Source organism: Kitasatospora sp. NPDC053057 (genome assembly GCF_044546945.1).
Lineage (GTDB): Bacteria > Actinomycetota > Actinomycetes > Streptomycetales > Streptomycetaceae > Kitasatospora.
The window spans coordinates 1-40,768 of the sequence record NZ_JBITZP010000056.1; the positions used below are offsets into that span (position 1 = coordinate 1).

Consider the following 40,768-nt stretch of genomic DNA (forward strand, 5'->3'; position numbering starts at 1 on the left):
CGCCTACCTCGCCGAGTTCCGCCGCGTCCTGGCCCCGGGCGGATACGCCCTGCTCGGCTTCTTCGAGTCCGAGGGCGACCCGCTCACCCCCTTCGGCCACAAGGTGACCACCGCTTACCGCTGGCCGATCGACACCCTCTCCACCCTCGCCGCCGAAGCCGGCCTCACCGAAACCGCCCGCATGCTGCGCCGGCCCGGCGACGGCGAACGCTTCCGCCGCGGCCACCTCCTGCTACGCGCGGCCTAGCTGTTGTGTCCCGTGAGGTTGGGGACGCGGCTGGCGGGTGGCTCGCCTGCGAGTGCGGTGTGTCCGCGGTGGTGGTTGTAGGTGTGGAGCCAGGCGGGGTAGGCGTCGCGTCGTTCCTGTTCGGTGCGGTAGGGCCTGGCGTAGGCCCATTCGTCGAGCAGGGTGCGGTTGAAGCGTTCGACCTTGCCGTTGGTCTGGGGCCGGTAGGGGCGGGTTCGCTTGTGCGCGATGCCCTCGGCCGCGAGGGCGGCGCGCCAGACCCGTGAGCGGTAGCAGGAGCCGTTGTCGGTCAGCACGCGCTGGACGGTGATCCCGGCCCGGGCGAAGAACTCGTTCGCCCGGGCCCAGAAGGCGGTGGCGGTCTCTTTGCGCTCGTCGGACAGGATCTCGCCGTAGGCCAGGCGGCAGTGGTCGTCCACGGCGTCGTGCAGGTAGCTGTAGCCCGCGCCCGAGCGGTTCTTCTTTCCGGCGGGGCGGCCCAGCACGCGGTGGCCGCCGCCGTCGGGTATGTTGCCGAGTTTCTTGATGTCGACGTGGACCAACTCGCCCGGTGCGGCGCGTTCGTAGCGCCGTATCGCCCGACCGGTTGCCCGGTCGAGGTGGGCGAGGCGGGCGAGGCGGGCGGGCCGGTAGCGGACGAGGACACGGTGGAAGGTGGCCGGGTTCAGCCCGAGGAGGTAGGCGATGCGGGCGGGTCCCCGTCGGCGGAGCACGCGGACCTTGATGATCCGCCGTTCGGTGCGGGTCGGCAGCCGGCGTGGGCTGCGGTGTGGGCGGCTGGAGAGGTCGCTCAGGCCGGCCTCACCGAGCGCGCGGTAGCGGTCGGCCCAGCGCTTGGCGGTGGTGGGCGAGACCTGGAAGCGTTCGGCCGCCCGCCGCAGAGGCCACCCGTCCTCGACCACGCAGCGGGCCGGACGCAGGCGTCCGGTCTCGGTCAGCGGTGCGTTACGTTGTGGCATGAGGGCCTTTCTGAAGTCGGTGCAGATGTCGCAATCCACACCGAGCCAGAAGGCCCTCACTCATTTCAAGATCACCCGGCCGTGAGCCCTGTCACCAACCTCCGTGGTCAGTACACCTAGCCACCACCCGGGTCCCGCCGGACGGCGGGCGGCGGGCCCGCCGGGTGGCGGGGCGCGCGAGCGCCACCCGGGCGAGGCGGCGGGCGGCCCCGCATGGCGTGAGGGCCCGGAACGCGCCGCGGCCGGACACTGGGGGGTCCGGGCACAGGCAGGAGGGACCATGGACGACCGCAGCCACCCGAGCGCACCGGGCTGCGCGGCCACCGGCGCGAACCGCGGAGCCGGTGAGCGGGCCGGGGTGCTGGGCATCGCACTCGCCGCCGTACTGGGCTTCGCGCTCGCCTCGGGCTCGTGGCAGTGGTTCTCCACCTATCTGGGCATGACACTCCTCGCGGTGGTCTTCTCCTTCACCGGCCCGCCGACCCGCACCCCCGGCCCGGGCTCCGGCTACGCGCGGAGCCTGACGGCCTACTCGCTGGTCGTCGGCCTGTGCGCGGCCCTGGCCATGGCCCCCGCGATACAGCGCTGGGCCTGGCTGTTCCCCATGCCGGGAACCCGCAGCCAGTGCGCCCACCTGGGCAGCTACACGGCGCTGCAGACACAGGCCGCCCTGGGCGACCTCGCCGGCCAGAGCGGCGCCGCACTGGCATACGCGCAGAGCGACCGGAGCCGGCACGCCGTCGACGCGTGCCTGGCCTCCACGACGACGCAGTGGCTGCCCGTGTACGCGTTCGGGGCGGCCCTCCTGACAGTACTCGGCGTCTGGCTCGCGGACAGGACCGGCACCCCACACACGGCCACCGGGAACCGGTGACCAACGCGACCCGGACCAAACCGAACCAAGCCAGGCCAAGCCAAGCCAAGCCAGGCCAAGCCAAGCCAAGCCAGGCCAAGCCAAGCCAAGCCAGGCCAGGCCAAGCCGGACCGGGCCGGGCCAAGCCGGACCGGGCCGAGCCGCGCCGGACCGGACCAAGCCGAGCCGGACCGGGCCAAGCCGAGCCGAGCCGGACCGGGCCAAGCCAAGCCGAGCCGGGCCAAGCCGAGCCACGCCGCGCCGGACCGGGCCAAGCCAAGCCGGGCCGCGCCGGGCCAAGCCGAGCCGCGCCGGACCGGGCCGGACCGCCGTCGTCGAGGCCCACGGCCGCCGGGCCCACATGGCCTCAGCCAGGGATCGGGGATCCCTGGTCCGACGGGTCTCTGCCGCCCGTGCCGGGGGGCGGGCAGGCTGATGGACGTCGGAGACAGAACAACTCCCGGAAGGGCAGACACGCATGGCGAAGATCCTGGTGACGGGGGCGAGCGGTTCGGTCGGGCGGCGCCTGGTGCCGCGGCTGACACGGTGGGCCGCGGCCCAGGGTGGTTCGGTGCGGGTACTGGTGCGCGACGCGGGCAAGGCGAAGGCACTGGGGCTGGGACTGGACGGGGTGGAGGTGGTGGTCGGCGACCTGTGCGAACCCGCCGACCGGGCACGGGCGTTGGACGGCGCCGAGGTGGTGCTGAACGTGGCGGCGGCGCTACGCGGGGTACCGGACGAGCAGGCGTGGGCGGTCAACCGGGACGCGGCCGTGGCACTGGGCCGCGAGGCCGCGAAGGCCGGGGTGGCCAGGTTCGTGCACACCAGCACCAACCTGGTGTACGGGCGGGGGCTGGGCCGCCCCGCCGTGGAGCAGGACCAGACGGCGCCGCACCCGGCGTGGGGCGTGTACGCGCAGTCCAAAGCGCAAGCCGAGACGGGACTGCGCGAACTGGGCGACGAACTGCCGCTGGTGGTGACCCGGTTGGCGTTCGTATACGGGCAGGGTGATCCGCACCTGGCACAATCCCTGCACTGGGCCGGATCCTGGCCCGCCCACCAGCGCCTGGCGGTGGTGCACCACGCGGACGTGGCACAGGCACTGTGGCGGGCGGTGGTGACCCCGGGCATCGAGGGCCGCACCTACAACGTGTCAGACGACGCCCCACTGACCGCCTGGGACCTGCACGCGCTCAACGGCCTTACCCACCCCGGTGGTTCGCAACAGACGGAGTTCGACCCATGGGAAGGGCAGATGTCCACCGCCGCCGCCCGCCGTGACCTGGGCTGGCGCCCGCTATACCCGTCGGCGTGGGCGGCGGCGCAGGCCGGCGCGCTGTGACCGTGACCGTGTTCCAGGCGCCCGGGTCCCAGACGATGAGCCACTCGAAGACCTCCCGGTCGCCATCGATCCGCAGGGTGTCCAGCCGGAGGCGGCCGTAGAAGACGAGGACCAACTCGGCGGCGCCGCCACGGGCGAAGGCATCCACAGGCGCGGCGGCGCCCGCAGGGGCGGCGGCGGCCCGGGCGGCGGCGTCCGCAGGCGTGGCGGCAGCGCCCGCAGGCGTGGCGGCGGCCGCAGGCGTGGCGGCGTCCGGGACGGCAGCGGCGCCCGCAGGCGTGGCGGCGTCCGGGACGGCAGCGGCGCCCGCAGGCGTGGCGGCGGCAGGGACGGCAGCGGCGCCCGCAGGCGTGGCGGCGGCAGGGGTGGCGGCGGCGTCGGCAGGCGTGGCGGCGGCCGGGGTGGCGGCGTCGGCCAGGCGCCCGGTGCGGGCGCCGTCGACGCACAGGTGCAGGCGCCAGGAGCGGCCCCCGGCGGCGTGACAGCCGACGACGGCACGCTCGTACGGCCACGGGGGCGGTGGTGGCGCAGCAGGTGTGCGGGAACTCCTCGACGCCGTCGAGCGCGGCCTCCTGCGGCAGCGGCTGGGCGGTGCCGGTGGTGAGCTGGGCGTCGTGGGTGTGCACGGCGCTCTCCTGGATCCGGTGCCGGGCGACGGCGCCGGCGCTGTGCGGGGACCGGGAGCCGTGCCACCACGTCCAGCAGCCGCTGTCCGGGCCGGCCTGGCGCAGGGCGTCCGGCAGTTGCCGGGTCGACCCGGCCGGCCAGGCCTGCAGGGCTTCGCGTTCCCCGGGCGCGGCGGGGTCGGCGTAGGGCGACAGCCTCGGCGGGGGGTGCGTCGGCGGGACCGGCAGCGGCGATGACGACCCAGAAACGGCCTCCTGAGCCCAGGTGCTGCGCCAGATCGAACAGCTCCCACTCGGGGCAGGTCGCCACCTCGGCGTCGAGGCTGGGAGCGGCGGCGATCGCGGCGCGCAAGGCCTGGGAGCGTTCGTCGATCAGTCACAGCAGATCGGGGAAGTCCGGGTTCTTGTGCACCCCGGGTTGTCCGTCACCCTCGCGTAGCGGGCGACCAGCGAATTCGTCGGACCGGAGCCCGACCCAGCCCCGGTGCCGGGCAGGGCAGGGCCGGGCCTAGGGAAGCCGGGCCCGGCGGGGCCAGGGGTTTTACGGCGCCGGCTTCAACGGCCGCTACGGCTTCTTCGGCTTCAACGGCTCTTACGGCTTCTTCGGCTTTGCGGCTCTTACGAGGTGCGGAGGCGCAGCACCGGCTGAGCCCAGCCGTCCTCGTGGCGCACCGCGGCGTCCAGGGCGGCGCCGATGGCGCGTTCCTCGTAGCCGAAGTGGGATTCCATGATGGCGGCCAGTCCGTCGAGTTCGCGTCCGATCACCTCCAGGTCGGCGCCTTCCTTCTCCGCGCCCTGTTCGGCGAGTTCGCGGACCCGGGTGAGGATGGCGGCGATGAACCCGTGGTCCTCGACGAGTTTGGCGACGGTGGGTGCGAGGTCGGGGCGTTCGCGCACCAGGGCGGCGAACAGGCCTTCGTCCTCACCCTGGTGATGGTTGGTCAGGGCACTGCAGAAGGCGAGGCAGTGGGTGAGCATGGAGTCGTCGGCCCCCTGGCGCCGGCCCAGGGCGGAGCGGACATTGGTCAGGCGGCGGCGCAGTTCGTTGTGCGCCTGGGAGAGTTGAAGGCTGAGGGCGGCCGTACGGCCGGTGAGGGGGGAGGCCACGAGCGGGCGGTCCCTTCGGTTGCGCACCTCCATGCCTGGCGCGGTCCGCCACCGGCACGCGATGCTGGCGCCCATCCGATCACGGCACGCGCTGCCCGGGCAAGCCCGCGCTCGCCGCCTCGGCCGGTGCGCCGGTGCGACTGCGGGGCCGTCCGAGCAGGATCCCGGCGGCCACCAGCGCCAGTCCCAGCACCTGACGCGGCCCCAGTTCGTCACCGTCCAGTGCGGTGCCCAGCAGCACCCCGGTCAGCGGGTTGAGCAGCCCGAGCAGGCCGACGGTGCCGGCCGGCAGATGCCGCAGCCCGGCGAACCAGCAGGCGAAGGCGAGGGCGGTGGCGGCCAGGGTGACGTAGCCGAAGGCGAGCAGGGTGGGGCCCTGCAGCGGTGGCGGCGCGCCCTCGGCGCCGGCGGCCAGCGGCAGCAGGAGCAGGCCGCCGGCGGTCAGCTGCCAGGCGGTGGCGGCCAGCGGGTCGGCGCCCTCGCGCCAGCGGGCGGCGAGCACGTAGCCGACGGAGGAGACCAGCATCGCGCCCACCGAGGCCGCCAGCCCGGCCCAGTCGAGCGCGCCCGCCGTCCCGAGGACGGTGAGCGCCACCCCGGCCAGGCCCACCACCGCCCCGGCCAGGTGAGCGCGGTGCGGGTGCTGCCCGGCCAGTGCCCAGGCGGTGAGCAGCATGGCCAGTGGGGAGGCGGCCATGACGGTGGCGGCGGTGCTGGTGGGCAGCAGCTGGGAGGCGAGGTAGAGCAGGACGAAGAAGACGGCGGTGTTGAGCAGCCCGAGCAGGGCGCTGCGCCACCACCAGGGGCCGCGTGGGCGGCGACGGGCGAGCGCGAGCAGCAGCAGTCCGGCGGGCAGGGCGCGCAGGGCGGCGCCCCACAGCGGGCGGTCGGCGGGCAGGTAGGCGTGGGTGACCCAGTAGTTGGCGCCCCAGGCGATCGGGGCGAGGGCGGTCAGCAGTACCCACCGCGCATTGGCTTCCATGGAAGCCAATATAGCTTCCCAGGAAGCTATCCGGGTAGGATGTCCCCATGCAGCACCAGGACGACGCCGACCACGTCGCGCTCATCCAGGCCGCGTGGCACCGCGAGCGCCCCGACCTCGACGTCTCCCCCCAGGCCGTGATCGGGCGCCTGCACCGCCTCGCCGCCCGCCTGACCGCCGAACTCACCCTCGTCTACCAGCGCTACGGCCTGAGCGAGGGCGAGTTCGACGTGCTCGCCGCCCTGCGCCGCGCCGGCGCCCCGTACGAGCGGGCCCCCGGGGAGCTCGCGGCGCACACCATGGTCACCACCGGTGCCATGACCAAGCGCATCGACCGCCTGGAGCGCGCCGGCCTGGTCACCCGCCGCACCGCCGAGGACGACCGGCGCGGGCGCGTGGTCGCCCTCACCGACGCGGGGCTGCGCCTGATCGACGAGGCGTTCACCGCCCACATGCGCAACGAGCACCGCCTGCTCTCCCACCTGAGCCCCGGCGAGGCCGGCGCCCTGGAGGCGCTGCTCACCGCCTGGCAGCAGCGTCTGGAGGGCGCCGGGCCGACCGGGCGCACAGGCTGACAGGCCGCACGGGCCGACGGAGCGCACGGGCCGCGCGGACCGCACGGGCTGACGGAGCGCATGGACTGACGCCGCGCCGAGCAGAATGTGACGCATGAGCACCCCTCCCCCGCCCGGCCCCGGCCACGGACACGACCCCGACCGTCCCGACGAGCCCGCTCCCCCGGGGTGGGAGAACCCGGCAGTGCGGGCCGACCGGCGCCTGGTGGAACTGCTGCAGGAGCTGCGGGTGCTGCAGACCGGTGTTCAGATCGTCTTCGCGTTCCTACTCGGCGTCGCCTTCACCCCGCGCTTCGCCGAACTCTCCGACGCCCAGCAGGACATCTACGTCGCCACCCTGCTGCTGGCCGTCGTCGCCGCCGCCGTGCTGGCCACCCCCGTCGCCCTGCACCGCGGCCTGTTCCGCCACCCCGGCAAGGCCCGCATCGTCGACGTCTCCGCCCGCATCGCCCAGTTCGGCCTGCTGCTGCTCGCCTCCGCCCTCACCGGCGCCGTACTGCTGGTGCTGGACGTCGTCCTCGGCGCGCCGGCGGCCGTCGCGATCAGCGCCGTCATCGCCCTGATCTTCGCCGCACTGTGGTTCGTCCTGCCCTGGTCCGTGCGCCGCGCCACCCGCGAGCGGCCCTGACCGCTCGCCCTGGCCGCCGGGGCCGGCGCCGCCGCGCTGCGGACCGGGCCACGCGCCGGCCTGCGCTCGCCCGTGGAGTGCACGGGTGACGGCCCCCCGGTCCACCGCTGCCCGCCCGTACCAGCCGGGGCGGGTACGGGCGAGCGGCGGTGCCGGGGACCGGGCCTTGGGCCGGCTGCCGGGCGCCGGGGGCCGGGCCGGGAGGCGCCGCGGCCCGGACGCCTCCCCCACCCCCACAGACCCCGCCGGCACCCCGAACGGATGACCGCGCCCGGTTAATGTGACCGTATGCACACCGACCACCGCCCCTGGGACGTCCTGCTGATCGGCGGCGCCTCCGGCGTCGGCAAGAGCCGCGCCGCCGCCCGCCTCGCCGCCGCGAGCGGCGCGTTCACGGTGGAGTTCGACGACGTCGTCGCCGCCCTGCAGGCCGCCACCACCCCGGCCACCCACCCCGGCCTGCACCACTTCACCGCCACCCCCGCCCAGGACCTGAGCACCGAGCAGGTGCTCCAGCTGCAGATCGCCACCGCCCACGCCCTGGACGAGGCCCTGCTCGGCGTCGTGCGCAACCGCCTGAGCGTCGACGTGCCCGCCATCGTCGAGGGCGACTACCTCAGCCCCCGGGCCGCCGCCCGCGCCGCCGCCGAGGCCGTCGCGCACGGCCGGCGCCTTGCCGCGGTGTTCCTCCACGAGGGCGACGAGGCTCGCATCGGCGCCAACTACGCGCGGCGCGAACCGGATTGCGGCGCCCAGAGCGAGCGCGCCGCTGTCAGCGCCCGCTACTCCCACTGGCTCGCCGCCCAGGCCCGCACCCACCGCCTGCCGGTGGTCGACTGCCTCCCGTACGACACCCTGCCGCAGCGCCTGGCCAGCGCCTGGACCTGAAGCGGCCAGAGCCGCGGCAGCTCGGGAGGCGGCACCTCAGGCCGCGGCACCTCGGCGAAAGCACCGGCCGCTACGCGGCGGGGGCGTCCTCGATGTCGGAGATCAGCTTGGTGCTCAGGTCGCTCTGCACCGCCAGGCGGGTCGTCCCGGCGTCCGGCCCGGTGCCCCACGTCAGGGTGACGGTGGTGAACAGGCGCCCGGCGCCCGAGTCGTGGTAGGCCACCTCCCAGGCGGTGGGCACGTCCTGGGCGCGCAGCACGCCGTCGGCGTGGTTGGCCTCCTCCCAGGCCGCCAGGCGTCGGCGCAGGTCCTCGGTGAGGTAATGGCCGCGCAGCTCGTTCGACAGGTCGTCGGTGCCGTCGCAGACGGCGTCGATGTAGGCGCCGTAGAAGTCGGCGACCCGGTCCACCGCAGAGTCCGGGCTGCCGCCGCGGGTCACGGTGCCCGCTTCGGTGTCGGTCATGAACTTCCCTCCGTCCGGGCCCGTGCGGCGCCTCACCGCCTGCCGGGCCGATTCGTCCGTTCGCGGGGCACAACGAGCCCGGGGTGGCGCAGGTTTCGGGTACAAAGTTTCAACAGGCGGTGTACGCAGGCGGGGTGGGACGGGAGACGAGCGGTGCTGATCGTGGTGAGCGGCGGGCCGGGCAGCGGGAAGACGACACTGGCGCACGCGCTCGCCCGGGCGGTCGGCTGCCCCGCGGTGTGCCGCGACGAGGTCAAGGAGGGCCTGCTGCACGCCGCCACCCGCTCCCCCTCGCCCTCGCCCTCCCCCGACGAGGTGGTGCGCGACGCCTTCTTCGACGTGCTGGGCGTGCTGGTGCGCGCCGGGGTGAGCGTGGTCGCCGAGGCCGCCTACCAGGACCGGATCTGGCGCCCCCGCCTGGCGCCGCTGGCCGCCCGCACCGAACTGCGGGTGGTGCACTGCCGGGTGGATCCGGCCCTGGCCCGCCGCCGCATCGCGGAGCGCCTGGCCACCGGGCGCCACCGCGCCGCGCACGCCGACCGCGACCTGCTCGCCGCCCCGCCCGGCGCGGGCAACCTGCTGGACGACTTCACCGCGCTGTCCCTGCCGGGCGTGCCGCGCCTGTGCGTGGACACCACCGACGGCTACGATCCGCCGCTGGCGGACATCGCCGCCTTCGCCCGCCGCTGAACGCCGCTGGACGCCGCCGTTGAACGCCGCCGTCCGGCCGGGTGCTGCCCCGTCAGGCCTGTGGCGCCCGCTGTGCGGTGAACGCCCCGTCGACGAGGACCGGCACCACTGCGCTGGCGTCCAGCTCGACGGCCACCGCCACGTCCTCGGCGAAGCCGCCCTCGGTCAGCTCCCGCCCCGACACGCTCCCGCGCACCTGCCGCGCCACCCCCGCACTCGCCGCACTCGCCGCGAACGCCGCGCCCGCCATGGCCGCCTCCGGCGACAGCGGCCCGCAGCCCCGCCCGCGCAGGGCCGCGATCACCGCGCCCGCGCCGTACAGGTCCTCCAGCGCCGGGCGCAGCGTGCCGTCGGGCCAGTGTTCCCCGGCGGCGATCACGGCGACCGGGCGCTGGGGTGTGCCGTAGTCGTGGGCGGCGAGCCATGCGGCCGCCGCGGTGGCGTTGCGCAGGCAGGCGGCCAGGACCGTGGCGCCGGCGTGCTGTGCGGCGGCCGAGATGGCCGAGCCGTTGGGCGAGGGCAGGACCAGGCGCGCTGTGGCGGGGGCGCGGCGCAGGGCGGCGGGTGAGAGTGTCCACGGGGTGCGGTCGCTGACGGCGTGGCGACCGACGGCGAGGCGGGCGTCGTGGCCGGTGGCGAAGGCGTCGGCGCTCTCGTCGCGCCAGGGGTAGGGCAGGACGCGGGTGCCGGCCTCGGCCGCGACGGAGACGGAGGTGGTGAAGGAGAGCACGTCGACGACCACGAGGGCGCCTGTTTGGGGGGCGAGGTGGCGGGCGCCGGCGGGGCCCCAGTCGAAGCGTACGCCGTGGTCTGCTTGGAGGAGGTAGTCGTGCATGGCCGGTGATCCTGCCACGGGTCGGTTCGTCCGGCGCAGGGCCGGTTCCGGCCGGCTCGGTTCGCGGTGTTTCGTCAGTTGTCGCTCTGCTGCCGGTGGTCGTAGTCGGTGCGGGCGGCGAGGACGTGGGGCATGTGGGTTTCCGCCCAGGTCTTGATCGAGCGTACGAGCGGCAGCAGGTCGTGTCCGAGCGGGGTGAGGGCGTAGTCGACGCGGGTGGGGACGGTGGGGGTGACGGTGCGGTGCAGCAGGCCGTCGCGTTCCAGGGTGCGCAGGGTCTGGGTGAGCATCTTCTCGCTGACTCCGGCCAGGCGCCGGCGCAGGTCGCTGTAGCGCTGGGGGCCGTCGGCGAGGGCGTTGACGAGGAGGGTGACCCACTTGTCGCCGATGCGGTCGAGGAGTTGGCGGGCCGGGCACTGGGCGAGGTAGGCGTCGTATCCGGCACGCTGGGCGGCGCGGCGCTGGGCGGCGGTCATGGTGGGCATCGGCCTGTTCCTCTCCTGGGGGTCGGTTGCGCACCTTGGGGTGCGTTCTTCCCTGCGGAGAGTAACTCTCCCTAGATTGGGCGGTGTTCGCAAGGGTTGCTGTCGGTTGCTGTTGCTCGAAGGAGTTGGGTGCGGTGCAGGCTGTGGTGGTGCGGGACTTCGGCGGGCCCGAGGTGCTGGAGCTGGTGGAGGTGGGGCGGCCGGTGGCGGGCCCCGGGCGGGTGCGGGTGCGGGTGGAGGCGGCGGGGGTGAACCCGGTGGACGCCCTGACCCGCTCGGGTGCACTGGCCGGGGCGGGGCTGATGGGCCGACGGGAGGTGACGGGCATCGGCTGGGAGGTGGCCGGGGTGGTGGACGCCGTCGGGCCGGGGGTCGAGGGGTTCGTGCCGGGGCAGCGGGTGGTGGGGCTGCGGGACCGCCTGGACGTGGACCTGGGCGCGTACGCGCAGTTCGTGGTGCTGGACGCACAGGCGCTGGCGCCGGCCCCGGCGGGGGTCGGCTTCGCGCAGGCGGCGACGCTGCCGCTGAACGGCCTGACCGCGGTGCAGGCCCTGAACCTGCTGGAGCTGCCCGCCGGTGCCAGCGTCCTGGTGACGGGCGCGGCGGGGGCGGTGGGCGGCTTCGCGGTCCAACTGGCGGCGCTGCGCGGGCTACGGGTGGTGGCGCTGGCCGCCGCGGAGGACGAGGAACTGGTGCGGGCGCTGGGTGCGCGGTGGTTCGTGCCGCGTACGGCGGGCGATGTGGCCGCGGCCGTACGGGAGTTGGTGCCGGGCGGGGTGGACGGCGCGGTGGACGCGGCCCGGCTCGGGGTGGCGGCGCTCGGGGCGGTGCGCGGGCGGGGGGTGTTCGCGGCGGTGGCGGGCGGCAGTGAGCCGGTGGGGCTGCGCGGCATCCGGGTGGTGAACGTGTGGGTGAGCGCGGACGGGCCGGCGCTGGCGCGGCTGTCGGCGCTGGCGGCGGACGGCCGGCTGACCCTGCGCGTGGCCGCCACCCTGCCGCTGCAGGACGCCGCGCGGGCGCACGAGCGGCTGGCGCGGGGCGGGTTGCGGGGGCGTCTGGTGCTGGTGCCCTGACCGGGGCCGGCACCGGGCCGCCCCACCCGCTCCCGCTCCCGCTCCCGGTTCAGGGGGCCGACGCCGCCGCGCGCAGGCGCTTCTTGTCCGGCTTGCCGACGGCCGTCAGCGCGATCGCGTCCACCAGGTGCAGGGCCTCGGGGGCGTAGATCCGGCCCTTGTTGGCGGTGACGAAGGCGCGGATCTCCTCCAGCTGCGGCTGCTGCCCCTGGGCGGGGACGACGGCGACGTGGACGTGCTCGGCCTGCTGGGCATCGCGCACGCCGAAGACGGCGCACTGGGCGATCGCCGGGTGGGTGAACAGCAGGTCCTCGACCTCGGTGGGGTAGACGTGGCCGCCGACGACGATGATCAGGTCCTTGAGGCGGTCGGCGAGGTAGAGGTAGCCGTCGGCGTCGAAGTTAGCCGGTGTCGCCGGTGTCGCCGGTGTCCAGCCAACCATGGCGCAGGACCTGGGCGGTGAGGTCGGGCTGCTTCCAGTACCCGGCCGTGAGCGTGGCCGAGCGGACGTGGACCTCGCCCTGTTCGCCGGCCGGCAGCGCGGTGCCGTCGGCGGCGCGGATCTCCACCTCCACGCCCGGCAGCGGGCGGCCCACCGAGAGCCGGCCGCCGTGGCCGATGCGGTCGTGCTCGGCGGGGCCGAGCATCGCGATGTTCCGCGCCTGCGACATGCCGTAGCCGCTCACCAGCACCGGGCCGAACACCTTGAGGGCCTCGCGGATCCGGGTCGGGGCCACGGCGCAGCCGCCGTAGGGGAGACGCGGCGCAGCCGTCAGCACGCCAGCCGGGTGGGCGAGGGAGGTGGCGGCGAGGAGGCGGGGCGGTTCGTCCTCGGGGCGGGGGTCGGCGTAGGGGACGTCGAAGGCGCTGCGGTAGGGGCCGTGCAAGCTCAGGACGCCCTTGGGGATGCCGGTGGTGCCGCCAGTGTGGCGGATGCCGAGGTCGTCGCCGGGGCCGATGCGCACGGCGGGCTCCTCGGCGGGCCGGTAGGCGCAGGCGGCGATCACGTCCTCGCCGATGCCTTTGCCAGGACCGGGGCGCTCATCCAGTCGTACACGTTGACCACCCGCGCGCCCGCCAGACCCTCGGCGTAGCGGGCGCTGAGCGCCTCGGCGGTGTTGCCGGTGAGCAGGGTGACCGTCGCGCCGCGGCCCACGCCCCGGGCCAGGAGCTCGCGGTAGACGGTAGGTGGCGGCGGCGAAGTCGCCGGCGGTGATCTCGGCGCCGTCGGCGGTGGTGACGGCGCGCCGGTGCGGGTCGCAGCGCGGGGACCGGAGGATCAAAGCGGGTGCGCTGACGAACTCCCGCTCGGGGATGGCCGCTTCTTGTGCGCAGGGGGCAACCATGGCCCCACCCCGGCCCCGGCCGGTCCACCGGGAAACCTCGGTGCGGCCGGCGGGCGGTTTCGGCACACTGTCCCGGTGATCACCGACTACTGGCCGCTGACGGGCCTGCGCGTCACCACGCCCCGCCTGGAACTGCGTTTGCCCACCGAGGACGACCTCGGCGAGCTCGCGGACCTGGCCGCGCGCGGCATCCACCCACCGACCGAACGCCCCTTCCTCACCCCGTGGGGAGAACTGCCGCCCGCCGAACGCGCCCGGCACGTCCTGCAGATGCACTGGCGCCGGATGGGGCGCTGGACGGCGCAGAGCTGGGCCCTGGACCTGGTGGCCTTCCACCAGGGGCGTCCCGTGGGCGTGCAGGACATGCGGGCCAAGGAGTTCACGGTACGGCGCGAGATCACCTCCGGTTCCTGGGTCGGCCTGGAGCACCAGGGCCTGGGCTTGGGCACCGAGATGCGCGCCGCGATGCTCCACCTCGCGTTCGCGGAACTGGGCGCGGTGTCGGCGACGTCGGTGTCCTTCGCCGACAACCACTCCTCCCTCGCCGTCTCCCGCAAGCTCGGCTACCGCCCCGACGGCATCAGCCGCGACACCCTCGACGGGCGCGTCGTGGAGTCCCAGCGCCTGCGCCTGGACCGCGACCACTGGCAAGGCCCACCCATCCCGGTCACCATCACCGGCCTCACCCCCACCTGCCGCACCCTCTTCGGAGCCACCCCCACCCCGGCACAGTAGAACCGGTGCGCAGGAAGTCGGCCCGACCGACTTCCTACGCACCGGTCCCACAGGAGCAGCACTCCCCCACACCCGGGCCCCCGATGCTCCGTCGCCCGGGAAGTCGGACCCGCCGATTTCCCGCGCGCAGGCGCAGGTCAGGCGGCGAGGGGGTTCGGGGAGTGGCTGCGGGAGTCGGGCCGGCCGACTTCCTGTGCGCGGGCGCGGGTCAGGTGGTGAGGGCGTGGGCGAGGGTGTCGAGGGAGTGCAGGACGTGGATGCCGTGGCCGACGGGGGTGTTGGTGGCGGCGCGGTCGAGCCAGAAGGCGTGGAGGCCGGCGTCGCGGGCGCCCTCGGCGTCGATGGTGTACTTGTCGCCGACGTAGGCGACCTCGTGCGGGGGCAGGCCCAGGGCGGCGCAGCCGGCGTGGAAGATGCTGGGGGCGGGTTTGGCTTGGCCGTGCTGGTCGGAGCAGACGAGGACGTCGCCGAGGTGGTCGAGCAGGCCGATGGTGCGCAGTTTGCGGCGCTGGTGGTCGGTGTCGGAGTTGGAGACGATCCCGAGCCGGTAGTGGGGAGCGAGTCGCAGGAGGGCGGGCTTGGCGTCGGGGAAGGCGCTCCACGCCGCGTCGCGGTGGGCGGCGTAGCCGGCGAACCAGGCGGCGGCCTGTTCGTCGCTGAGGTGTTCGGCGCCGTCCTGGCCGAGTTCGGCGAGGAACTGGCGGGTGCGTTCGTACTGCTGGCCGCGCAGGGTGAGTTCCCGGGCGAGGTAGCGGGCGTACTGGTACTCCATGACGCTGCGCCACAGCGCGAGTGCCGCCTGCGGGGTGGGGAAGCGCTCCAGCAGGCCGACGTCCCGCAGGTGGGCGAGGATGCCCGCCTCCTCCGAGCCGGAGTAGTCGAACAAGGTGTCGTCGACGTCGAAGAGCACGCCCCTGATCGGCATGAACCGTCCTTTCCGTTTCGCTGCGGGGCACTGCGCTTCGGTGTACTGCGCTGCGGTAGGGACCCTACGCGCCGCTGTCGCGGGCGCCGGAGGCGAGGCGGGCGGCGAGTGCGGTGACGAGGTCGCGCAGTTCGTCGGGGCGCTCGATGACGAACGGGCGGTCGAGTGCGGCGAGCACCGGGGGCAGCCAGTCGAGCCGTTGCGCCCGCACGCCGACGCGCAGCCAGCGCTGCCCAGCCACCCCGGCCACCCCGTCCGCCGCCTCCGGGCCGTCCGCCGCCTCCGGGCCGTCCGCCGCGTCCGGGCCTGCCGCGGGTTCGTGTTCCTCCAACTGGGCGACGGCGGCGGGCAGGTGGGCGCGGACGTGCTCGGGTGTGGCGTGGATGCGCAGGGTCACCCGGTGGCGGTAGTCGGCGGTGGCGAAGCCGGTGAGCAGGCGTTCGGCGGGGTCGGGGCCCTCGGGCTCCCGGAAGGTGCCCGGCAGGGTCCTGGCGTCGGTGACACGGTCGAGCCGGAAGGTCCGCTCCTCGTCGAGGCGGGCGTCCATGCCGGTGACGTACCAGCGGCCCGCGTGGGCGACGATCCCGTGGGCGTGCAAGGTGCGCTCGCTGGGGCGGCCGTCGCGGTCGGTGTAGCGGATGGCGAGGGGCCGGCGGTGGCGCACCGCGTCGGCGACGGTGAGCAGGACGTCGGCGTCAGGGGTGTCGGTGGTGTCCGCGGCGTCGGGAGGCGGCGCGGGCCGGTCGGTGTGGGCGAGGGCGTCCAGGAGCGCGTCGAGACGGCGGGCGGTGTGCCGGGGCAGTACCCGGCGGATCTTCGCCGTGGCCGTCTCGTTGGCGGTGCGCTGGGTGGCCGTCAACGCGGTACGGCGCGCGGCGAGCAGGCCGAGCAGCACGGCTAGCGCCTCGTCGTCGCCGAGCATGAGCGGGGGCAGGCGGTAGCCGGGGGCGAGGCGGTAGCCGCCGTAGCGGCCGCGTACCGATTCCACGGGCACGTCCAGCTCGATCAGCCGGTCCACGTAGCGGCGCACGGTGCGTCCCTGGACGCCGAGCCGGTCGGCGAGTTCGGCCACGGTGCGGGTGCCGCCGCACTGGAGGAGTTCCAGGAGCGTCAGCACGCGGGCGGTGGGTCGGGGCATCCGGGCAACCTACCGCGGATAGAGGACCGGTTCTGTCCGCTATTGCTCCTAGCCTGCGGAGCGCAACGCATTCAGCACGCACGACCAGGGAGATTCCATGGACTTCGTCTCGATCCGCATCATCACCGGCGACGTCGCCCGCCTCGTCGGGTTCTACGAGCGGGCCACCGGGGCGCGGGCGGTGTGGGCCACCGAGGACTTCGCCGAGCTCAGGACCGCGAGTGCGACGCTGGCGATCGCCGCCACCCGCACGGTGGCGCTGTTCGCCCCGGGCTGTGCCACTGCGGCGGACAACCGCAGCGTGATCACCGAGTTCCTGGTCGACGACGTGGACCGGGTATTCGGGGACCTGGCCGGTGTCGTCACCGACGTCGTGGCCGGACCCGCCACGATGCCCTGGGGCAACCGGTCGCTGCTGGTGCGCGACCCCGACGGCAACCTCGTCAACTTCTTCACGCCCGTCACCCCGGCAGCCGTGGCCAGGCTGGCACGCTGACACGGCCGCCGCGACGCGGACCTCAGACGGGCACGAGCGGCGAGCCTCAGACGGGCCCGGGCGCGGGCGCCGCCGAGAGGAGGGCGTCCAGCAGGCCGGGGAAGCGGGCGTCCAGGTCGGTGCGGCGCAGGCTGACGAAGCGGTTGCGGCCGGCGACGCGGGTGGCGGTGACGCCGGCCTCGCGCAGGACGCGCATGTGGTGGGAGACGGTTGACTTGTGCAGGTGCTCCAGGCCCAAGTCGCGGGGGGCGCAGGAGTGCTCGGCGCCGTCGGCGTAGCTGAGCAGCAGGCGCATGCGCACGGGGTCGCCCAGGGCGTGCAGGACGGTGACGAGGTCGATGTCGGCGGCGGCGGGCTGGGGCAGCCGCTCGTCCTCGGTCATCGGCGCGGCGGTCATGGGCTGGCTCCGGTCCTCGGGGGTGCGGCGGCGGTGAATGGTTTGACAATCATCCACCAATCCCCGATTGTTTGGCGAGCATCAAACCGTTGCATGGTTGTCCAACAATAGCCTCGGGGGGCTTTCCCGTGCCCGTACGCCTGCTCCTGCTCGCCCTCGGCACCTTCGCCATGGGCACCGACTCGATGGTGGTGGCCGGCATCCTCGGCCCGATCTCCGCCGACCTGGGCGTGTCGGTGGGCGCCGCCGGCCAGCTGGTCACCGTCTTCGCGCTCGGCTACGCCCTGCTGGCCCCGCCGCTGGCCGCCGCCACCGCCCGCTGGCCGCGCCAGCGCCTGCTGCTGACCGCGCTCGCCGTCTTCAGCGCCGCCAACGCGCTCAGCGCCCTCGCCCCCAGCTACGGACTGCTGCTGGCCACCCGGGTGCTGGCCGCCGCCGGCGCCGCCCTCTACACCCCCACCGCCAACGCGGTCGCCACCACCCTGGTCGCCCCCGAGCGACGCGGCCGCGCGATCGCCACCGTGCTCGGCGGCATGACGGTCGCCACCGCGCTCGGCGTGCCGCTGGGCACCTGGGTCGGACGCGCCGACTGGCGGCTGACGATGTGGCTGGTCACCGCGCTGGGCCTGGCCGCGTTCGCCGGACTCGCCGCCCTGCTGCGCGCCCTGCCCGCCCCCGCCGCCGCCCCCACCCTCAGCGCACGCCTCGCCCCGCTGGCCCAGCGCCGGGTACTCGGCGCGGGCGCCACCACCCTCGCCTTCTTCCTCGCCTTCCAGAGCGTCTACATCTACCTCGCCACCGCCGTCCACGGCGCCACCGGCGGCGACGCCGACCGCCTGAGCCTCATCCTGCTCACCACCGGCGTGATGTCGGTGGCCGGCAGCTGGCTGGGCGGGCGCCTGGTCGACCGCGCCGGGGTGCGCCGCGTACTGCTGGCCGGCTCCGCCGTCGCCGCCTGCGCCTTCGCCGCCCTGCCGTGGCTGGGGCGCAGCATGCCGGGGGCGCTGGCGTACTCGGTGGCGGTGCCGCTGGCGGGGTGGGCGGTGTCAGTGGCGCTACCGCACCGGCTGGCCTCGATCGACCCGGTGAACGCACCGCTGCTGATCTCGCTGAACAGCAGCGCCCTGTACCTGGGCACGGCGGCCGGCGGGGTGACGGGGTCGGCCGCGATCGCGGTGCTGGGCGAGCGGTGGTTCCCACTGGCGGCAGCGGTACTGGCCCTGGCGGCGTGCGCGATCGCGGCGGCCACCACCCGCGACCAGCGCGCCACCGCCCCCGCCGTGACCGCCCCGGCCGAAGCGGCGGCGGCGCCGGCCCCAGTGCCGGCCGGCAACTGACAGGCCGCACGAGGACAGGCCCACCGCCGCCCGGGCCCGGCCACCGCAGCGGGCACCCGGCCACCGCGGTGCCGGCGCGCGGCTGAGGGCCCGTACGGGGGGGCGGTGCCCCGGCCGCCGCGAGGGGGCGGCCGGGGCGCCGGGCGTGCATCAGGCCCCGAGGACCTCGCCGACCAGGGCGCGGGCCTCCTGCTGCACCCGCGCCAGGTGGCCCTCGCCCAGGAACGACTCGGCGTAGATCTTGTACACGTCCTCGGTGCCCGAGGGCCGGGCGGCGAACCAGGCGTTGTCGGTACACACCTTCAAACCGCCGATGGGCGCCCCGTTGCCGGGCGCGTGGGAGAGCACCGCGGTGATCTTCTCCCCCGCCAGCTCCCCGGCCGTGACCTGCTCCGGGGACAGCCGGGCCAGGCGGGCCTTCTGCTCGCGGTCGGCGGGAGCGTCCACCCGGGCGTAGGCGGGGGCGCCGTGGCGGGCGGTCAGCTCGCGGTAGCAGGCGCTGGGGGTGGTGCCGGTGACCGCGGTGATCTCGGAGGCGAGCAAGGCCAGCAGGATGCCGTCCTTGTCGGTGCTCCACACCCCGCCGTCGCGGCGCAGGAAGGAAGCCCCGGCGCTCTCCTCCCCGCCGAAGGCGATCGAGCCCTCCAGCAGACCGTCGACGAACCACTTGAAGCCGACCGGGACCTCCACCAGCGCCCGGCCGAGATCGGCCGCGACCCGGTCCAGCATCGAGGAGGACACCAGCGTCTTGCCCACCGCCGCATCACCCGGCCAGTCGCCACGATGACGGTAGAGGTAGTCGACGGCCACCGCCAGGTAGTGATTGGGGTTCATCAGACCACCGTCGGGAGTGACGATGCCATGCCGGTCGGCGTCCGCGTCGTTGCCCGTGGCGATGGCGTACTCGTCCTTGCGGCCGATGAGCGAGGCCATCGCCGCCGGGGAAGAGCAGTCCATACGGATCCTGCCATCCCAGTCCAGCGTCATGAACCGCCAGGTCGGATCGGTGACCGGATTGACCACCGTCAAGTCCAGGCGGTGGGACTCGGCGATACGCCCCCAATACGCCACCGACGCCCCACCCAGCGGATCCGCCCCGATACGCAGCCCCGCATCCCGCACCGCGTCCAGATCCACCACTGACGGCAGATCCTGCACATAAGCACCCAGGAAATCGTGACGCCCCGTGGTGGCCGCCGCCAGCGCCCGCGCATAGGGCACCCTCCTCACCCCACGCAGCCCCTCACGGATCAACTCGTTGGCACGATCCTGGATCCACCCGGTGGCCTCCGAACCGGCCGGCCCCCCACTGGGCGGGTTGTACTTGAAACCGCCGTCACGCGGCGGATTGTGCGAAGGCGTCACCACGATGCCGTCCGCCAACGCCCGGGGACTGCGCCGATTGTGGACCAAGATGGCATGCGAAAGCGCCGGCGTCGGCGTGTACCCGTCGGCGGCATCGATCAGCACCAGCACACCGTTGGCGGCCAACACCTCCAACGCGGTCACCTTCGCCGGCTCCGACAACGCATGGGTATCCGCCCCCAGGAACAACGGACCCGCCACCCCCTGCCCGGCCCGGTACTCACAGATCGCCTGCGTCGTCGCCGCGATGTGATCCTCGTTGAACGACGCATCCAGCGAGGAACCCCGGTGCCCCGAAGTCCCGAACGCCACCCGCTGCGCCACCTCCTGCGGATCCGGGCGCAACGCGTAGTACGCCGTCACCAGCCGCGCCACGTCCACCAGATCCCCAGGCTGCGCCGGCTGCCCGGCCCGTGCGTGTACCATCCGTCCACTCCCGCCGAAATCCCGAAATCCCGAAACTCGCGTCACGTTCATGCCCCGCCCTCACCGATCGTAGCCAGAACACGACCGCGCCCCGAACCGCACGACAGGCCCCAGGCACCCGAACCACGACACAACGCGGCTCACGAGACGGGCGCCCGCTCGCGGCACGCCCCCAGCGCCGCAGCGGTGACAACGGCCAACAACCCCGCCACCCGTTACCCGGCCAGCCCCAACCCCACGAACGGACCGCCGCCCACCAGCGCCTCGACGTGAACCCGGCCCCACCCACCCCCATGACCACCCGCCCTCACGCGCCACGCCAGCACTTCCTCCATCCGCACCAACGAAGCGCCGTACGTCAACCCCAGGACGAACACGCCACCAGGCTAACCCCGCAGAGCAAAGCGGAGCGGGACGCGACGGGACGGGACGAAGCGGAGCGGGCAGGAGCGGAGCAGGACGAAGCGGGACGAAGCGAAGCAGGACCGGAGCGGGGAGGGGCGGGAGGGAAGGCCCGCCAGGGCGCCGCCCCAAAAAGCAGCGAAATTACGGGCCTGACACACCGACGCCTCAGCCAAGGAGATGGACTGGTCGATGGCGGTGGGCTGGTCGGTGGCGGCGGATCCCGTTGTCATCGCGCCTACATCAGTACGCAATTAACCTGCCACACAGGCCAATTCCCTACCAGCCGAACGGGCCACCCTGGGACCGGGCCGTCTTCGGGCCGGGCCGTCTTCGGGGGGGTGCGGTGGGCCTTCGGGTCCCGGTCCCGGGCCCGGGAGGGTGCCGACCCCAATCCTGCCAGGTCAGGCAAGGGTTGCGGTAGGACACAGCACACCCTTGTTCCGCCTTGCCGCACCCCGCGCGGACGCCGCACACTCGTGCAACACCCCAACCCCTCGCGCGGCCCCCGCGCCACCGCCCGCCATCCCGGACGGCCGGCGCGCGGGCCGCCACGCCCCGACGCCGCGGCAGGGGGGGTGGGCGCACGGGAGCAACGACCAAGGGGGAAACACCACATGAACGCGCACACGGACCTGGTACTCAAGGCACGAGTACGACTGATGAGCCACAACGAGCGGATCCTGGAAGGCGAGGAAGGACTCCAGGTCTACCGAACCCTGTTCACGGCCAACCCCCACACCTACGCCTACAAACTCGCCTACGTCCTGCGGGACCTCAGCGAGACCCACCCGCGGGTGACCCGCCTGCCCGAGGCGCGGCGCGCGCTGCTGGAAGAAGCGAAGGCCGCAAGCACCCGCATCCCAGCCGACGCCCCCGCCTACCAGCGCCGAATGTGGGACCACACGATGGCGCAGCTCAGGGAGATCGAGCGCCGACTCGGCCAGGCCGGCCGGTGACACACCCGAACAAAGACCCAGCACCGCAAGCCAGAATGCAACCCCCGGGCCGCCGGACCGCAACCGGCGGATGCCGCACGGGCAGGAGGGGATGCGGGTCCACCGGGCACTGTCCGCCGTCAGCCCGCGGATCCACGCCCTCGAACCCGCGAGCATCCTGCCGCGCCTCCCCGCCGGCGGGCCGTCGTACCAGGACGGGACCGGGGCGCACGCGCCGAGCGCGCTCACGTACCCGGACGAGCAGCAGAGGCGGCAAAGCCGGTAGGCGGCCGCAGGACGGCTGCGGTACAACAATCCCTATTTGACGACTGATCGGAGAAAGCCTGATATGAGCAGGTCAGGACTGTCCCGCCGTGCCCTGGTCGCCGGCGCCGGCGCCGCCGCCGTCGTCGGGTGGAACACCACCGCCCGGGCCTGGGCCACCACGCCGCGGGCGGGTGTCGCCGAACTGCCCACACTGGACGGGACTGTGACGCTGCAGGGGGAGGGCCTGGAGCGGTTCTCCCGCGACTTCGGTCACCTGGTCAGCGCCACGCCGCGGGCAGTGCTGCGGCCCGCCTCGGTACGCGACGTGCAGCGGGTCGTCGACTTCGCCCGGCGCCACCGCATCCCGGTGGCCGTCAACGGGCAGAGCGGGGACGTGGCGGTGCTCGGGCAGGCGGGGCTGGAGTCGCACTCCAGCTACGGCCAGGCCAACGCGCGCGGCGGCATCGCCATCGACGCCCGCGGCCTGGACGAGGTCGTGTCGGTGCGCCCCGGCGAAGCCGTGGTGCAGGCCGGCGCGACCTGGGCGCAGCTGGTGGACGCCGCCGCGGCGCAGGGCTGGATGCCGCCGGTGCTGACGGACTACCTGCACCTGTCGGTGGGCGGGACGCTGAGCGTGGGCGGGATCGGCGCGGCGGTGCAGCACCACGGCCTGCAGACGGACACGGTGCGCGAGCTGCAGGTGGTGACCGGCACCGGTGAGCTGGTGACGGCTTCGCGCGAGCGCAACCGGGAGCTGTTCGAGGCGGTGCTGGCCGGCGGCGGGCAGGCGGGGATCATCGTGCGGGCGACACTCGCCCTGGTGCCGGCGCGCGAGCGCTCCACGGTGTTCACCCTGGCCTACGACGACCTCGACACCTACCTCGCCGACCAGGAGAAAGTGCTGGCCGACGGGCGGTTCGACCTGCAGGTCGGCAACGTGGTGCGCAGCGCGGACGGGCAGCGGTGGCGGTACACGGCGGAGCTGGTGGCGTACGGGGACGCCGGGCGGGCGGTGGACCGCGAGAAGCTGCTGGCGGGGCTGAACCCGGTGGCGGGCGGGACGTCGGTGGTGGAGCAGGGCTGGCGCGAGTACGCGTTCCGGGTGGACGCGTTCGCGGGCTACCTGCGGGCGGCGGGGCTGTGGGGACTGCCCAAGCCGTGGCTGAGCCTGTTCCTGCCGGCCTCCACGGTGGGGGTGTTCATGCGGGAGGCGGCCGCGTCGCTGACCGCCGCGGACCTGGGAGCGGGACTGCTGCTGTTCTACCCGTACGCGCGGGACAGCGTGCGCACCCCGCTGGCGGTCCTGCCGCAGGGGCAGGTGGGCTGGCACTTCGACCTGCTGGCCTTCCCCGCTCCGGGCGCGGACATCGCGCGGATGCTTCAGCGTAACCGGCGCCTGTACGAGCGGGCTGTCGAGCTGGGCGGCAAGCGGTACCTGATCGGGGCCATACCGGGCATGACAGCCTGCGACTGGCAGCGCCACTACGGGGAGCTGTGGGAGCAGGTACGGCGAGCCAAGCGGCGCTTCGACCCGGCGGGGATCCTGACACCGGGCCAGGGCATCCACGACGCCTGACCCGCGCACCCAGGCGGGGGCCGCTCCGTACCGGGGCAGCCCCTGCCGGGGGCATGCGGCTGATCTGCGGACGGGCCGTCATGCCCGTCACGCAGGCGGACCTGTGGAACGGCCGGAACGGCCCTGGCCTCTCTCCCCCCGACACGCGCCACGCCGCGGGGATCACCCACAGGCCGCGGCGGCCCGCCTCGGCCGCACAGGGGCCGATCCGGAACGAGACCGCGGCCGGCCGTCAGGCGTAGAGGGCGGCGGCGCGGCGGGTCGCGTCGGCGAGGCGGGCGCGGAGTTCGGGTGGGTGGAGGACTTCGGCTTCCGGGCCCAGGCGCAGGAGTTCGAGGTAGCCGATGTCCCAGGTCTCCAGCGCCAGGGTCACGGTGGTCCAGCCCTCGGAGTCGGCGGGGCCCGCGGTGGCGATGGCGTCGGTGGCGGCGGTCGGTTCCAGCAGGGCGGCGAGGTCGCGGACGGCGAGCGGGCTCAGCCGTACCACGGCGCGTTCGCGCAGCAATGCGCGGGTGAACTCCCGTGCCGCGGTGGTCCAGTAGTCGGCGAGGTCGAAGTCCGGGTCGCGTTCGAAGCGTTCGTCGCCGGCCTCGGCGGTCTCGAAGCGGTCCACGCGGTAGGAGGCGATGCGCCCGCAGGGGCCACGCGCCGCGACGTACCACCGGCCGGCCTTCAGGACCAGGCCGTACGGTTCCAGACGCCGCCGGCGGGTGCCACCGCGCGCCGCGTAGCGGGCGTCCAGGACGCGTTCCTCCCACACGGCACGTGAGACCTCGGCGAGCAGCGGCGGGGTCCGGGCTTCGCGGAACCAGGCCGGTGCGTCCAGGTGGAAACGCCGGGCGGCCGCCGCCGGGGTGTCGCCCAGGGCGGCCGCGACCTTCAGCCGGGCGGCGAGGGCGTGTCCGGCCAGGCCCATGTCCCGCAGCGGGCCCGGGAGCGCGGCCAGGTGCAGGACTTCGGCTTCGGCGCGTTCCAGGCCACTCAGGCGGGTACGGTAGCCGTCGACGAGCCGGTAGCCCCCACCGCGGCCGCGTTCGGCATACACCGGCACTCCGGCTTCGAGCAGGGCGACGATGTCGCGCTGCACGGTACGTTCACAAACGCCGAGTTCCGCCGCGAGCTGCGCGGCGGTCATCGTCTGCCGGGCCTGCAGGAGCAGCAGCAACGCGATGGTCCGGCTCGCCCGCACCTCGCCTCCCCCCTCGCTGTTCGTCCGTCTGTCGTACCCGTTCACCTACGGCCCGCGCTCCATCGTCGCCGCGCGCGGGCCCGCCGCGCGTCACCCCAGCCGGGCGGGGTCGGGGGCGAACGCGGCCATCCAGTGCGGGTGCAGCCGGTAGTAGACGACGTCATTGTCCCAGTCGAAGGCGTCGTGGCCGCCCTTCGCGGTGACGGTGGACAGCGCGAGCGTGCACATACCCGTGAGCACACGGGTGAGCTGCTCGGCGGTCAGGGCGCGTTCGCTGTCGATGATCGAGCGCAGGTGGGCGGTGGAGCGGGCGAGCGAGGTGTCCAGGAGGGCCTGGAGACGGTGGAGTTCGCCGGGTGTCTCGTGCATGGGGTCCTTACCTCTTCGATCGCCGCGGCCGACGCCGTGGCGCGCAGGCCGGTGACCCCACTGTCGGCGCGAAACCCGACACCTCCTGTCGCCTTTCCCGCCGCCGGTTCGTCGCTGCCTCTTGCACGCACGGACCTCAGCGGGCCAGGCGTCCCAGCAGGGCGGAAGCCGCGGCAATGCCGGCGAGGGTGGCGGCGGCCAGGACGGCGAAGTCCAGCGGCAGGTGGGAGGGGGTGCCGATCAGGAGGCCGCGCAGTGCGTCGACCTGGTAGCTGAGCGGGTTGACCTTGCTGACGGCCTGCAGCCAGCCCGGCATCAGGTCCAGGGGGTAGAGGGCGTTGGAGCCGAAGAACAGCGGCATGGTGATCGCCTGACCGATGCCCATCAGGCGGTCGCGGGTCAGCACGATCCCGGCGATGGCCATCGACAGGCAGGAGAAGAACGCCGAGCCGAGCAGCACCACCGCCACCACCCCCAGCAGGCGCAGCGGGTTCCAGGTCATCGCGACACCCAGGACGGCGGCGATCAGCACCACGACGACGGCCTGCAGGACGGCTTTGACGCCGGCGGCGAAGGCCTTGCCGGTGACCAGGGCGGCGCGGGGGGTGGGGGTGACCAGCAGTTTGGTGAGCACGCCGGAGTCCCGCTCCCAGATGATCATGATGCCGTAGAAGATCGCGATGAACATCGCGGACTGGGCGATGATGCCCGGTGCGAGGTAGTCCAGGTAGGGGATGCCGCCGGTGGGGATGGCCTTGAGGCGGGTGAAGGTCTCGCCGAAGATCAGCAGCCACAGGGCGGGCTGGACGGCCCGGGTGTAGAGCTCGGTGCGGTCGTGGCGCAGCTTCTGCAGTTCCACCGCGCACATCGCGGCGATGCGCGCGGGTATCAGGCGCCAGCCGGTGCGGGCGCGCGGGGGCACCAGCAACAGGTCCAACCCGGGGCTGTGGCCGGGGGGTTCAGCCGACGCGGTTGGCCGTGCGACGGGTACGGCGGACATCACCGAAGTCTCCTTCCGTGGCGTCGGCCAGGTCGCGGCCGGCGAAGTGGCGGAACACGTCGTCCAGGGTGGGTTCGCCCTGGTCCTCCCGGCCCTCCCGGCTCTCCTGGTCCTCCTGGCCCTCCCGGCCCTCCTGGTCCTCCTGGCCTTGCCGGACCTGCCGGCGGGCCTGGCGGACCTGGTCCTTGAGTTCGGCGGGGGTTCCCAGGGCGCGGATGCGGCCGCGGTCCATCAGGGCGATGCGGTCACAGTGGCGGTCGGCTTCGTCCATGTAGTGGGTGGTGACCAGGACGGTCATGCCGGTGGCCTTGCGGACGGCGTCCACGCGTTCCCACACGCTGGTGCGGGCGATCGGGTCCAGGCCGATGGTGGGTTCGTCCAGGACCAGCAGGCGCGGGGCGCTGACCAGAGCCTGGGCGAGTTCGAGGCGGCGCACCATGCCGCCGGAGTACGTGGCGGCCATCCGGTCGGCGGCGTCGGTGAGGCCGACGGCGGCCAGGGCCTGGGCGACGCGCCGGGCGCGTTCGGCACGGGGGACGTCGAAGACCCGGGCGAACAGGGCCACGTTCTCGCGTCCGGTGAGTCCGGAGTCCGCGGACAGCTGCTGGGGGACGTAGCCGAGCAGGCGGCGCACCTCCATGGGGCGGCGGGTGGCGTCGTGGCCGAAGACGCGCACCATGCCGGCGCCCACCGGCAGCAGGGTGGTGATGGCGCGGATCGCGGTGGTCTTGCCCGCGCCGTTGGGGCCCAGCAGGCCGAACACCTCGCCGGCGCGCACGGTCAGGTCGATGCCGTCCACGGCCCGGGTGGTCTTGCCGCGGCCGTGGGTGAAGCTGTACTCCAGGCCCTGGCACACCACCGCGTCCTCCCCACCCATCACTCCTCCTCGTCCTCCGGCAGGTTGTGCAGGCCCTCGGCGAGACGGCGCAGCGCGGGCAGGGCGGCGGCCAGGGCCGCCCGCTCCGGCCCGGGCAGGTCCGCCACCAGCTCGGCCATCAGCGCCCGGCGGCGCCGGCGCCAGGCTTCGATCCGCTCCTCGGCCGGCGCCGTCGCGTACAACAGCGCCGCCCGCCGGTCGCCGGGGTCCACCTCGCGGCGCAGCAGGTCCTGTGCGACGAGCTGGTTGACCAGCGTGGACACCGAGTTCCCGGCCAGGCACAGCTCCTCGGCGGCCTCACGCACCCTCAGGCCGGGACTGTCCATCACCAGGCGCAGCAGTTCCGCCTGTGCCCCGCGCAGCCTCGGCTGCTGCGCCCGGCGGCGCAGGCGGCGGCGCAGCATGCGCTGGATGCCGACGAGCAGTGCGGAGAACTCGTCCGCGACGGCGCCGTCGGGCGCTTGGGGAGCGCGTGTCGCCATACCCCGATTTTAGCTCTCAGTGAGAGTTATCTGTCGAGGGGTCGGATGGTCGGACCGGAGGTGGGGGCGTCGGGGCGCCGTGTGCCGGGCTCTTGCGGCGCACCCGGGCGCGGCGCCATCCCGGGGCATGCGGTGGATCCGGCGCGCGGCGCCGGTCGCGGACTGCGACTTCCTCCAGGCGCTCCTGTCCGACGCCTGACACCGGCGCTCGACCGGTGTGGCCGCTTACCCGTCCCGGGTACGGCCGGCGGGCCGTGACCGCTGCGGTGGGCCCAGCCCGGACGCACACCGCCAGTGCGGCGGGGCGCCCGCCTCCCGTCCAGGAGCCCGCCTGGTGCGGTGCACGGCGACGGGGGCCCTGTACGCCTACCTCCTGCCTCCGGTGGCCCACGTGGCCGACTTCGTCCCGTACCCGGGCCACCTCGTCGGCTTCCTCGGCGGAACACCGGGCCGGGACGATCCCGGCCGCCTGCCCGACCTCCCGGCCCGCACGCGGGAAGTCGGACCCGCCGACCTCCCACTCCACCGCCCCTCCGGGAGGAACGTGCCCCCGTCACCGCCTCTCCGTTCGTCGCCACCGGTATGCCGGGGCGGGGCTCAGGGGGCTATTGCGGGGACGAGGTGGTCGAGGGCGTGCGCGCTGTCCGTCGCGGCGCGGGCCGAGCGCGGGAGCATGAGGTGCTCGTAGGCGCGGACGGCGTCGTCGACGCCGTCCCCGGCGGCCAGGGCATGGGCGAGGTCGGCGCCGTCGAGCATGGCGAGGTTGGCGCCGAGTCCGACCGGGGGCATCAGGTGGGCAGCGTCGCCGAGCAGGGTGAGGCCGGGGACGTGCTGCCAGGTGTGCGGGGCGGGCAGGACGAACAGGGGCCGGCTGGTGAAGGGGTGGTCGCCGCCGTGTAGGAGGTAGCGCAGGCTCTCGTCCCAGCCGTCGAACAGGTCCAGCAGGTGCGTGCGCACGGCCTGCTGGTCGCCGGGGTCGATGCCGGCGGCCGTGTGCCAGTACCGGGGGGCGCGCAGCGCGATGTAGGCGCGGATGTGGCCGTTGCTGTTGCGCTGGGCGACCAGGGTGCGGCCGGTGCCCTTGGCGAGCATCGAACCGTGGCCGACCAGGCGGGCGAGGTCCGGGTGGCGGGTGTCGCAGTGGTCGAACCCGGTTTCGAGGAAGGTGACGCCGGTGTAGCCGGGTACGGCCGCGGACAGGGCCGGGCGTACGCGGGACCAGGCGCCGTCGGCGCCGACGACCAGGTCGAAGTCCTCGGCGGTGCCGTCGGCGAACCGCAGCCGGCAGGTGCCGTCCGCGAGCGGGGCGGCCGCCTCGACGGCGCGGTCCCAGCGCACGGTGCCCGCGGTGAGCGAGTCCAGGAGCAGGCCGCGCAGCAGGCCACGGTCGATCTCCGGCCGGGCGACGGCGTCGGCGGCGGCCGGCGGTCCCTGCCGCGTCAGGGGGTCGGCGGCGGACGGCGGTCCCTGCTGGGCCAGGGGGGCGGCGGTGGCGGGGTCGAGCACGCGCCACTGGTCGCCTTCGGGGCGGGCGAGGGCGTGGAAGCGCTCCAGGAGTCCGGCCGAGCGCAGGGCGGCCTGGCCGGTGTCGGCGTGCAGATCGAGGGTGCCGCCCTGGGGGCGGGCGTCGGCGCGGGCCTCGCGTTCGAAGACGGTGACGCGGCGGCCGTGCCGCTGCAGGATCCGGGCGCAGGTCAGACCGCCGAGGCCGGCGCCGACGATGGCGATGCGGGGATCACGGGCAGGGTTCACGAGTGCCCCTTCCGGGGGTGGGTTCGGGTCGCCGGGAGGTCCGGCACCACCAAGAAAGCACACCAGCTCAATAAGTGCAATGACTACACTTTCGCAGTGGGTTCACTTCGCGGTAGGATGGGCGGGTGACCGAACCCACCGGGCGCCGCGAGCGCAAGAAGGCCCAGACCCGCCAAGCCCTGGCCGACGCCGCCCTCGAACTCTTCCTCGAACGCGGCTACGACCAGGTCGGCGTCAAGGACGTCGCCGACGCCGCCGACGTCTCGGTCACCACCCTGTTCAAGCACTTCCCCGGCAAGGAGGCCCTGGTCTTCGACCAGGACGACGACCTGGAGGCGGCCCTCGTCGCCGCCGTGCGCGAACGCCCCCCGGGCCGGTCCGTCCCCCAGGCCCTGCGCGAACACCTCCTGCTCGGACAGACCCGCTTCGCCGTCCACGCCACGGACCCCCGCTTCGCCGCCTTCCTGCGCCTGGTACAGGACACCCCCGCCCTGCGCGACTACGCCCACCGCATGTGGACCCGCCACGAAGCAGCCCTGGCCGGCGCCATCGCCGAAGCCGTCGGCGCGCCCCACGACGACATCCGCTGCGCTGCCCTGGCCCACTTCGCCCTCGAAGCCCGCCGCCTCATCCAGCGCCACCCCGACCCGGACCGCGCCGCCGACGAGGCCTTCGCCCTCCTCGAACACGGCTGGACGGCCTCCCACCCGGACACGTGACCCAGGCGCGGCGCGCCCGTCGCACCGCCAGGCGCCCGGCCGCAGTCCGCCGCCAGTACGCACCCCCCAGGAACAGGTCCGGCGCCGCGGAGAGGCCGCATCCAGGCCCAGCCCGAGATCCCTGCGCAACCGGCACACGGCCCCGGCACGGCACCCCGGCCTCATCCCGGGCCCGCCCGGAAACGGGGATGATCAGGGCGGGTGATCAGGGCGGGGGTGCGCGCCCTGCCATTCGCCACCGGCCAGCGCTCCCTCAGCCGCATTTCTTCCTGATGCCACCGACCCCGAACACCGCGCAAGCCAGACCCCCGGGCCGTGCCGTGACCCTGTGCCGGCCCCGGCACCCGAAGGCGCTCACACGACACTGCGCCCTGCGGCCCTGATCCCGTGATGCGCCGTGCCCGAACCGGCCCGGCAGGCGCACAGGAAGTCGGCTCCGCCGACTTCCCACTCCACCACCCACCCCGGAGGCGACCGGTCGCCCGGGTGGGACGCCCGCGCCCCTGCCCGCGACAGCCCGGCGGCCGGTCGCGGAGCGCGCGGTGCCACGGCCCCCGGTCGCGGCAGGGCCACCGGAGGCCGCATGAGGGGCCGTCAGTGCGGGGCCGGCGGCTGGTCGAGGGCGCCGAGGGGCAGAAGCTTGGGCACCTGGTGGTCGGCGAGGAAGTCGAGCAGGATCCGGTTGACCAGGTCGGGCTTCTCCAGCGGGGCGGTGTGGGAGGTGCCTGGCAGGACGGCGAGCTGGGCGTCGGGGATGGCGGCGGCCACGGCCGCGCTGTGGCAGATGTGCACACCGTCGTCGTCACCCTGCAGGACCAGGACGGGCATGGACAGGGCGGCCAGCGCCGCGAGGCCGATGTCGGGCTCCTCGCGCCACATCTTCAGCCACTTGGCGAAGACGACGGGGAAGTGGCCGGGACCGTCCGGGGAGAGCCGTTCGTACTGCGGGCGGAACATACCGGCCAGGCGTTCGATGTCGTCCAGGATCGCCGCGTCCGCGTCGGTGGCGCCGTCGCGGCTGACGCCGCTGCTGATCAGGACGAGCTTGCGCACCAGATCGGGCCGGCGCAGCGCCAGGCGCAGGGCGACGGTGCCTCCGGCGCTCCAGCCGATGAGGTGGGCCGGGCCGGTGGCGAGGGCCTCCAGGAAGGCGATGAGGTCGTCGGCCATCAGCTCGCTGGTGACGGGGCCTTCGACGTCGGGGGTGCGGCCGTGGCCGCGGCATTCGGGGGCGTGGACGCGGAAGTGTTCGGCGAGGGCGGGGATCTGGGCGTACCAGCTGTCGGCGTTCACCCCGCCGCCGTGCAGCAGGACGACGGGGTCGCCCTCGCCCTGCACCTCGTAGTAGGTGCGCAGTCCGTCGACCGTCACGTACTCCCCCATGCCCCACCCCTTTTGTTTTCCGGCAGCACTGGACCGCCGTGCCCGGCGGCCGGGCCCGGCGCACTTGAGCAATGCTCAGGTCGATCATAGGCAGATGACCTGAGCTAAGCTCAAGTCCCTGGAATCCCTTGGGCCGGAAGGACCGCACCCACGCCATGGCACTGCACCGCGAGGACGTCGTCCGGGCCGCACTCGAGCTGCTGGACGAGGTCGGGCTGGACCGGCTGACCACCCGGGCGCTGACCGACCGGCTCGGCGTCCAGCGCGGCGCGCTGTACTGGCACGTACGCAGCAAGCAGGAACTGCTGGGCGCCATGGCGGACGCGCTGGTGACCGAAGCATTCACCGCACCCGACACCAGCGAGCAGGCGCAGGCCGACTGGGCCGCACGGACGGCCGACTTCGCACACCGACTGCGCGCGGCACTGCTGGCCCGCCGGGACGGCGCCCGCCTGGTCTCCGCCCACCTCACCCCAGGGCCGGGGACACTGGCGGCGGTGGAGGAAGGACTGGCACAGATGCGCGCACAGGGACTCACACTGGGCCAGGCAGCACTGTTCGGACACGCCGTGACCAGCTACGTGATCGGGTTCGTCCTCCAGGAACAAGCCACGCACACCACCAGCGGCGTCAGTACTGGCGCCGATGCCGATACTGACGCCGAGTCGCCAGCGGTGGAGCCGGGACGCTACCCCCACCTCGCCCAATGGCAAGCCGAGCAACCCACCGATCCCGAACACGCCTTCACCGCCGGCCTGGCCCTCCTCACCACAGGCCTGACCGCCCAGTTGCCCTGAAGACCGCGGCGACGAGCGCCCCGCTCGGGGCGAACGGGCAACGGCCCCGAGACGGGGCGGGCACGTCTGCCCCGCGCCTCGTGGCGCGCCGCGCGGGTGCCGGGGCGGGTGTGCGGCGGGTGTGCGGCGGGCATGCGGCGGGTGCCGTCGTGCGCGTGCGGTGCGCGATTCGTGTTGCGCAGGTGTCGCGGCGCGCGCATGGCAGAGGGTCATCCCGTAGTAGCGTCTGGCCTGAAGTCGCGCGTGGTGCGCGGCCGTTGACGAGGAACGCCGCGGAACGGGGGCCGGGCTTGGGAAGGGGTGGTGGGTGTGGGACGGGCACGCGTGACGGCGCGGGTGATCGTGCACCCCGGCGTAGAGGACGTGAGCGTCCAGCAGGTACTGGAAGCCCTCGCCGACCCGGCAAGGCGCTCAGTGGTGCGCACCCTCGCACACGCGAGCACAGACCTCAGCTGCGGCTCCTTCGACCTGCCCATCGGGCGCTCCACCTCCAGCCACCACTTCTCGGTGCTACGCGCGGCCGGGGTACTACGCCAGTACTACGTGGGCACCACGAAGATGAACACGCTACGCGCAGACGAGCTGGAACAGCGCTTCCCCGGCCTGCTGTCAGCAGTAGTCGCCGCCGCCGACGCCGAGGCCCGGAACACCCCCCGAGCGCCCTGACCCCTGAACGTCCTGAGCACGTGCACGGCCGACCACCCGACCACCCCGAGGCCTGTCGCCTCGGGCCCGTGGTCGTCGGCCGCGGTCAGTCGGTGACGGTCAATCGGTGACGGTCAGTCGGTGACGGTCACGACGATCTTGCCGACCTGGGCGCCGGCCTCCAGGTAGCGGTGGGCCTCGACGATGCTGTCAAGGCCCTCGAAGACCCGGTCGACAACGGGACTGAACGTACCGTCAGCCAGGCCCGCCGTGATGAAGGCGTGGGCGCGGCGCAGCCGCTGGGCATCGCGGCTGACCTCATGGACCGTGTAGAAGCGGCTACTGACGGGAGCGAAGGTCGCCTGGCCAGGCATAGGAGTGTCACGCATGTCCAAACGCCCGTAGACAATCAGACGCCCACCAGGGGCCACGGCCTCGGCGAGAGTGTTCACACCAGGCCCGGCGACAGCATCGAAAACCGTACGCACACCCTCACCACCCGTGATCTCCAGAACACGAGCAGGCAGGTCCTGCTCACCGGTGACGATCACGTGGGCGGCGCCGGCATCCAGGAGCTGCGCCGTCTTGGCCCGGGTGCGGGTGGTGGCGATCGGAACGGCGCCGATGCGCCGGGCGATGCGGATCGCGGCCAGGCCCACGCTGGAGGCGGCGGCGGTGAGCAGCACGTGGTCGCCGGGGCGCAGGTGGCCGTCCTCGGCGAGGGCACCGTAGGCGGTCAGGTAGGGCATCCAGGTGGCGGCGCCCTGGACGGCGCTCAGGTGTGCGGGGCGGTGGACGGCGGCGCGGGCGGGGACGAGGGCGTGGGTGGCGTAGACGCCGTAGTCGTTCTGGTCGAAGGCGGGGACGGAGTCGACGGGGTCGCCGACGCGGAAGCCGGTGACGCCCTCGCCGACGGCGTCCACGGTGCCGGCGGCCTCGTAGCCGGGGGTGGCGGGCAGCTTCGGCTCCTCCAGGTAGGTGCCGGCGCGATAGAGAGCCTCGGCGCGGTTGAGGCCCAGGGCCTGGACCCTGATGCGCAGTTCGCCGGGGCCGGGGTGGGGCAGGGGCACCTCGCGGACGGTGAGGACCTCCGGTGCGCCGGTGGCGGTGAAGACGACTTTCCTGGGCATGGCGAACTCCCCTTGCGGCGGTGTGCCTGTATGTGCGGTTCGGTTCTCCACCCAAGCGGGGGCAGCGCCCGCTGTCAAATTTCTATGGATGTCGAACAAGGGTTGGCGGGCTCCGCCCGCAAGGGAGTTGAGACTCCCTCACCCGTCGCCGGAAGGGGCGGAGCGGGCCTGGACACGGGGTGCGCACGGCGGGGCGTAGGGTGGTCGTCCGTGATCGAGGACGACGGCCGGCAGTGGGCCGGCACGCGCCGGTGGGTGGAGGGCGTGCTCGCGCCCGGCGAGCGGATCGCGCGGGTGCGCGAGCTCAAGGGCGGCTGGACCTCGCGGATGCGCCGCCTGGACGTCGAACCCGCCGACAGCAACGGCAGCGGCGACGGCGGCAACGACGGCGGCGGGCAGGGTTACGCGCTGGTGCTGCGCTCCTTCGTCAAGCCGTTCTACCGCCGCCACGCCCCGGCCCTGCTGGCCCGCGAGGCCGGCGTGCTGCGTCTGCTGGAGGCCGGGCGCATTCCGGCGGCCCGGCTGCGCGCGGTGGACGCGACGGGCGAGCACTGCGAGGACCCGTCGCTGGTGATGACCCACCTGCCCGGCAGCGTGCGGGTGCACGAGGACGGCGACGTGCCGCGCCGCACCGCCCTGCTGGCCCAGCAGCTGGCTGCCGTACACGCCGTGGCGATGCCCGAGCAGGAGCGTCCGCGCGCCTGGCAGGCGTGGACCTCCCCCGAGCGCGTTCAGGTCCCCGCCGCCACCGCGCGCCCGCGCCTGTGGGAGCGGGCGGTGGAGGTGATCGGCCGCCAAGCGCCCGCACACCGGGGCTGCTTCCTGCACCGCGACTTCCACCCCGGGAACGTGCTGTTCACCGGCAGCGGGCAGCAGCTGGCAGTCAGCGGCGTCGTCGACTGGGTGGAGACCTCCTGGGGCCCGGCTGACCTAGACGTCGCCCACTGCTCCACCGCACTGACCCTGCTGCACGGCGTGCCCGCGGGCATGGCCTTCGCCGACGCCTACGAACAAGCCGGCGGCACCCTCACCGCCGACGGCGGGGACCACCTGTACTGGCGGCTGCTGGACGCCCTGGCATTCGCCCCCGACGCCGAGAAAGTCGCCGTGCCCTGGCGCGAACTGGGACGCACCGACCTAAGCGCGCCCGTGCTGACCCAACGCCTGGAGGACTACCTGCAGGCACTGTTCGAACGCTACGCATAACCGGTACCGAAACGAGGCAGCACCCCCTCCTCCGGCCCATCCGGTCCGTCCGGTCCGTACGGCGCAGGGAGGGTGCGCGGAGGGCAGTGGAGATCGCCCACGAGGTGCACACCACGGCCGACAACCAGACAGGCACCGCCACCGGCCACCTGCCCGGCCGCCCCGGCCCGCCCGCCCTGCGCCAAGGCGCCGAACCGGGCGACGCCCCGGCACAGCGGCATCTGACGCTCCGCCAACCGCCTTTCCTCCCCCGTCGGAGCATCGGCCTGCGAACAGCAGGCTCCCGGACACAGGAAGTCGGACCCGCCGACTTCCCACGACCCCACCCCACCGGGCGGACTGCTCCCTCGCGGCAGTGACGGCGGATGTGCGGGCTCCGGGGTCAGGACCGGAGGACGCGTTCGGTGCCGTCCGGGCCTCGCACTCGACCACGTAGGACAGGCCGAGCCCGGCCAGCAGCTCCAGCAGGTCGCCGATGCGCTCGGGCCGCACGAGGCCCCGGAAGCGCACCGGCGCCTCCGGGTACAGCTCCAGTTCGGCCCAACCGCACTCGGCCTCGAAGTCGTCGAAGCCGGACCGGCGCACCCGCCAGCCCGCGGCGAACAGGGCGTGGACGGCCCCAGCACGGCCCGCCTCCTGCCGGACCTCATAGCCTGCCGCCCAACGGCCGCCGGTTCACGCCAAGTGGCAGCTGATCGACGGGATACGGTTCCGCACGCGGACCGGCATCCCCTGGCGGGACCTGCCCGCGCGCTATGGGCCTTGGGACACGGTGCACGGGCTCTTCCGGCGCTGGCAGCATGACGGCACGTGGCATCGGATCTTCGAGCAGCTCCAGGCCCGCGCGGATGCGAAGGGCCTGATCACCTGGGACATCTCGGTGGAATCCACGGTCGCCCGCGCCCACCAACACGCGGCCGGCGCCCGCAAAAAGGGATCTACAGGTCGAACCGCCCGGCGGCGTCTTCACCGAGCCCGACGACCACGGACCCGAACGCCCACGCGGCGGACTGACCACCAAGACCCACCTCGCGGTCGAGCAGACACAGAAGCCGATGTCGCTCGTGACCACGGCCGGGCAGCGCGCGGACTCCCCGCAGCTCCAGATCGTCCTGGGCCGCATCCGGGTACCCCGGCTCAAAGCGGGCCGGCCACGCCACTGGTCGCTACGAAGCGACGGTGCTGGTCGCCGCGATCGGCGAGTGGCTCTGACCGGCGCCGCCGTAAACGGCGACAACGGCCAGGAACGGAGGTATCACCTTTGCGCGTTGGGTCGACATGGTGATGATGGCGGGTCTGCTCCTCATGGCAGTGCTGGTGATCGTGCCCTTCACACTGGCCTCAATCCGGCATCTCGTGGTGCGATCCGGCCGTCCGGGGTGGTTATGTCGTCGTCTGACCACGCGACCGCGAAGCAGCGGGCTCGGCCTCGGTGCCACCGCGACCGAGGAGCTGCACGCCTTCTTCAATGCCAACAAGCGCGTGCAAATCGAGCAGCGGCGGACTCAACTGGTCCTGCGGGACGACGACCACGCCGGCGCCCCGCCTCGCATCGGTATCGACTTGGACGGCGGCACCGCAGTCGTTCAACAGCAGCGGTAGCCACGCCGCACCATGCGCAGTCCCCTCACTGCAAGATCCACTTCCAAAACCGACCCAGTGTCCTGAGTTTGGAACCAGGTGGAAGCGGGGGTGGGAGACCAGCCAGGTCTTGATCGCCGGCGTCTTGTGGGTGGCGTGGCTACGTGTATGAGTACCTGTGTTCAGAGGCCCTGGCCGCGTTCGCCCAGGTCAGGAATCGAAATGAGCCGGATCAACATGGTGAGGGAGGAATTGCACACCTGCAATCGTCCGGGGGCTTGCCCACCCCGAGCCATCTGAACCCGACCGGCCCTCGATGAAACCCCGCGGTCACGGAAAGTCACATCATCGTCGGCCGGGGGCGGGCGCCCGCGAGCGCGGTGGATCGGCATGACGGAGGTCACGCGCGCCCGGTGATCATCAGCCCTGGCGGGCGGCCCGGGCGCACCGGGAGGATGAGCGATTGGCCGGGCAGTCTGTCCCGGGGTGTTCGAACAGGGGGTGGGGCGATGTCGCCGCATGTGATCGGGTTGTACGCGAGCGCTGCCGTGGTGGTGGGCGTGGGGCTGCGGACGCTGGTGCTGGTCGGGGGAGCGGCCGCGGACGGCGGCGGGCCGGGCGAGGTGGTCGCGGCGGTCCGCGCGGCGTGGGCGCGGCGGCCATGGGTCACGTCCGCCCTGTTCGTGGTGATGGCGGTGATGGCGATCGTTCAGTCAGTGGCTCCGTCGGTGATCGGTGAGCTGGAACGCCGACCGGGCGCGCTGACGGACGGTCAGTGGTGGCGGGCCGGGACGGCACTGCTGGTGCAGTCCTCGGGTTGGGCGCAGATCGCGATGAACCTCTCGGCCCTGCTGGTGATCGGCGCGGTCGCCGAGTCCGTGCTCGAACGCGGGTGGACCCTGGCGGTGTTCCTGGTCTCCGGCGCGGCGGCCCACGTGGTCAGCCTGGCGGGCTGGTCGCCCAGCGGCGGCGGCGACTCGGTCGCCATCTGCGGCCTGCTGGGCGCGCTGGCCGTGGGCTGCCTGCTGCGCGGGCCGTGGCAGGCTTCGTGGTTCGTCCTGCTCATCCCGGCCTGTGGGCTGTTCCTGTGCCTGCTGCGGAACAATCACGGTGCGGGGCTGATGGCCGGGTGCCTGCTCGGTCTGGTGTGCGCGCCCCGGCCATGGGCCCGCGCCGCCCGGCAGATCGCCGCGTAGCTGCTCCCGCCCGGCGTGATCCCCGAGCAGTGCGGGGTTGGCGAGGTGTCGGTCGGCCATGGCGGCCGCGAGTTCCTCGATCCTGGGGTCGTCCGGGCCCCGGCTCTCGGCCTCCCGGCGCCGCTTGATCAGGTGGATGTACTCGGGGTCGTCCAGCCCGTGTTCGGGCCGGGCCAGGAGGCCGTCGAAACCCTCGGGCACCAGCGCGTCCGTACCTGCACCAGCCGCAGCAACTCCCCCGATCCGTACCGCCGGTGGCCGGAGCTGTCACGCTCCGGCACCACGACCAGACCGAGCTTGCGGTAGTGCCGCACCGCCTTCATCGTGACACCGGCGAACGCCTCCGCCCTGCCCGATCGTGACCCCGTTCCTCATCGGCCCAGCCGGCCGCAGAACACCTCGTCGAGGAAACGCTGTTGGGCGCTCCCGAAGGCCGGAGCTATCGACAGGTCGGCGTCGTCCACCCAGGTCAGCCCCGCGGTCAAGGTCCTGCCGCCGTCGGCGCTGCTGTACATCAGCGCCGCCGAGCCCATGGTGGCGCCGTGGTGGTGGAAGACGGTGCCGCCCTCCGTCTCCTGCGCGAACACCCCCAGGCCGTAGCCGACGGTCGCCTCCGGCGTGCGCATCTCGGCCAGCAGCTCGGCCGGCAGGAGCCTGCCGCCCATCAGCGCGGAGAAGTACGTGTGCAGGTCACGGGTGGTTGAGATCATGTCGCCACCGGCTCCGACCCAGGACGGGTTCTGCCGGGTCACATCGACCGTCCGCTCCTGCCCGGCGTCTTCGTAGCGGTAGTAGCCGTGGTTGTGCGGCTCGGGGAGCTCCGGCGAGGCTCCCGGCGCCACAGTGCCGGTCATCCCCAGCGGTCCCAGGACCAGCCGCTGCAACTCCTCGGCGAACGAACGGCCGGTGACCTTCTCGACCACCAGCCGGGCCAGCACGTAGTTGGTGTTCGCGTAGCTCCAGCCCGCGCCCGGCGCGAACCGCACCGGCTTGGACAGCGACAGCCGCACCAGCTCCTCGGCCGGGTAGGTCCTGAACCGGTTGTCCACCCACTCCTTGCCCTGCCAGGGGACCCCCAGCACGATCGTCCCGTCCTCGTAGAGCTCGCCGGTGTGGTTGAAGATCCCGCTGGTGTGCTGCAGCAGCATCCGCACCGTGATCCGCCGGTCCAGCCCGAACTCCGGCAGGTAGTCGTCGGCCGGGGCGTCCAGGCCGATCCTGCCCTCGGCCACCAGCAGGAGCACCGAGGTGGCGACGAAGCTCTTCGTGCTGCTGCCGATCCGGAAGTGCCCGTCCGTCAGCGGCTGGGCACTGCGACCCAGCTCGCGAGCACCGGCGCTACCGACCCACTCCCCCTGCTCGTCGTTCACCCGGAGCTGGATGCCGAGGAAACCGGCCTCGACCAGTTCCTCGATCGCCTTCTGCAGCTCCGGACGGTCCTGCCCCTGAACGGAAAGGTCGATGGACATGGTGTGCTCCTTCACATCGGTGGTGCCCGGTGCGGCGTCCTGCCGCTGCGACGAGCCTCCACCCCGCCCCAAGGTCAATCTCAACCGTGATCCAGCTCACAGCGCACGGCCGCCGGCCATGGTGGCGGGTGGGGGGCGAGCAGGAGGTGGGAGGCGTCCGCGTTGCCGTGGGAAAGGCCCGCGCCGTGAAGGTCCTGAAGGTCCTGAAGGTCCTGAAGGGCCGAGAGCACCGCCGCGGCCACCTCCCGCCCGCCCTCCGGAGCCCCCCGGCGCCCCCGGCCGGCCACGCCGGCCGCACACCCACACACCCGGCAAGCCGGGTGACCCGCCCGGCCCCCGTGTGCGCTGCCCGTCCGTTCCTCGGTCACCCGGCGCCGACGGCGGCGGGCGGGCAGTAGGATCGGCGGCGTTGTCACCCGTACACCGCTGGTAGGAGGCTTTTCATGGCTCAGGTCACGCTGAAGGGGAACCCGGTCGAGATCGGCGGCGCACTGCCGGCCGAGGGCAGCCAGGCCCCGGCGTTCACGCTGGTCGGCGAGGGCCTCACGGACACCTCGCTCAAGGACTTCGCCGGACAGCGCAAGGTCCTGAACATCTTCCCGAGCATCGACACCCCGACCTGCGCGGCCTCGGTGCGCACCTTCAACACCAAGGCCGCCGCGCTGGAGAACACCGTGGTGCTGTGCATCTCCGCGGACCTGCCCTTCGCACAGGCCCGGTTCTGCGGCGCCGAAGGCCTGGAAAACGTCAAGACCCTCTCCACCCTGCGTGGACGCGACTTCCACGACGCCTACGGCGTATCGATCGTCAGCGGCCCCCTCGCCGGCCTCACCGCCCGCGCCGTGATCGTCCTCGACGAGAACGACACCGTCCTGCACACCGAACTCGTCCCCGAAATCGCCGAAGAACCGAACTACGAAGCCGCCCTCACGGCCCTGAGCTAACCCGCCGCCCCGGGCCCGTAGCCGGACCGCTTCCCGGACCCGCCCCACACCGCCTTCCCAGGCGCGGGGCGGGTCCACCGCATTCCAGAGCCCGGACACCACCAGCCCCGACACCGGCAACCCGGCCACGGCCGCTCCCGGACCGGCAGGGCCGGCGGGAGTCGCCGTCAGGCCCCGGGCCGGGTCAGGGCGTCCACGGCCGCCTGTACGACGCCGGGCGCGCCCGGCAGGTCCGTGCTGTCACACCACTGGTCGACGCCCCCGGCCGGCGGCAGGCCCCGCAGGAGCGGATCGGTGAGCGTGCCCCGCAGCGCCCGGGCATTCGTCACCTGGGCCGTCCGAAGCAAGGTCGCCTCCGGCATCAACATCCCGGCTCGACCACGACGGATCTTCCAGCTCCCCCTTGACTCCGATTGACCCGGACGAACGCTGGACGATCGCGCGCCAGCTCCTCAACGACGACTCCTTCGAGACCAAGGACCGCGTCGCCGGCCTCATGGTCCTTCTCTACGGACAGAACATCGCCAGGATCTGCCGCCTGACCGCGGCCCACATCATCCACGACGGCAAGGGCGTCGCTCTGCAGCTCAACCAGACACCGCTGAGGTTGCCGCCGCCCCTGGACGAGCTTGTCCTTCAACTTGTAGGCATCGCCCGCAGCCACGACGCGCAGTGACGTCGAACGAGCTGAACGCACCAGCGAATATCCGGACCTACCGATACTGCCGCAGCGCACCGGCTCGCCGATCTCTGGTAAGCCGGTCTCGCTCGTCGAGCCTGGGCAGCGTCTTCAGGTTGATGCTGAGCATCGGGCAGCGGATGAGGACTTCTCTGAAGCTTCGCCATCTTCGAACGTGCTGGTCGGAGGGGCTGGCGTGCGGGTCGTTGGCCGTGCTCGTGCTGGTGGTGGGCGGCAGTCTGAGGCCTT

47 protein-coding genes and 3 pseudogenes are annotated in these 40,768 nt (G+C 73.6%); 23 read left to right on the forward strand and 27 right to left on the reverse strand.

Annotated elements, in window-relative coordinates:
- Positions 1 to 247, forward strand: a pseudogene (locus ACIG5E_RS35300) (SAM-dependent methyltransferase); the annotation flags it as partial.
- Here ACIG5E_RS35300 and ACIG5E_RS35305 read toward each other — a convergent pair.
- Entirely contained in the window at positions 244 to 1,206 is a 963-nt protein-coding gene (locus ACIG5E_RS35305; protein ID WP_396540664.1) for an IS481 family transposase, read from the reverse strand. The pseudogene ACIG5E_RS35300 and the gene ACIG5E_RS35305 sit on opposite strands and share 4 nt — an antisense overlap.
- A 280-nt stretch (positions 1,207 to 1,486) precedes the next feature.
- Between ACIG5E_RS35305 and ACIG5E_RS35310 the strand changes: the two genes are divergently transcribed.
- Together ACIG5E_RS35310 and ACIG5E_RS35315 are read left to right on the forward strand one after the other, a co-directional pair.
- A complete protein-coding gene (locus tag ACIG5E_RS35310; protein ID WP_396540667.1) occupies positions 1,487 to 2,080 on the forward strand; it encodes a hypothetical protein in 594 nt (197 codons plus the stop codon).
- A 457-nt stretch (positions 2,081 to 2,537) separates the two neighbouring features.
- Positions 2,538 to 3,200 (forward strand): annotated as a pseudogene (locus ACIG5E_RS35315) (NAD-dependent epimerase/dehydratase family protein); the annotation flags it as partial.
- 2 nt (positions 3,201 to 3,202) lie between these two features.
- Here the strand turns inward: ACIG5E_RS35315 and ACIG5E_RS35320 are convergent.
- From ACIG5E_RS35320 to ACIG5E_RS35335, 4 genes and pseudogenes are all read right to left on the reverse strand, one after another.
- On the reverse strand, positions 3,203 to 4,177 hold the full coding sequence (locus ACIG5E_RS35320) for a maleylpyruvate isomerase N-terminal domain-containing protein (protein WP_396540753.1): 975 nt from the start codon (positions 4,175 to 4,177) through the stop codon (positions 3,203 to 3,205).
- Positions 4,065 to 4,337 (reverse strand): annotated as a pseudogene (locus ACIG5E_RS35325) (maleylpyruvate isomerase N-terminal domain-containing protein); the annotation flags it as partial. The gene ACIG5E_RS35320 and the pseudogene ACIG5E_RS35325, both read right to left, overlap by 113 nt.
- 308 nt (positions 4,338 to 4,645) lie before the next feature.
- A complete protein-coding gene (locus ACIG5E_RS35330) occupies positions 4,646 to 5,134 on the reverse strand; it encodes a hemerythrin domain-containing protein (protein WP_396540669.1) in 489 nt (162 codons plus the stop codon).
- A gap of 79 nt (positions 5,135 to 5,213) precedes the next feature.
- Positions 5,214 to 6,116 carry a DMT family transporter gene (locus ACIG5E_RS35335; RefSeq protein ID WP_396540671.1) on the reverse strand — a complete coding sequence of 301 codons (903 nt, stop codon included), beginning with the start codon at positions 6,114 to 6,116 and terminating at the stop codon, positions 5,214 to 5,216.
- Between the two features lie 47 nt (positions 6,117 to 6,163).
- Between ACIG5E_RS35335 and ACIG5E_RS35340 the strand changes: the two genes are divergently transcribed.
- The 3 genes from ACIG5E_RS35340 (at position 6,164) to ACIG5E_RS35350 (ending at position 8,207) form a co-directional block, all read left to right on the forward strand.
- On the forward strand, positions 6,164 to 6,691 hold the full coding sequence (locus ACIG5E_RS35340; RefSeq protein ID WP_396540673.1) for a MarR family winged helix-turn-helix transcriptional regulator: 528 nt from the start codon (positions 6,164 to 6,166) through the stop codon (positions 6,689 to 6,691).
- 94 nt (positions 6,692 to 6,785) lie between these two features.
- Complete coding sequence (locus tag ACIG5E_RS35345) at positions 6,786 to 7,319, forward strand: DUF6328 family protein (protein ID WP_396540675.1); 534 nt, start codon at positions 6,786 to 6,788, stop codon at positions 7,317 to 7,319.
- A 288-nt stretch (positions 7,320 to 7,607) separates the two neighbouring features.
- Positions 7,608 to 8,207 (forward strand): AAA family ATPase, encoded by a 600-nt coding sequence (locus ACIG5E_RS35350; protein ID WP_396540677.1) that lies wholly within the window; start codon positions 7,608 to 7,610, stop codon positions 8,205 to 8,207.
- A 70-nt stretch (positions 8,208 to 8,277) separates the two neighbouring features.
- Here the strand turns inward: ACIG5E_RS35350 and ACIG5E_RS35355 are convergent, their stop codons facing one another.
- The gene (locus tag ACIG5E_RS35355) at positions 8,278 to 8,670 is read right to left on the reverse strand and encodes a hypothetical protein (protein WP_396540679.1); all 393 of its coding nucleotides are present in this window, start codon (positions 8,668 to 8,670) and stop codon (positions 8,278 to 8,280) included.
- A 153-nt stretch (positions 8,671 to 8,823) separates the two neighbouring features.
- Here ACIG5E_RS35355 and ACIG5E_RS35360 point away from each other — a divergent pair, with 153 nt between their 5' ends.
- Positions 8,824 to 9,360, forward strand: coding sequence for an AAA family ATPase (locus ACIG5E_RS35360; RefSeq protein ID WP_396540681.1), 537 nt, complete (start codon positions 8,824 to 8,826; stop codon positions 9,358 to 9,360).
- A gap of 52 nt (positions 9,361 to 9,412) precedes the next feature.
- Here ACIG5E_RS35360 and ACIG5E_RS35365 read toward each other — a convergent pair whose 3' ends face one another.
- Positions 9,413 to 10,195 (reverse strand): 2-phosphosulfolactate phosphatase, encoded by a 783-nt coding sequence (locus tag ACIG5E_RS35365; RefSeq protein WP_396540683.1) that lies wholly within the window; start codon positions 10,193 to 10,195, stop codon positions 9,413 to 9,415.
- A 74-nt stretch (positions 10,196 to 10,269) separates the two neighbouring features.
- Positions 10,270 to 10,680, reverse strand: a complete 411-nt coding sequence (locus ACIG5E_RS35370; RefSeq protein ID WP_396540685.1) for a winged helix-turn-helix transcriptional regulator — start codon at positions 10,678 to 10,680, stop codon at positions 10,270 to 10,272.
- 134 nt (positions 10,681 to 10,814) lie between these two features.
- Here ACIG5E_RS35370 and ACIG5E_RS35375 point away from each other — a divergent pair, with 134 nt between their 5' ends.
- Positions 10,815 to 11,753 carry an NADP-dependent oxidoreductase gene (locus ACIG5E_RS35375; protein ID WP_396540687.1) on the forward strand — a complete coding sequence of 313 codons (939 nt, stop codon included), beginning with the start codon at positions 10,815 to 10,817 and terminating at the stop codon, positions 11,751 to 11,753.
- Positions 11,754 to 11,802: 49 nt separating this feature from the next.
- Here ACIG5E_RS35375 and ACIG5E_RS35380 read toward each other — a convergent pair whose 3' ends face one another.
- From ACIG5E_RS35380 to ACIG5E_RS35390, 3 genes are read right to left on the reverse strand one after another with little or no spacing between them, the layout of a single operon-like run.
- Positions 11,803 to 12,195 carry a hypothetical protein gene (locus ACIG5E_RS35380; RefSeq protein ID WP_396540689.1) on the reverse strand — a complete coding sequence of 131 codons (393 nt, stop codon included), beginning with the start codon at positions 12,193 to 12,195 and terminating at the stop codon, positions 11,803 to 11,805.
- Positions 12,155 to 12,760, reverse strand: coding sequence for an AMP-binding protein (locus tag ACIG5E_RS35385; protein ID WP_396540691.1), 606 nt, complete (start codon positions 12,758 to 12,760; stop codon positions 12,155 to 12,157). The genes ACIG5E_RS35380 and ACIG5E_RS35385 overlap by 41 nt, the downstream gene beginning before the upstream one ends.
- A complete protein-coding gene (locus tag ACIG5E_RS35390; RefSeq protein ID WP_396540693.1) occupies positions 12,757 to 12,909 on the reverse strand; it encodes a hypothetical protein in 153 nt (50 codons plus the stop codon). The genes ACIG5E_RS35385 and ACIG5E_RS35390 overlap by 4 nt, the downstream gene beginning before the upstream one ends.
- A 265-nt stretch (positions 12,910 to 13,174) precedes the next feature.
- Between ACIG5E_RS35390 and ACIG5E_RS35395 the strand changes: the two genes are divergently transcribed.
- On the forward strand, positions 13,175 to 13,834 hold the full coding sequence (locus ACIG5E_RS35395) for a GNAT family N-acetyltransferase (protein WP_396540695.1): 660 nt from the start codon (positions 13,175 to 13,177) through the stop codon (positions 13,832 to 13,834).
- 208 nt (positions 13,835 to 14,042) lie between these two features.
- On the opposite strand, the gene ACIG5E_RS35400 is transcribed toward ACIG5E_RS35395, so the two are convergent.
- Both ACIG5E_RS35400 and ACIG5E_RS35405 read right to left on the reverse strand, forming a co-directional pair.
- A complete protein-coding gene (locus ACIG5E_RS35400; RefSeq protein ID WP_396540697.1) occupies positions 14,043 to 14,759 on the reverse strand; it encodes an HAD family hydrolase in 717 nt (238 codons plus the stop codon).
- Between the two features lie 64 nt (positions 14,760 to 14,823).
- Positions 14,824 to 15,897, reverse strand: coding sequence for a helix-turn-helix transcriptional regulator (locus tag ACIG5E_RS35405; RefSeq protein ID WP_396540699.1), 1,074 nt, complete (start codon positions 15,895 to 15,897; stop codon positions 14,824 to 14,826).
- 97 nt (positions 15,898 to 15,994) lie between these two features.
- Between ACIG5E_RS35405 and ACIG5E_RS35410 the strand changes: the two genes are divergently transcribed.
- Positions 15,995 to 16,393: a VOC family protein gene (locus tag ACIG5E_RS35410; protein ID WP_396540701.1), complete on the forward strand. Its 399-nt coding sequence runs from the start codon at positions 15,995 to 15,997 to the stop codon at positions 16,391 to 16,393.
- A gap of 46 nt (positions 16,394 to 16,439) precedes the next feature.
- Here the strand turns inward: ACIG5E_RS35410 and ACIG5E_RS35415 are convergent, their stop codons facing one another.
- Positions 16,440 to 16,790 carry an ArsR/SmtB family transcription factor gene (locus ACIG5E_RS35415; RefSeq protein WP_396540703.1) on the reverse strand — a complete coding sequence of 117 codons (351 nt, stop codon included), beginning with the start codon at positions 16,788 to 16,790 and terminating at the stop codon, positions 16,440 to 16,442.
- Positions 16,791 to 16,918: 128 nt separating this feature from the next.
- On the opposite strand from ACIG5E_RS35415, the gene ACIG5E_RS35420 reads away from it, so the two are divergent.
- Positions 16,919 to 18,127, forward strand: a complete 1,209-nt coding sequence (locus ACIG5E_RS35420; protein ID WP_396540705.1) for an MFS transporter — start codon at positions 16,919 to 16,921, stop codon at positions 18,125 to 18,127.
- A 150-nt stretch (positions 18,128 to 18,277) separates the two neighbouring features.
- Here ACIG5E_RS35420 and pgm read toward each other — a convergent pair whose 3' ends face one another.
- The gene (gene pgm, locus ACIG5E_RS35425; RefSeq protein ID WP_396540755.1) at positions 18,278 to 19,918 is read right to left on the reverse strand and encodes a phosphoglucomutase (alpha-D-glucose-1,6-bisphosphate-dependent); all 1,641 of its coding nucleotides are present in this window, start codon (positions 19,916 to 19,918) and stop codon (positions 18,278 to 18,280) included.
- Positions 19,919 to 20,937: 1,019 nt separating this feature from the next.
- Here pgm and ACIG5E_RS35430 point away from each other — a divergent pair.
- The 3 genes from ACIG5E_RS35430 (at position 20,938) to ACIG5E_RS35440 (ending at position 23,101) form a co-directional block, all read left to right on the forward strand.
- Positions 20,938 to 21,279: a hypothetical protein gene (locus tag ACIG5E_RS35430; protein WP_396540707.1), complete on the forward strand. Its 342-nt coding sequence runs from the start codon at positions 20,938 to 20,940 to the stop codon at positions 21,277 to 21,279.
- 91 nt (positions 21,280 to 21,370) lie between these two features.
- Positions 21,371 to 21,544 (forward strand): hypothetical protein, encoded by a 174-nt coding sequence (locus ACIG5E_RS35435; protein WP_396540709.1) that lies wholly within the window; start codon positions 21,371 to 21,373, stop codon positions 21,542 to 21,544.
- 63 nt (positions 21,545 to 21,607) lie between these two features.
- Positions 21,608 to 23,101: an FAD-binding protein gene (locus ACIG5E_RS35440; protein WP_396540711.1), complete on the forward strand. Its 1,494-nt coding sequence runs from the start codon at positions 21,608 to 21,610 to the stop codon at positions 23,099 to 23,101.
- Between the two features lie 232 nt (positions 23,102 to 23,333).
- Here ACIG5E_RS35440 and ACIG5E_RS35445 read toward each other — a convergent pair whose 3' ends face one another.
- The 6 genes from ACIG5E_RS35445 to ACIG5E_RS35470 form a co-directional block, all read right to left on the reverse strand.
- Complete coding sequence (locus ACIG5E_RS35445; RefSeq protein ID WP_396540713.1) at positions 23,334 to 24,290, reverse strand: helix-turn-helix transcriptional regulator; 957 nt, start codon at positions 24,288 to 24,290, stop codon at positions 23,334 to 23,336.
- A gap of 90 nt (positions 24,291 to 24,380) precedes the next feature.
- Positions 24,381 to 24,659 carry a hypothetical protein gene (locus ACIG5E_RS35450; RefSeq protein WP_396540715.1) on the reverse strand — a complete coding sequence of 93 codons (279 nt, stop codon included), beginning with the start codon at positions 24,657 to 24,659 and terminating at the stop codon, positions 24,381 to 24,383.
- Between the two features lie 136 nt (positions 24,660 to 24,795).
- Positions 24,796 to 25,659, reverse strand: a complete 864-nt coding sequence (locus ACIG5E_RS35455) for an ABC transporter permease (RefSeq protein ID WP_396540717.1) — start codon at positions 25,657 to 25,659, stop codon at positions 24,796 to 24,798.
- On the reverse strand, positions 25,619 to 26,536 hold the full coding sequence (locus ACIG5E_RS35460; protein WP_396540719.1) for an ATP-binding cassette domain-containing protein: 918 nt from the start codon (positions 26,534 to 26,536) through the stop codon (positions 25,619 to 25,621). The genes ACIG5E_RS35455 and ACIG5E_RS35460 overlap by 41 nt, the downstream gene beginning before the upstream one ends.
- The gene (locus ACIG5E_RS35465; protein WP_396540721.1) at positions 26,536 to 27,018 is read right to left on the reverse strand and encodes a MarR family winged helix-turn-helix transcriptional regulator; all 483 of its coding nucleotides are present in this window, start codon (positions 27,016 to 27,018) and stop codon (positions 26,536 to 26,538) included. The genes ACIG5E_RS35460 and ACIG5E_RS35465 overlap by 1 nt, the downstream gene beginning before the upstream one ends.
- Before the next feature lie 597 nt (positions 27,019 to 27,615).
- Positions 27,616 to 28,770, reverse strand: coding sequence for an FAD-dependent oxidoreductase (locus tag ACIG5E_RS35470; protein ID WP_396540723.1), 1,155 nt, complete (start codon positions 28,768 to 28,770; stop codon positions 27,616 to 27,618).
- 125 nt (positions 28,771 to 28,895) lie between these two features.
- On the opposite strand from ACIG5E_RS35470, the gene ACIG5E_RS35475 reads away from it, so the two are divergent.
- On the forward strand, positions 28,896 to 29,489 hold the full coding sequence (locus tag ACIG5E_RS35475) for a TetR/AcrR family transcriptional regulator (protein ID WP_396540725.1): 594 nt from the start codon (positions 28,896 to 28,898) through the stop codon (positions 29,487 to 29,489).
- Positions 29,490 to 30,083: 594 nt separating this feature from the next.
- Here the strand turns inward: ACIG5E_RS35475 and ACIG5E_RS35480 are convergent.
- Complete coding sequence (locus tag ACIG5E_RS35480) at positions 30,084 to 30,872, reverse strand: alpha/beta fold hydrolase (RefSeq protein ID WP_396540727.1); 789 nt, start codon at positions 30,870 to 30,872, stop codon at positions 30,084 to 30,086.
- A gap of 155 nt (positions 30,873 to 31,027) precedes the next feature.
- Here ACIG5E_RS35480 and ACIG5E_RS35485 point away from each other — a divergent pair, with 155 nt between their 5' ends.
- Positions 31,028 to 31,669 (forward strand): TetR/AcrR family transcriptional regulator C-terminal domain-containing protein, encoded by a 642-nt coding sequence (locus tag ACIG5E_RS35485; RefSeq protein ID WP_396540729.1) that lies wholly within the window; start codon positions 31,028 to 31,030, stop codon positions 31,667 to 31,669.
- Between the two features lie 309 nt (positions 31,670 to 31,978).
- On the forward strand, positions 31,979 to 32,335 hold the full coding sequence (locus tag ACIG5E_RS35490) for an ArsR/SmtB family transcription factor (protein ID WP_396540731.1): 357 nt from the start codon (positions 31,979 to 31,981) through the stop codon (positions 32,333 to 32,335).
- A 113-nt stretch (positions 32,336 to 32,448) separates the two neighbouring features.
- Here ACIG5E_RS35490 and ACIG5E_RS35495 read toward each other — a convergent pair whose 3' ends face one another.
- Positions 32,449 to 33,444 carry a zinc-dependent alcohol dehydrogenase family protein gene (locus tag ACIG5E_RS35495; protein WP_396540733.1) on the reverse strand — a complete coding sequence of 332 codons (996 nt, stop codon included), beginning with the start codon at positions 33,442 to 33,444 and terminating at the stop codon, positions 32,449 to 32,451.
- A 210-nt stretch (positions 33,445 to 33,654) separates the two neighbouring features.
- On the opposite strand from ACIG5E_RS35495, the gene ACIG5E_RS35500 reads away from it, so the two are divergent.
- The 4 genes from ACIG5E_RS35500 to ACIG5E_RS35515 all read left to right on the forward strand — a co-directional run bounded on the left by ACIG5E_RS35500 (position 33,655) and on the right by ACIG5E_RS35515 (position 37,427).
- Positions 33,655 to 34,650: a phosphotransferase family protein gene (locus tag ACIG5E_RS35500; protein WP_396540735.1), complete on the forward strand. Its 996-nt coding sequence runs from the start codon at positions 33,655 to 33,657 to the stop codon at positions 34,648 to 34,650.
- 703 nt (positions 34,651 to 35,353) lie between these two features.
- Positions 35,354 to 35,935: a transposase gene (locus ACIG5E_RS35505; RefSeq protein ID WP_396540757.1), complete on the forward strand. Its 582-nt coding sequence runs from the start codon at positions 35,354 to 35,356 to the stop codon at positions 35,933 to 35,935.
- A complete protein-coding gene (locus ACIG5E_RS35510) occupies positions 35,929 to 36,252 on the forward strand; it encodes a DUF6191 domain-containing protein (protein WP_396540737.1) in 324 nt (107 codons plus the stop codon). Before ACIG5E_RS35505 ends, ACIG5E_RS35510 begins: the two co-directional genes overlap by 7 nt.
- Positions 36,253 to 36,740: 488 nt before the next feature.
- Positions 36,741 to 37,427, forward strand: a complete 687-nt coding sequence (locus tag ACIG5E_RS35515) for a rhomboid family intramembrane serine protease (protein ID WP_396540739.1) — start codon at positions 36,741 to 36,743, stop codon at positions 37,425 to 37,427.
- 128 nt (positions 37,428 to 37,555) lie between these two features.
- Here ACIG5E_RS35515 and ACIG5E_RS35520 read toward each other — a convergent pair whose 3' ends face one another.
- Together ACIG5E_RS35520 and ACIG5E_RS35525 are read right to left on the reverse strand one after the other, a co-directional pair.
- Positions 37,556 to 37,750, reverse strand: a complete 195-nt coding sequence (locus ACIG5E_RS35520) for a MerR family transcriptional regulator (protein ID WP_396540741.1) — start codon at positions 37,748 to 37,750, stop codon at positions 37,556 to 37,558.
- 48 nt (positions 37,751 to 37,798) lie between these two features.
- Positions 37,799 to 38,896, reverse strand: coding sequence for a serine hydrolase domain-containing protein (locus ACIG5E_RS35525; RefSeq protein ID WP_396540743.1), 1,098 nt, complete (start codon positions 38,894 to 38,896; stop codon positions 37,799 to 37,801).
- Between the two features lie 443 nt (positions 38,897 to 39,339).
- On the opposite strand from ACIG5E_RS35525, the gene tpx reads away from it, so the two are divergent.
- On the forward strand, positions 39,340 to 39,840 hold the full coding sequence (gene tpx / locus ACIG5E_RS35530) for a thiol peroxidase (protein WP_396540745.1): 501 nt from the start codon (positions 39,340 to 39,342) through the stop codon (positions 39,838 to 39,840).
- Between the two features lie 167 nt (positions 39,841 to 40,007).
- On the opposite strand, the gene ACIG5E_RS35535 is transcribed toward tpx, so the two are convergent.
- A complete protein-coding gene (locus ACIG5E_RS35535) occupies positions 40,008 to 40,169 on the reverse strand; it encodes a hypothetical protein (RefSeq protein WP_396540747.1) in 162 nt (53 codons plus the stop codon).
- Between the two features lie 74 nt (positions 40,170 to 40,243).
- Here ACIG5E_RS35535 and ACIG5E_RS35540 point away from each other — a divergent pair, with 74 nt between their 5' ends.
- A complete protein-coding gene (locus ACIG5E_RS35540) occupies positions 40,244 to 40,516 on the forward strand; it encodes a hypothetical protein (RefSeq protein ID WP_396540749.1) in 273 nt (90 codons plus the stop codon).
- A 37-nt stretch (positions 40,517 to 40,553) separates the two neighbouring features.
- On the opposite strand, the gene ACIG5E_RS35545 is transcribed toward ACIG5E_RS35540, so the two are convergent.
- The coding region (locus ACIG5E_RS35545) for a hypothetical protein (RefSeq protein WP_396540751.1) at positions 40,554 to 40,768 on the reverse strand (215 nt) is incomplete at its 5' end.

What these genes read in the sequence shown, in the direction of transcription:
- ACIG5E_RS35305 (WP_396540664.1), bottom strand. Translation starts at nt 1,206, where the DNA reads ATGCCACAACGTAACGCACCGCTGACCGAGACCGGACGCCTGCGTCCG.
- pgm (WP_396540755.1), bottom strand. Translation starts at nt 19,918, where the DNA reads ATGGTACACGCACGGGCCGGGCAGCCGGCGCAGCCTGGGGATCTGGTG.
- ACIG5E_RS35370 (WP_396540685.1), bottom strand. Translation starts at nt 10,680, where the DNA reads ATGCCCACCATGACCGCCGCCCAGCGCCGCGCCGCCCAGCGTGCCGGA.
- ACIG5E_RS35340 (WP_396540673.1), top strand. Translation starts at nt 6,164, where the DNA reads ATGCAGCACCAGGACGACGCCGACCACGTCGCGCTCATCCAGGCCGCG.
- ACIG5E_RS35405 (WP_396540699.1), bottom strand. Translation starts at nt 15,897, where the DNA reads ATGCCCCGACCCACCGCCCGCGTGCTGACGCTCCTGGAACTCCTCCAG.
- ACIG5E_RS35525 (WP_396540743.1), bottom strand. Translation starts at nt 38,896, where the DNA reads ATGTCCATCGACCTTTCCGTTCAGGGGCAGGACCGTCCGGAGCTGCAG.
- ACIG5E_RS35450 (WP_396540715.1), bottom strand. Translation starts at nt 24,659, where the DNA reads ATGCACGAGACACCCGGCGAACTCCACCGTCTCCAGGCCCTCCTGGAC.
- ACIG5E_RS35520 (WP_396540741.1), bottom strand. Translation starts at nt 37,750, where the DNA reads ATGAAGGCGGTGCGGCACTACCGCAAGCTCGGTCTGGTCGTGGTGCCG.
- ACIG5E_RS35430 (WP_396540707.1), top strand. Translation starts at nt 20,938, where the DNA reads ATGAACGCGCACACGGACCTGGTACTCAAGGCACGAGTACGACTGATG.
- ACIG5E_RS35335 (WP_396540671.1), bottom strand. Translation starts at nt 6,116, where the DNA reads ATGGAAGCCAATGCGCGGTGGGTACTGCTGACCGCCCTCGCCCCGATC.
- ACIG5E_RS35350 (WP_396540677.1), top strand. Translation starts at nt 7,608, where the DNA reads ATGCACACCGACCACCGCCCCTGGGACGTCCTGCTGATCGGCGGCGCC.
- ACIG5E_RS35510 (WP_396540737.1), top strand. Translation starts at nt 35,929, where the DNA reads ATGGTGATGATGGCGGGTCTGCTCCTCATGGCAGTGCTGGTGATCGTG.
- ACIG5E_RS35400 (WP_396540697.1), bottom strand. Translation starts at nt 14,759, where the DNA reads ATGCCGATCAGGGGCGTGCTCTTCGACGTCGACGACACCTTGTTCGAC.
- ACIG5E_RS35515 (WP_396540739.1), top strand. Translation starts at nt 36,741, where the DNA reads ATGTCGCCGCATGTGATCGGGTTGTACGCGAGCGCTGCCGTGGTGGTG.
- ACIG5E_RS35415 (WP_396540703.1), bottom strand. Translation starts at nt 16,790, where the DNA reads ATGACCGCCGCGCCGATGACCGAGGACGAGCGGCTGCCCCAGCCCGCC.
- ACIG5E_RS35310 (WP_396540667.1), top strand. Translation starts at nt 1,487, where the DNA reads ATGGACGACCGCAGCCACCCGAGCGCACCGGGCTGCGCGGCCACCGGC.
- ACIG5E_RS35440 (WP_396540711.1), top strand. Translation starts at nt 21,608, where the DNA reads ATGAGCAGGTCAGGACTGTCCCGCCGTGCCCTGGTCGCCGGCGCCGGC.
- ACIG5E_RS35435 (WP_396540709.1), top strand. Translation starts at nt 21,371, where the DNA reads ATGCGGGTCCACCGGGCACTGTCCGCCGTCAGCCCGCGGATCCACGCC.
- ACIG5E_RS35465 (WP_396540721.1), bottom strand. Translation starts at nt 27,018, where the DNA reads ATGGCGACACGCGCTCCCCAAGCGCCCGACGGCGCCGTCGCGGACGAG.
- ACIG5E_RS35455 (WP_396540717.1), bottom strand. Translation starts at nt 25,659, where the DNA reads ATGTCCGCCGTACCCGTCGCACGGCCAACCGCGTCGGCTGAACCCCCC.
- ACIG5E_RS35345 (WP_396540675.1), top strand. Translation starts at nt 6,786, where the DNA reads ATGAGCACCCCTCCCCCGCCCGGCCCCGGCCACGGACACGACCCCGAC.
- ACIG5E_RS35495 (WP_396540733.1), bottom strand. Translation starts at nt 33,444, where the DNA reads ATGCCCAGGAAAGTCGTCTTCACCGCCACCGGCGCACCGGAGGTCCTC.
- ACIG5E_RS35410 (WP_396540701.1), top strand. Translation starts at nt 15,995, where the DNA reads ATGGACTTCGTCTCGATCCGCATCATCACCGGCGACGTCGCCCGCCTC.
- ACIG5E_RS35485 (WP_396540729.1), top strand. Translation starts at nt 31,028, where the DNA reads ATGGCACTGCACCGCGAGGACGTCGTCCGGGCCGCACTCGAGCTGCTG.
- ACIG5E_RS35460 (WP_396540719.1), bottom strand. Translation starts at nt 26,536, where the DNA reads ATGGGTGGGGAGGACGCGGTGGTGTGCCAGGGCCTGGAGTACAGCTTC.
- ACIG5E_RS35380 (WP_396540689.1), bottom strand. Translation starts at nt 12,195, where the DNA reads ATGGTTGGCTGGACACCGGCGACACCGGCGACACCGGCTAACTTCGAC.
- ACIG5E_RS35365 (WP_396540683.1), bottom strand. Translation starts at nt 10,195, where the DNA reads ATGCACGACTACCTCCTCCAAGCAGACCACGGCGTACGCTTCGACTGG.
- tpx (WP_396540745.1), top strand. Translation starts at nt 39,340, where the DNA reads ATGGCTCAGGTCACGCTGAAGGGGAACCCGGTCGAGATCGGCGGCGCA.
- ACIG5E_RS35480 (WP_396540727.1), bottom strand. Translation starts at nt 30,872, where the DNA reads ATGGGGGAGTACGTGACGGTCGACGGACTGCGCACCTACTACGAGGTG.
- ACIG5E_RS35355 (WP_396540679.1), bottom strand. Translation starts at nt 8,670, where the DNA reads ATGACCGACACCGAAGCGGGCACCGTGACCCGCGGCGGCAGCCCGGAC.